At 73.0% G+C, this 54,083-nt stretch carries 54 protein-coding genes and 1 pseudogene (2 of these 55 only partly in view); 30 read left to right on the top strand and 25 right to left on the bottom strand.

Features of this window, described 5'->3' with window-relative positions:
* The 4 genes in view from opcA to tkt are tightly spaced (at most 36 nt apart) and all read right to left on the bottom strand, a layout consistent with a single transcriptional unit that may run on beyond the window.
* Positions 1–22, bottom strand: partial view of a glucose-6-phosphate dehydrogenase assembly protein OpcA gene (gene opcA, locus ACIGXE_RS05300; RefSeq protein ID WP_399743272.1) — the start only. 1,040 nt of this gene lie to the left of the window's left edge; 22 of the gene's 1,062 nt are visible here — the first part of the coding sequence; its start codon is at positions 20–22; the stop codon falls past the left edge of the window.
* Positions 19–1,551: a glucose-6-phosphate dehydrogenase gene (gene zwf / locus ACIGXE_RS05305; RefSeq protein ID WP_399743275.1), complete on the bottom strand. Its 1,533-nt coding sequence runs from the start codon at positions 1,549–1,551 to the stop codon at positions 19–21. The genes opcA and zwf overlap by 4 nt, the downstream gene beginning before the upstream one ends.
* A 5-nt stretch (positions 1,552–1,556) precedes the next feature.
* Positions 1,557–2,675 (bottom strand): transaldolase, encoded by a 1,119-nt coding sequence (gene tal, locus ACIGXE_RS05310; protein WP_399743279.1) that lies wholly within the window; start codon positions 2,673–2,675, stop codon positions 1,557–1,559.
* Positions 2,676–2,711: 36 nt separating this feature from the next.
* Positions 2,712–4,796: a transketolase gene (gene tkt / locus ACIGXE_RS05315; protein ID WP_399743282.1), complete on the bottom strand. Its 2,085-nt coding sequence runs from the start codon at positions 4,794–4,796 to the stop codon at positions 2,712–2,714.
* A gap of 332 nt (positions 4,797–5,128) precedes the next feature.
* Here tkt and ACIGXE_RS05320 point away from each other — a divergent pair, with 332 nt between their 5' ends.
* From ACIGXE_RS05320 to ACIGXE_RS05330, 3 genes are all read left to right on the top strand, one after another.
* Positions 5,129–6,082 (top strand): heme o synthase, encoded by a 954-nt coding sequence (locus ACIGXE_RS05320; RefSeq protein WP_399743284.1) that lies wholly within the window; start codon positions 5,129–5,131, stop codon positions 6,080–6,082.
* A gap of 93 nt (positions 6,083–6,175) precedes the next feature.
* On the top strand, positions 6,176–6,496 hold the full coding sequence (locus ACIGXE_RS05325; RefSeq protein ID WP_399743287.1) for a hypothetical protein: 321 nt from the start codon (positions 6,176–6,178) through the stop codon (positions 6,494–6,496).
* Between the two features lie 88 nt (positions 6,497–6,584).
* The gene (locus ACIGXE_RS05330) at positions 6,585–7,667 is read left to right on the top strand and encodes an amidohydrolase (RefSeq protein ID WP_399743290.1); all 1,083 of its coding nucleotides are present in this window, start codon (positions 6,585–6,587) and stop codon (positions 7,665–7,667) included.
* A 78-nt stretch (positions 7,668–7,745) separates the two neighbouring features.
* On the opposite strand, the gene ACIGXE_RS05335 is transcribed toward ACIGXE_RS05330, so the two are convergent.
* From ACIGXE_RS05335 to ACIGXE_RS05345, 3 genes are all read right to left on the bottom strand, one after another.
* On the bottom strand, positions 7,746–8,714 hold the full coding sequence (locus ACIGXE_RS05335; RefSeq protein WP_399743293.1) for a heme A synthase: 969 nt from the start codon (positions 8,712–8,714) through the stop codon (positions 7,746–7,748).
* Positions 8,715–8,802: 88 nt separating this feature from the next.
* Entirely contained in the window at positions 8,803–9,567 is a 765-nt protein-coding gene (locus tag ACIGXE_RS05340; RefSeq protein WP_399743296.1) for an ABC transporter permease, read from the bottom strand.
* Positions 9,564–10,499: an ABC transporter ATP-binding protein gene (locus ACIGXE_RS05345; protein WP_399743299.1), complete on the bottom strand. Its 936-nt coding sequence runs from the start codon at positions 10,497–10,499 to the stop codon at positions 9,564–9,566. The genes ACIGXE_RS05340 and ACIGXE_RS05345 overlap by 4 nt, the downstream gene beginning before the upstream one ends.
* Positions 10,500–10,586: 87 nt before the next feature.
* Between ACIGXE_RS05345 and ACIGXE_RS05350 the strand changes: the two genes are divergently transcribed.
* The 10 genes from ACIGXE_RS05350 to ACIGXE_RS05395 all read left to right on the top strand — a co-directional run bounded on the left by ACIGXE_RS05350 (position 10,587) and on the right by ACIGXE_RS05395 (position 18,530).
* On the top strand, positions 10,587–11,396 hold the full coding sequence (locus ACIGXE_RS05350) for a DUF72 domain-containing protein (RefSeq protein WP_399743302.1): 810 nt from the start codon (positions 10,587–10,589) through the stop codon (positions 11,394–11,396).
* Positions 11,397–11,499: 103 nt separating this feature from the next.
* Positions 11,500–12,228 (top strand): helix-turn-helix transcriptional regulator, encoded by a 729-nt coding sequence (locus tag ACIGXE_RS05355; RefSeq protein ID WP_399743305.1) that lies wholly within the window; start codon positions 11,500–11,502, stop codon positions 12,226–12,228.
* On the top strand, positions 12,225–13,640 hold the full coding sequence (gene sufB / locus ACIGXE_RS05360) for a Fe-S cluster assembly protein SufB (RefSeq protein ID WP_391105301.1): 1,416 nt from the start codon (positions 12,225–12,227) through the stop codon (positions 13,638–13,640). Before ACIGXE_RS05355 ends, sufB begins: the two co-directional genes overlap by 4 nt.
* Positions 13,641–13,719: 79 nt before the next feature.
* Positions 13,720–14,901, top strand: coding sequence for a Fe-S cluster assembly protein SufD (gene sufD, locus ACIGXE_RS05365; RefSeq protein WP_399743309.1), 1,182 nt, complete (start codon positions 13,720–13,722; stop codon positions 14,899–14,901).
* A complete protein-coding gene (locus ACIGXE_RS05370; protein ID WP_361164472.1) occupies positions 14,901–15,218 on the top strand; it encodes a bifunctional 3-phenylpropionate/cinnamic acid dioxygenase ferredoxin subunit in 318 nt (105 codons plus the stop codon). Before sufD ends, ACIGXE_RS05370 begins: the two co-directional genes overlap by 1 nt.
* A 7-nt stretch (positions 15,219–15,225) precedes the next feature.
* Positions 15,226–15,990 carry a Fe-S cluster assembly ATPase SufC gene (gene sufC, locus ACIGXE_RS05375; protein ID WP_391105307.1) on the top strand — a complete coding sequence of 255 codons (765 nt, stop codon included), beginning with the start codon at positions 15,226–15,228 and terminating at the stop codon, positions 15,988–15,990.
* Positions 15,987–17,255 (top strand): cysteine desulfurase, encoded by a 1,269-nt coding sequence (locus ACIGXE_RS05380; RefSeq protein WP_399743314.1) that lies wholly within the window; start codon positions 15,987–15,989, stop codon positions 17,253–17,255. The genes sufC and ACIGXE_RS05380 overlap by 4 nt, the downstream gene beginning before the upstream one ends.
* A gap of 7 nt (positions 17,256–17,262) precedes the next feature.
* On the top strand, positions 17,263–17,727 hold the full coding sequence (gene sufU, locus ACIGXE_RS05385) for a Fe-S cluster assembly sulfur transfer protein SufU (protein WP_399743317.1): 465 nt from the start codon (positions 17,263–17,265) through the stop codon (positions 17,725–17,727).
* Positions 17,724–18,062 carry a metal-sulfur cluster assembly factor gene (locus tag ACIGXE_RS05390; RefSeq protein WP_384413075.1) on the top strand — a complete coding sequence of 113 codons (339 nt, stop codon included), beginning with the start codon at positions 17,724–17,726 and terminating at the stop codon, positions 18,060–18,062. Before sufU ends, ACIGXE_RS05390 begins: the two co-directional genes overlap by 4 nt.
* Before the next feature lie 102 nt (positions 18,063–18,164).
* Entirely contained in the window at positions 18,165–18,530 is a 366-nt protein-coding gene (locus tag ACIGXE_RS05395; RefSeq protein WP_399743320.1) for a VOC family protein, read from the top strand.
* On the opposite strand, the gene ACIGXE_RS05400 is transcribed toward ACIGXE_RS05395, so the two are convergent.
* Positions 18,520–19,608 carry an oxidoreductase gene (locus tag ACIGXE_RS05400; protein WP_399743323.1) on the bottom strand — a complete coding sequence of 363 codons (1,089 nt, stop codon included), beginning with the start codon at positions 19,606–19,608 and terminating at the stop codon, positions 18,520–18,522. The genes ACIGXE_RS05395 and ACIGXE_RS05400 overlap by 11 nt on opposite strands.
* A 62-nt stretch (positions 19,609–19,670) precedes the next feature.
* Between ACIGXE_RS05400 and ACIGXE_RS05405 the strand changes: the two genes are divergently transcribed.
* The 4 genes from ACIGXE_RS05405 (at position 19,671) to ACIGXE_RS05420 (ending at position 22,469) form a co-directional block, all read left to right on the top strand.
* Entirely contained in the window at positions 19,671–19,991 is a 321-nt protein-coding gene (locus ACIGXE_RS05405) for a DMT family transporter (RefSeq protein ID WP_399743326.1), read from the top strand.
* Positions 19,991–20,593, top strand: coding sequence for a TetR/AcrR family transcriptional regulator (locus ACIGXE_RS05410; protein ID WP_399743329.1), 603 nt, complete (start codon positions 19,991–19,993; stop codon positions 20,591–20,593). The genes ACIGXE_RS05405 and ACIGXE_RS05410 overlap by 1 nt, the downstream gene beginning before the upstream one ends.
* Positions 20,594–20,637: 44 nt before the next feature.
* Entirely contained in the window at positions 20,638–21,621 is a 984-nt protein-coding gene (gene dapD, locus ACIGXE_RS05415; protein ID WP_399743332.1) for a 2,3,4,5-tetrahydropyridine-2,6-dicarboxylate N-succinyltransferase, read from the top strand.
* Positions 21,622–21,731: 110 nt separating this feature from the next.
* Positions 21,732–22,469 (top strand): SDR family NAD(P)-dependent oxidoreductase, encoded by a 738-nt coding sequence (locus ACIGXE_RS05420; RefSeq protein WP_399743335.1) that lies wholly within the window; start codon positions 21,732–21,734, stop codon positions 22,467–22,469.
* A gap of 4 nt (positions 22,470–22,473) precedes the next feature.
* On the opposite strand, the gene ACIGXE_RS05425 is transcribed toward ACIGXE_RS05420, so the two are convergent.
* Together ACIGXE_RS05425 and ACIGXE_RS05430 are read right to left on the bottom strand one after the other, a co-directional pair.
* The gene (locus ACIGXE_RS05425; protein WP_399743338.1) at positions 22,474–22,977 is read right to left on the bottom strand and encodes a GNAT family N-acetyltransferase; all 504 of its coding nucleotides are present in this window, start codon (positions 22,975–22,977) and stop codon (positions 22,474–22,476) included.
* Between the two features lie 34 nt (positions 22,978–23,011).
* The gene (locus tag ACIGXE_RS05430; protein ID WP_399743341.1) at positions 23,012–24,856 is read right to left on the bottom strand and encodes an endonuclease/exonuclease/phosphatase family protein; all 1,845 of its coding nucleotides are present in this window, start codon (positions 24,854–24,856) and stop codon (positions 23,012–23,014) included.
* A 202-nt stretch (positions 24,857–25,058) separates the two neighbouring features.
* Here ACIGXE_RS05430 and ACIGXE_RS05435 point away from each other — a divergent pair, with 202 nt between their 5' ends.
* The gene (locus tag ACIGXE_RS05435; RefSeq protein ID WP_399743344.1) at positions 25,059–26,501 is read left to right on the top strand and encodes a hypothetical protein; all 1,443 of its coding nucleotides are present in this window, start codon (positions 25,059–25,061) and stop codon (positions 26,499–26,501) included.
* Positions 26,502–26,909: 408 nt separating this feature from the next.
* Here ACIGXE_RS05435 and ACIGXE_RS05440 read toward each other — a convergent pair whose 3' ends face one another.
* Entirely contained in the window at positions 26,910–27,677 is a 768-nt protein-coding gene (locus ACIGXE_RS05440; protein WP_399743347.1) for an SDR family NAD(P)-dependent oxidoreductase, read from the bottom strand.
* An 87-nt stretch (positions 27,678–27,764) separates the two neighbouring features.
* Here ACIGXE_RS05440 and ACIGXE_RS05445 point away from each other — a divergent pair, with 87 nt between their 5' ends.
* From ACIGXE_RS05445 to ACIGXE_RS05455, 3 genes and pseudogenes are all read left to right on the top strand, one after another.
* On the top strand, positions 27,765–29,192 hold the full coding sequence (locus ACIGXE_RS05445; RefSeq protein WP_399743350.1) for an alkaline phosphatase PhoX: 1,428 nt from the start codon (positions 27,765–27,767) through the stop codon (positions 29,190–29,192).
* A 42-nt stretch (positions 29,193–29,234) separates the two neighbouring features.
* Positions 29,235–29,873 (top strand): annotated as a pseudogene (locus tag ACIGXE_RS05450) (GntR family transcriptional regulator); the annotation flags it as partial.
* A gap of 146 nt (positions 29,874–30,019) precedes the next feature.
* The gene (locus ACIGXE_RS05455) at positions 30,020–31,039 is read left to right on the top strand and encodes a 1-aminocyclopropane-1-carboxylate deaminase (protein ID WP_399743354.1); all 1,020 of its coding nucleotides are present in this window, start codon (positions 30,020–30,022) and stop codon (positions 31,037–31,039) included.
* 149 nt (positions 31,040–31,188) lie between these two features.
* Here the strand turns inward: ACIGXE_RS05455 and ACIGXE_RS05460 are convergent, their stop codons facing one another.
* Together ACIGXE_RS05460 and ACIGXE_RS05465 are read right to left on the bottom strand one after the other, a co-directional pair.
* Complete coding sequence (locus ACIGXE_RS05460) at positions 31,189–32,376, bottom strand: TerD family protein (RefSeq protein ID WP_399743357.1); 1,188 nt, start codon at positions 32,374–32,376, stop codon at positions 31,189–31,191.
* Positions 32,377–32,412: 36 nt separating this feature from the next.
* Positions 32,413–32,652, bottom strand: a complete 240-nt coding sequence (locus tag ACIGXE_RS05465) for a hypothetical protein (protein WP_399743793.1) — start codon at positions 32,650–32,652, stop codon at positions 32,413–32,415.
* A gap of 55 nt (positions 32,653–32,707) precedes the next feature.
* Between ACIGXE_RS05465 and ACIGXE_RS05470 the strand changes: the two genes are divergently transcribed.
* Positions 32,708–33,673 carry an AraC family transcriptional regulator gene (locus ACIGXE_RS05470; protein ID WP_399743360.1) on the top strand — a complete coding sequence of 322 codons (966 nt, stop codon included), beginning with the start codon at positions 32,708–32,710 and terminating at the stop codon, positions 33,671–33,673.
* A gap of 235 nt (positions 33,674–33,908) precedes the next feature.
* On the opposite strand, the gene ACIGXE_RS05475 is transcribed toward ACIGXE_RS05470, so the two are convergent.
* The gene (locus ACIGXE_RS05475; protein ID WP_399743363.1) at positions 33,909–34,721 is read right to left on the bottom strand and encodes an NAD-dependent epimerase/dehydratase family protein; all 813 of its coding nucleotides are present in this window, start codon (positions 34,719–34,721) and stop codon (positions 33,909–33,911) included.
* 193 nt (positions 34,722–34,914) lie between these two features.
* Between ACIGXE_RS05475 and ACIGXE_RS05480 the strand changes: the two genes are divergently transcribed.
* Together ACIGXE_RS05480 and ACIGXE_RS05485 are read left to right on the top strand one after the other, a co-directional pair.
* Positions 34,915–35,847 carry a 5-dehydro-4-deoxyglucarate dehydratase gene (locus ACIGXE_RS05480; RefSeq protein ID WP_399743366.1) on the top strand — a complete coding sequence of 311 codons (933 nt, stop codon included), beginning with the start codon at positions 34,915–34,917 and terminating at the stop codon, positions 35,845–35,847.
* Complete coding sequence (locus ACIGXE_RS05485; RefSeq protein WP_399743369.1) at positions 35,844–36,977, top strand: hypothetical protein; 1,134 nt, start codon at positions 35,844–35,846, stop codon at positions 36,975–36,977. The genes ACIGXE_RS05480 and ACIGXE_RS05485 overlap by 4 nt, the downstream gene beginning before the upstream one ends.
* Here ACIGXE_RS05485 and ACIGXE_RS05490 read toward each other — a convergent pair.
* Both ACIGXE_RS05490 and ACIGXE_RS05495 read right to left on the bottom strand, forming a co-directional pair.
* Positions 36,961–38,118 carry an MFS transporter gene (locus ACIGXE_RS05490; RefSeq protein ID WP_399743372.1) on the bottom strand — a complete coding sequence of 386 codons (1,158 nt, stop codon included), beginning with the start codon at positions 38,116–38,118 and terminating at the stop codon, positions 36,961–36,963. The genes ACIGXE_RS05485 and ACIGXE_RS05490 overlap by 17 nt on opposite strands.
* 48 nt (positions 38,119–38,166) lie before the next feature.
* A complete protein-coding gene (locus tag ACIGXE_RS05495) occupies positions 38,167–39,072 on the bottom strand; it encodes a DUF2867 domain-containing protein (protein WP_399743375.1) in 906 nt (301 codons plus the stop codon).
* A gap of 55 nt (positions 39,073–39,127) precedes the next feature.
* Between ACIGXE_RS05495 and ACIGXE_RS05500 the strand changes: the two genes are divergently transcribed.
* Entirely contained in the window at positions 39,128–39,712 is a 585-nt protein-coding gene (locus ACIGXE_RS05500; protein ID WP_399743378.1) for a TetR/AcrR family transcriptional regulator, read from the top strand.
* On the opposite strand, the gene ACIGXE_RS05505 is transcribed toward ACIGXE_RS05500, so the two are convergent.
* From ACIGXE_RS05505 to ACIGXE_RS05530, 6 genes are all read right to left on the bottom strand, one after another.
* Positions 39,702–40,136 carry a hypothetical protein gene (locus ACIGXE_RS05505; protein WP_399743381.1) on the bottom strand — a complete coding sequence of 145 codons (435 nt, stop codon included), beginning with the start codon at positions 40,134–40,136 and terminating at the stop codon, positions 39,702–39,704. The two genes, ACIGXE_RS05500 and ACIGXE_RS05505, sit on opposite strands and share 11 nt — an antisense overlap.
* A gap of 74 nt (positions 40,137–40,210) precedes the next feature.
* Positions 40,211–41,659: a peptidoglycan D,D-transpeptidase FtsI family protein gene (locus ACIGXE_RS05510; protein ID WP_399743384.1), complete on the bottom strand. Its 1,449-nt coding sequence runs from the start codon at positions 41,657–41,659 to the stop codon at positions 40,211–40,213.
* Positions 41,660–41,738: 79 nt separating this feature from the next.
* Positions 41,739–42,356 (bottom strand): response regulator, encoded by a 618-nt coding sequence (locus ACIGXE_RS05515; protein ID WP_399743796.1) that lies wholly within the window; start codon positions 42,354–42,356, stop codon positions 41,739–41,741.
* A gap of 29 nt (positions 42,357–42,385) precedes the next feature.
* A complete protein-coding gene (locus ACIGXE_RS05520) occupies positions 42,386–43,636 on the bottom strand; it encodes a sensor histidine kinase (protein ID WP_399743387.1) in 1,251 nt (416 codons plus the stop codon).
* Positions 43,633–44,628, bottom strand: a complete 996-nt coding sequence (locus ACIGXE_RS05525) for a hypothetical protein (protein WP_399743390.1) — start codon at positions 44,626–44,628, stop codon at positions 43,633–43,635. Before ACIGXE_RS05525 ends, ACIGXE_RS05520 begins: the two co-directional genes overlap by 4 nt.
* Positions 44,629–44,944: 316 nt before the next feature.
* Positions 44,945–45,715, bottom strand: a complete 771-nt coding sequence (locus ACIGXE_RS05530; protein ID WP_399743393.1) for an IclR family transcriptional regulator — start codon at positions 45,713–45,715, stop codon at positions 44,945–44,947.
* A 124-nt stretch (positions 45,716–45,839) separates the two neighbouring features.
* Between ACIGXE_RS05530 and ACIGXE_RS05535 the strand changes: the two genes are divergently transcribed.
* Positions 45,840–47,333: an aldehyde dehydrogenase (NADP(+)) gene (locus ACIGXE_RS05535; RefSeq protein WP_399743396.1), complete on the top strand. Its 1,494-nt coding sequence runs from the start codon at positions 45,840–45,842 to the stop codon at positions 47,331–47,333.
* A gap of 68 nt (positions 47,334–47,401) precedes the next feature.
* Here ACIGXE_RS05535 and ACIGXE_RS05540 read toward each other — a convergent pair whose 3' ends face one another.
* On the bottom strand, positions 47,402–48,406 hold the full coding sequence (locus tag ACIGXE_RS05540; RefSeq protein WP_399743399.1) for a zinc-dependent alcohol dehydrogenase family protein: 1,005 nt from the start codon (positions 48,404–48,406) through the stop codon (positions 47,402–47,404).
* Positions 48,407–48,520: 114 nt separating this feature from the next.
* Between ACIGXE_RS05540 and ACIGXE_RS05545 the strand changes: the two genes are divergently transcribed.
* The 3 genes from ACIGXE_RS05545 (at position 48,521) to ACIGXE_RS05555 (ending at position 51,585) form a co-directional block, all read left to right on the top strand.
* A complete protein-coding gene (locus ACIGXE_RS05545) occupies positions 48,521–49,435 on the top strand; it encodes an AraC family transcriptional regulator (protein WP_399743402.1) in 915 nt (304 codons plus the stop codon).
* Positions 49,436–49,739: 304 nt separating this feature from the next.
* Complete coding sequence (locus tag ACIGXE_RS05550; protein WP_399743405.1) at positions 49,740–50,435, top strand: DsbA family oxidoreductase; 696 nt, start codon at positions 49,740–49,742, stop codon at positions 50,433–50,435.
* A 94-nt stretch (positions 50,436–50,529) separates the two neighbouring features.
* Entirely contained in the window at positions 50,530–51,585 is a 1,056-nt protein-coding gene (locus ACIGXE_RS05555) for an aminotransferase class V-fold PLP-dependent enzyme (protein ID WP_399743408.1), read from the top strand.
* A gap of 63 nt (positions 51,586–51,648) precedes the next feature.
* Here ACIGXE_RS05555 and ACIGXE_RS05560 read toward each other — a convergent pair whose 3' ends face one another.
* A complete protein-coding gene (locus tag ACIGXE_RS05560; protein ID WP_399743411.1) occupies positions 51,649–52,179 on the bottom strand; it encodes a MarR family winged helix-turn-helix transcriptional regulator in 531 nt (176 codons plus the stop codon).
* A 137-nt stretch (positions 52,180–52,316) separates the two neighbouring features.
* On the opposite strand from ACIGXE_RS05560, the gene ACIGXE_RS05565 reads away from it, so the two are divergent.
* Positions 52,317–53,384 carry an alkene reductase gene (locus ACIGXE_RS05565; protein ID WP_399743414.1) on the top strand — a complete coding sequence of 356 codons (1,068 nt, stop codon included), beginning with the start codon at positions 52,317–52,319 and terminating at the stop codon, positions 53,382–53,384.
* Positions 53,385–53,441: 57 nt separating this feature from the next.
* On the opposite strand, the gene ACIGXE_RS05570 is transcribed toward ACIGXE_RS05565, so the two are convergent.
* Positions 53,442–54,083, bottom strand: the 3' portion of a protein-coding gene (locus ACIGXE_RS05570; protein ID WP_399743799.1) for a pyridoxal-phosphate-dependent aminotransferase family protein. 456 nt of this gene lie beyond the right edge of the window; 642 of the gene's 1,098 nt are visible here — the last part of the coding sequence; the start codon falls outside the window, past its right edge — the gene reads right to left on this strand; its stop codon occupies positions 53,442–53,444.

Here is a 54,083-nt window from a genome sequence, read left to right on the forward strand (position 1 = left end):
TGTCCGTCAGGTCGGTCTTCATGGCCGGCGCCAGCTCCTGCCGTCTCGTGCGAGCATCTCGTCCGCCTCGACCGGACCCCAGGTCCCGGACTCGTACTGCGCGGGCTTGCCGTGCGCGTCCCAGAACTGCTCGATCGGGTCGAGGATCTTCCAGGACAGCTCGACCTCCTCCACGCGCGGGAAGAGGTTGGAGTCGCCGAGCAGGACGTCGAGGATGAGCCGCTCGTACGCCTCGGGGCTGGACTCGGTGAAGGACTCGCCGTACGCGAAGTCCATCGAGACGTCCCGGATCTCCATCTGCGTACCCGGCACCTTCGAGCCGAACCGCACCGTGACGCCCTCGTCCGGCTGGACCCGGATGACGATGGCGTTGCGGCCGAGCTCCTCGGTCGCGGTGTGGTCGAACGGGGAGTGCGGGGCGCGCTGGAAGACCACCGCGATCTCGGTGACCCGGCGGCCGAGCCGCTTGCCGGTGCGCAGGTAGAAGGGGACGCCCGCCCAGCGGCGGTTGTCGATCTCCAGCTTGATCGCCGCGTAGGTGTCGGTCTTCGACTGCGGGTCGATGCCGTCTTCCTCCAGGTAGCCGACGGCCCTCTCGCCGCCCTGCCACCCGGCCGCGTACTGGCCGCGGACCGTGGACTTCGCCAGGTCCTTCGGCAGCTTCACCGCGCCGAGCACCTTGGTCTTCTCCGCGGCGAGCGCGTCGGCGCCGAAGGAGGCGGGCTCCTCCATCGCGGTCAGCGCGAGCAGCTGGAGCAGGTGGTTCTGGATGACGTCACGGGCGGCGCCGATGCCGTCGTAGTAGCCGGCGCGGCCGCCGATGCCGATGTCCTCGGCCATGGTGATCTGCACGTGGTCGACGTAGGACCGGTTCCAGATCGGCTCGAAGAGGGTGTTGGCGAAGCGGAGCGCCAGGATGTTCTGGACGGTCTCCTTGCCGAGGTAGTGGTCGATGCGGAAGACCGCCTCGGGCGGGAAGACCTCGTGGACGACCTCGTTGAGCTCCTTGGCCGAGGCCAGGTCGTGGCCGAAGGGCTTCTCGATGACCGCACGGCGCCAGGAGCCGTTCTTCTGGTCGGCCAGCCCGTGCTTCTTGAGCTGCTGGACGACGAGCGGGAAGAACTTCGGCGGCACCGAGAGGTAGAACGCGAAGTTGCCGCCGGTGCCCTGCGCCTTGTCGAGTTCCTCGATGGTGGATTTCAGCTGCTCGAAGGCGTTGTCGTCGTCGAAGTCGCCCTGGACGAAGCGCATCCCCTGGATCAGCTGCTGCCACACCTCCTCGCGGAACGGGGTGCGGGCGTGCTGCTTGACGGCGTCGTGGACCTCCTGCGCGAAGTCCTCGTCCTGCCACTCGCGACGGGCGAACCCGATGAGCGAGAAGCCCGGCGGCAACAGACCCCGGTTGGCGAGGTCGTAGACGGCAGGCATCAGCTTCTTACGGGACAAATCGCCCGTGACGCCGAAGATCACCAGACCCGACGGCCCCGCGATACGCGGGAGCCGTCGGTCTGCGGCGTCACGGAGCGGGTTGGCTCCGGTGACTGCGCTCAAGGTGCTTACGCCTCCGAGGGTGCGAGGCGGGCGAGCTCCGCCTCGGTCGACTTGAGAAGGTCGTTCCAGGACGCCTCGAACTTGTCGACGCCCTCGTCCTCCAGCAGCTGGACGACGTCGTCGTACGAGATGCCCAGCGCGGCCACGTCGTCGAGGAGCGAGCGCGCCTCGTCGTAGGTGCCGTGGATGGTGTCGCCGGTGACCTCGCCGTGGTCGGCGGTGGCCTCCATGGTCGCCTCCGGCATGGTGTTGACCGTGCCCGGGGCGACCAGGTCCACCACGTACAGGGTGTCCTTGTACGCCGGGTCCTTCACGCCGGTCGAGGCCCACAGCGGACGCTGCTTGTTGGCCTGCGCCTTGTCCAGGGCCGCCCAGCGCTCGGAGCCGAAGACCTCCTCGTACGCCTGGTAGGCCAGTCGCGCGTTGGCCAGCGCCGCCTTGCCCTTGAGGCCCCTGGCCTCGTCGGTGCCCACGGCCTCCAGGCGCTTGTCGATCTCGGTGTCCACGCGGGACACGAAGAAGGACGCCACGGAGTGGATCTTCGACAGGTCCAGGCCGCGCTCGCGGGCCTTCTCCAGACCGGCCAGGTAGGCGTCCATCACCGCGCGGTAGCGCTCGAGCGAGAAGATCAGCGTCACGTTGACGCTGATGCCGAGGCCGATGACCTCGGTGATCGCCGGCAGGCCCGCCTTGGTGGCCGGGATCTTGATCAGCGTGTTGGGGCGGTCCACCAGCCAGGCCAGCTGCTTGGCCTCGGCGATCGTGGCCGCGGTGTCGTGGGCGAGCCGGGGGTCGACCTCGATGGAGACCCGGCCGTCCTGGCCCTGGGTCGCGTCGAAGACGGGGCGCAGGATGTCGGCGGCGTCCCTCACGTCAGCCGTCGTGATCATGCGGATGGCCTCGTCCACGGTCACCTTGCGCGCCGCGAGATCGGCCAGCTGCTGGTCGTATCCGTGGCCCTCGGAGATGGCCTTCTGGAAGATGGACGGGTTGGTGGTCACACCCACCACGTGGCTCTGGTCGATGAGCTCGGCCAGGTTGCCGGAGGTGATCCGCTGGCGCGACAGGTCGTCGAGCCAGATCGCGACGCCTTCGTCGGAGAGGCGCTTGAGAGCGTCTGTCATGAGAGTTGCATCTCCATTAAGTCGTACGTATCTGCGTCAGCGCGCGGCGGCGTCGAGGGATTCCCGCGCGGCGGCGACGATCGCCTCCGGCGTGAACCCGAACTCACGGAACAGGACCTTCGCGTCCGCCGAAGCGCCGAAGTGCTCCAGGGAGACGATCCGGCCGGCGTCGCCGACGTACTTGTGCCAGGTCAGGCCGATACCGGCCTCGACCGCGACACGCGCCTTGACCGACGGCGGCAGCACGGAGTCCTTGTACTCCTGCCCCTGCTCCTCGAACCATTCCACCGACGGCATCGAGACCACCCGGGTCGGGACACCGGCGGCCTGCAGCTGCTCCCGGGCCTCGACGGCCAGGTGCACCTCGGAACCGGTCGCGATCAGCACCACCTGCGCGTCGCCGTCGGCGTCGAACAGCACGTAGCCGCCCTTGGCCGCGTCCTCGTTCGGCGCGTAGGTCGGCACGCCCTGGCGGGTGAGGGCGAGGCCGACCGGGGTGCCCTTGCCGAACACCTTGGTGTGGCGCTCGGTGATCTCCCGCCAGGCGATCGCCGTCTCGTTGGCGTCGGCCGGGCGGACGATCGTCAGGCCCGGGATCGCGCGCAGCGAGGCCAGGTGCTCCACCGGCTGGTGGGTCGGGCCGTCCTCGCCGAGACCGATCGAGTCGTGCGTCCACACGTACGTCACCGGCAGGTGCATCAGCGCGGACAGGCGCACGGCGTTGCGCATGTAGTCGGAGAACACCAGGAAGGTGCCGCCGTACACGCGGGTGTTGCCGTGCAGGGCGATGCCGTTCATCTCCGCGGCCATGGAGTGCTCGCGGATGCCGAAGTGGATCGTCCGGCCGTACCGGTCCGCCTCGGGCAGCGGGTTGCCCTCCGGCAGGAAGGAGGACGTCTTGTCGATCGTCGTGTTGTTCGAGCCGGCGAGGTCGGCCGAGCCGCCCCACAGCTCGGGGATCACCGCGCCGAGCGCCTGCAGGACCTTGCCGGAGGCGGCGCGGGTCGCGACGCTCTTGCCGGGCTCGAAGACCGGCAGCTTCTCGGCCCAGCCGGCCGGCAGCTCGTTGGCCTGGATACGGTCGAACTCGGCCGCCCGCTCCGGGTTGGCGGTCCGCCACTCGGCCAGCGACTTCTCCCACGCGGTGCGCGCCTCGCGGCCGCGGTCGCCGAGGCCGCGGGTGTGGGCGATGACCTCGGCGGAGACCTCGAAGCTCTGCTCCGGGTCGAAGCCGAGCACGCGCTTGGTGGCCGCGACCTCCTCGTCGCCGAGCGCCGAGCCGTGCGCGGCCTCGGTGTTCTGGGCGTTCGGGGCCGGCCAGGCGATGATCGAGCGCATCGCGATGAAGGAGGGACGCTCGGTCTCGGCCTCGGCGGCCTTGATCGCGGCGTACAGGGCGGCCGGGTCCAGGTCGCCGTTGGCCTGCGGCTCCACGCGCTGGACGTGCCAGCCGTAGGCCTCGTACCGCTTCATCGTGTCCTCGGACACGGCGGTCTCGGTGTCGCCCTCGATCGAGATGTGGTTGTCGTCCCACAGCATGATCAGGTTGCCGAGCTTCTGGTGTCCGGCCAGCGAGGAGGCCTCGGCGGAGATGCCCTCCTGGAGGCAGCCGTCACCGGCGATGACGTAGACGTGGTGGTCGAACGGAGAGGTGCCCTGAGCGGCCTCCGGGTCGAACAGACCGCGCTCGAAGCGGGCGGCCATCGCCATGCCCACCGCGTTGGCGACGCCCTGGCCCAGCGGGCCGGTCGTCGTCTCGACGCCCGCCGTGTGGCCGTACTCCGGGTGACCCGGGGTCTTCGAGCCCCAGGTGCGGAACGCCTTCAGGTCGTCGAGCTCGAGACCGAAGCCGCCCAGGTAGAGCTGGGTGTAGAGGGTCAGGGACGAGTGGCCGGCGGAGAGCACGAACCGGTCGCGGCCCACCCACTCCGGGTCGGCGGGGTCGTGCCGCATCACCTTCTGGAAGAGGGTGTAGGCGGCGGGCGCGAGGCTCATGGCCGTACCGGGATGGCCGTTTCCGACCTTCTGAACGGCGTCGGCGGCCAGGATGCGGGCGGTGTCCACGGCCCGCTGGTCCAGTTCGGTCCACTCGAGGTCTGTGGTCGTCGGCTTAGTGCTCACCCTGAGTCAGGGCTCCTCTCCGCATGTCTTGAGCCGGTGACTGAGGGTGTCCCGGCGATGTCGAGCCTACCCCCGGAATTCGCCCCTCTTTTCGTGTCCATGCCCCTCATATGAGCACTCTCCCTGCAAGACTGCCGCCGGGCGTGGGAGTTCGCCTCCCGAGGGCACCGCGCCCGGTGTCCGCCCTTCGGGACGCGCCTCGGGTGAGCCCCGCCAACACGACCCCACCCCCGCGAAGATCGGCGTATGGGCAACGTCTAGAGTGGCGTGGTACGCGCAAGTCTTCACCCCGTCTTCATCCGGGGAGCTTGCTGGGAAATTCTCTGTCAGGGGTGTGCGTGACGGCCGTCGAGTCCCGACCCGCAGGGGTCGTCTTGACTCCCAGCCCGGGGGGCCATCGGCCGTTCGGGGCCCGCGTCAAGGCATTCGTGGCGCTGACCAAGCCGCGGATCATCGAGCTGCTGCTCATCACGACCGTTCCGGTGATGTTCCTCGCCGAGCAGGGCGTGCCCGACCTGTGGCTGGTGCTCGCCACCTGCCTCGGCGGCTACCTGTCCGCGGGCGGTGCGAACGCGCTCAACATGTACATCGACCGCGACATCGACGCCCTGATGGACCGCACGTCCCAGCGTCCGCTGGTCACCGGCATGGTCTCGCCGCGCGAGGGCCTGGTCTTCGGCATCACCCTCGCGGTGGTCTCCACGCTCTGGTTCGGCCTGCTCGTCAACTGGCTCTCCGCCTGGCTGTCGCTCGGCGCGCTGCTCTTCTACGTCGTGGTCTACACGATGATCCTCAAGCGGCGCACCAGCCAGAACATCGTCTGGGGCGGCATCGCCGGCTGCATGCCGGTGCTCATCGGCTGGTCCGCGGTCACCGACTCGATGTCCTGGGCCGCCGTCATCCTCTTCCTCGTCATCTTCTTCTGGACGCCGCCGCACTACTGGCCGCTGTCGATGAAGGTGAAGGAGGACTACGCGCGCGTGGGCGTGCCCATGCTCCCGGTCCTCGCCTCCAACAAGGTCGTCGCCAAGCAGATCGTGCTCTACAGCTGGGTCATGGTGGCGGTCTCGCTGCTGCTCACCCCGCTGGGCTACACCGGCTGGTTCTACACCGCGGTGGCGCTGCTCACCGGCGGCTGGTGGCTCTGGGAGGCGCACGCGCTGCTGCACCGCGCCAAGGCGGAGGTGACGGGGGCGAAGCTCAAGGAGATGCGCCTCTTCCACTGGTCCATCACCTACGTCTCGCTGCTCTTCGTCGCGGTCGCGGTGGACCCCTTCCTCCGCTAGAGCGCAAAGACCCGGTCGACGGCCGGGGTGCGTGGCCCACGCCACGTGCCCCGGCCGTCGCCACGTGATCTACCCCCGAGTAGCATCCTTTCCATGGCAGACACGAAGCAGGCGGAGCGCAAGGCGGCCAAGCTGGCCAAGGAGATCAAGGCCTTCTCCGGGAAGCATGGCGGCGCCGAGGGCCAGCTCGCCCACATCGGTCAGGCGGGCACCCGCATCGTCCTCGTCGGCGAGGACGGCGGCTGGGGCGACCTGGTGGCCCCGACCTACGCGATCGCCCAGCAGGCCGCCGAGAAGGCCGGCCTCACGCTCCACGACGAGTTCGACGGCGAGTTCGCCGCCAAGGTCGTGACGGGCCCGTACGAGTGGACCCGGATGGCCGGTATCCAGCTCGGCGGCCCGGCGAACGCCTGACGCCACCGGGGCTCCGGAGGCAACAACCTCGCGCGGGGCTCACCCGTTAGGAGGGGTGGAAGCCCGTCCACACGTGGGAGCCCCCCGAATGATCGACACGCCGAGCCTGGTGGACCAGTACTGCCACGGGGTGCTCCGTACGGAGCTCGGCCTCGGCGGCTTCGAGACGCACCTCGCCCCGAGCGAGGCCCCGCCCGCCGCCGGCACCACCTTCTTCGACACCCAGACCGGCTTCGCCGTACGCCGCTGGTGTCCGCCGCTGCTCGGTCTCGAACCGCACTGCCCGCCCGCCCGCTACCTGGCGCGGCGCCGTGAACTCGGCGTCCTCGAAGCGGGCCGGCGCCTGCTGCGCGCCTCCGGCATCGCCACCTACCTCGTCGACACCGGGCCGCCCGGTGATCTGACCGGGCCCGCCGAGCTCGCCGCCACCGGCGGCGCCGCCGCGCACGAGATCGTCCGGCTCGAACCGCTCGCCCAGCGGGTCGCCGACACCACCTCCGGCACCGTCGCGGCCTTCCTCGCCCACCTCACCGAGGCCGTCCACGGGGCCGCCGCGGGCGCCGTGGCCTTCACCTCGGTGGCGGGGGCACGGGGCGGGCTCGCGGCCGTCCCCGAACCGCCGGGACCCGGCGAGGTGCGCGGCGCGGCGGGCCGCTGGCTGGCCCGGCGCGCGGCCGGCGGGGCGGTGGACGACCCGGTGCTCCTGCGCCATCTGCTGTGGGTCGCCGTCGGCACGGGCCGGCCGCTCCAGCTGCACGTGGGGGAGCGGGACCCGGGCACCCTGGCCGGCTTCGCCGCCGCCACCGGCGGCCTGGGCGCCGACCTGGTGCTGCTGCACGACCACCCGTACCACCGGCAGGCCGCCCGGCTCGCCGGGCACTTCCCGCACGTGTACGCGGACCTGGGCCCGGTCGTCGCCCGCACCGGGGCGAGGGCCGCGGCGGTGCTTGCGGAGTTCCTGGAGCTGGCCCCCTTCGGCAAGCTGCTCTTCTCCAGCGGCGCCCGCGGCCTGCCCGAGCTCCACGTGGTGGCCGCCAGCGTCTTCCGCGGGGCGCTCACCCGGGTCCTCGGCGAGTGGGTCGGCGACGGCTCCTGGTCCCGTACGGACGCGCAGCGGGTCGCCGACCTGATCGCGGCGGGAAACGCGCGGCGGGTCTACGGGCTCGGCTAGGCCCTTCCGCGGCCCTCGAACCACGGACCACGGACCACAGGCCCGCGGACTTCGGCCCGGGGCGCGCCGGGCCTCCGCTCACGCGGTCGCGAGCTCGGCGTCGGGCTGGGCCGGGATCTCCGCGGGGGTCACCGGGCGCTCGCGCAGGCTCAGCGCGAGGCGGAGCACCGCGATCCACAGCAGCGCGGAGCCGAGCATGTGCGCGGCGACCAGGAGCTCCGGCACACCGGTGAAGTACTGGATGTAGCCCAGTGCTCCTTGACAGAGCAGCACGAGCAGCAGGTCGCGGGCGCGGGCCCGGGTGTCGTCCGGGGCGTCCACCACGCGCAGGACCAGCCACATCGCGAGGGCCAGGGCGCAGACCACCCAGGCGCCGATCGCGTGGACGTGCGCGGCGTTCGTCCAGTCCCACGGCATGCGCGGCACGTCGCTGCTGTCGCCGGCGTGCTTGCCGGCGCCCGTCACCGTCGTGCCGAGCGCGATGAGCAGGGCCGAGACCCCGACGATCGCCCAGGACAGCTTGCGCACCGGACGCGGGACGCGCGGCTTGGGCGTGGTGTCGCCCTCGCCGGTGCGGTGCCAGGTGACGACGGCCACCGTGAGGAGCGCGTTCGCGGCGAGGAAGTGACCGGCCACGGTCCAGGGGTTGAGGCCCATCCAGACGGTGATGCCGCCGATGACGGCGTTGCTCATCACGATCCAGAACTGGGACCAGGCGAGCCGGGTCAGACCGCGGCGACGCGGCTTGACGGAGCGCGCGGCGATGATCGCCCAGCCCACGGCGGCCGACAGGACGTACGTCAGCATCCGGTTGCCGAACTCCACGAAGCCGTGGAAGCCCTGCTCGGCGGTGACGATGAGGCTGTCGTCCGTGCACTTGGGCCAGGTGTCGCAGCCGAGACCGGAGCCGGTCAGCCGGACCGCGCCACCGGTGACGATGATGACCACGCTCATCACGACGGCGGAGAGCGCGGCGCGCCGGAGCGTCCGAGGGGACGGGGTCCAGCGCCGGGCGAGGAAGGCGAGGGGGGTCTGCACGGTCGACATCGTAGGCGGGGCCCTTGTGCACGCTTTCACGAGGGGGTGCTTACGGGGCGAGTCACCCCGAAACGTCACCGGTCCGCTACTCCTCGCGTCACTCCCAGCGGAAGAACCTCGCTGCCGCGCCGAGGCCCAGCACGGCCCACACCGCGAGGATCAGCGCGTCGCCCCAGGGCAGCGCCGCGCCGTGCTGGAGCACGTCGCGCAGGCCGTCCGAGAGCGCCGAGATCGGCAGGAACGCGAGCACGTCACCCGCGGCGCCGAACTTCTCCAGCGGCACCATCACGCCGCCGCCCACCAGGAGCAGCAGGAAGACCAGGTTGGCCGCGGCCAGGGTCGCCTCCGCCTTCAGCGTGCCGGCCATCAGCAGGCCGAGCCCGGAGAAGGCGGCGGTGCCGAGCACCAGCAGCACGAACACCGAGAGCGGGTCGCCGTGCGGCGACCAGCCGAGCGCCAGGGCGATCACCGTGAGCAGCGCCACCTGGAGCACCTCGGTGACGAGCACCGCCAGCGTCTTGGCGGTCATCAGCGCCCAGCGCGGCAGCGGCGAGGCGGCGAGCCGCTTGAGCACCCCGTAGCGGCGCTCGAAGCCGGTGGCGATGGCCTGCCCGGTGAAGGCGGTGGACATCACGGCGAGCGCGAGGACGCCTGGCGTGAGGAAGTCGACGGCCTCGCCGGTGCCGGTGTCGACGATGTCGACCGTCGAGAACAGCACGAGCAGCAGGGAAGGAATGATCACCGTGAGGAGCAGCTGCTCGCCGTTGCGCAGCAGCATCCTGGTCTCCAGGGCGGCCTGCGCGGCGATCATCCGCCCGACCGGCGCGGCCCCCGGCTTCGGCGCGTACGTACCCGTGCTCATCCGCGCAGCTCCTTGCCGGTCAGTTCCAGGAAGACGTCTTCGAGGGTGTGGCGCTCGACGGAGATCCGGTCGGGCATCACGCCGTGCTGGGCGCACCAGCTGGTGACGGTGGCGAGCAGCTGGGGGCCGACCTGGCCGGTGATCCGGTACGTGCCGGGCAGCGGCTCGGCGGCGGAGCTGCCGTCGGGCAGGGCCTTGAGGAGCGAGCCGAGGTCGAGTCCGGGGCGCCCGGTGAAGCGCAGGGTGTTCTCGGCGCCGCCGCGGCACAGCTCCTCGGGGCTGCCCTGGGCGACGACCCGGCCGGCGTCGACGATGGCGACGTCGTCGGCGAGCTCCTCCGCCTCGTTCATGAAGTGGGTGGTCAGGACGACCGTGACCCCGTCGGCGCGCAGCTCGCGGACCAGGTCCCAGGTGGCGCGGCGGGCCTGCGGGTCGAGTCCGGCGGTGGGCTCGTCGAGGAACACCAGCTCGGGCCGGCCGACGACGGCCATGGCGAGTGAGAGGCGCTGCTGCTGGCCGCCGGAGAGGCGCCGGTAGGTGGTGCGGCCGCAGGAACCGAGGCCGAGGCGCTCGATCAGGGCGTCCACGTCCAGCGGGTGGGCGTGCAGCCTGGCCATGTGGCGGAGCATCTCGTCGGCGCGGGCGCCCGAGTAGACGCCGCCGGACTGCAGCATCACTCCGATCCGCGGGCGCAGGGCGGCGGCGTCGGCGACCGGGTCGAGGCCGAGGACGCGCACGGTGCCGGCGTCCGGCTTGCGGTAGCCCTCGCAGGTCTCGATCGTGGTCGTCTTGCCGGCCCCGTTGGGTCCGAGGACGGCGGTGACGGTGCCCTCGCGGACATCGAGGTCGAGGCCGTCGACGGCGGTCTTCGTTCCGTACCGCTTGACCAGGCCCCGGACCCGGACCACGGACTCGACGGACTCGTTTCGCATGCCGGGAAGTCTAAGGACCCGCCCGGGTCACCCGGTCGGCGGCCCCGGAGAGGGGCTGGATCCGGCCGGAGCGGGCATCCGTCCGATATGGCGGTGTTCGTCGGCACGTCCGGCTGGCAGTACCGGGACTGGCGGGGCGTGCTGTACCCGGACGGCGTACCCCAGCGCCGGTGGCTGGAGGAGTACGCGCGGAGCTTCGCCGTGGTCGAGAACAACAACGCCTTCTACCGCCTGCCGGAGCGGGCGACCTTCGCCGAGTGGCGGAGGCGCACGCCCGAGGGCTTCCTCATGGCGGTGAAGGCCAGCCGCTACCTCACCCACATCAAGCGCCTGAAGGACCCCGAGGAGCCGGTGCGGCGGCTGATGGGGCGTGCGGAGGGGCTGGGCGACCGGCTGGGTCCGGTGCTGCTGCAGCTGCCGCCGACGCTGCGGGCGGACGCCGGACTCCTGGACGCGGTGCTCGGCTGCTTCCCGGCGGGGGTGCGGGTGGCGGTCGAGCCGCGGCACGAGTCGTGGTGGACGGACGAGACCGAGGGGATCCTCTCCGGCCACGGCGCCGCGCTGTGCTGGGCGGACCGGGGCTCGCGTCCGGTGGCCCCGCTGTGGCGGACGGCGGACTGGGGCTATCTGCGGCTGCACGAGGGCCGGGCGCGGCCCTTCCCGGCGTACGGGCGGCAGGCGCTGCGGACCTGGGCGGACCGGCTCGCGGAGACCTGGCCGGCGCGCGCGGACGTCTTCGTGTTCTTCAACAACGATCCCGGCGGCGCCGCGGTCCGCAACGCGGAAACTTTTCTCCGTGCCGTGGAAGAGACGGGGCGGACCCCCAGGGTGCCGGCGGACCGCCCCGAGCGGCCGGAAAGCGCTGGTCAGGGCCGTTGGCATTCGTCCTACGAATGATCGTTTCCGCAGGTCAGGTAAGCCTTACCTGCGTGACGTACCGCACCGTCGTCCGCGGGGACCTCGCTTGTCAGTCCCTGATTAATTACGCAACAATGGCGTTGTGAAAAACGTCGGTGAGGCTCCCACGGAGGAACTCGCGACCGGTGAGCGATCCACGCGCAACCGGGTCGCGCGCTCCATCCTGGACCACGGGCCCTCGACCGTCGCCGACCTGGCCCAGCGGCTCGGCCTCACCCAGGCCGCCGTCCGCCGCCACCTCGACTCGCTGGTCACCGACAACGTGGTGGAAGCGCGCGAGAAGCGGGTCTACGGAGCCCGCACCCGGGGCCGCCCGGCGAAGGTCTTCGCGCTCACCGACTGCGGCAGGGACGCCTTCGACCAGTCGTACGACACGCTGGCGGTCGAGGCGCTGCGCTGGATCGAGCGGAACGCCGGCGGAGAGGCGGCCGTCGCCGCCTTCGCCCGCGACCGGATCGAGGCCCAGGCCGAGGCCTACCGCGCGGCCGTCGAGTCCGCCGACCCGGACCAGCGCACCGAGGCTCTGGCCAAGGCGCTGACCGCCGACGGGTACGCTGCCACTGCGCGCAACGCGCCGGTCGGCGAGCAGCTCTGCCAGCACCACTGCCCGGTCGCCCACGTCGCCGAGCAGTACCCGCAGCTGTGCGAGGCGGAGACGGAGATCTTCTCCCGCCTCCTCGGGACCCACGTCCAGCGCCTGGCCACCATCGCGCATGGTGACGGCGTCTGCACGACGTTCATCCCGCACGGCGCCCCACAGACCACTCCATCCACAGCATCTGCAAGCACGGCCGGGAGGAACCCCGCATGACCACCGAGATCAGCCACCCCGAGCTCGAGGGCCTGGGTCGGTACGAGTACGGCTGGGCCGACTCGGACGCGGCGGGTGCCACCGCCAAGCGAGGACTCTCCGAGGACGTCGTCCGCGACATCTCCTCGAAGAAGAACGAGCCCGAGTGGATGCTGAAGCTGCGGCTCAAGGGTCTGCGGCTCTTCGACAAGAAGCCCATGCCGACCTGGGGCTCCGACCTGTCGGGCATCGACTTCGACAACATCAAGTACTTCGTGCGGTCCACCGAGAAGCAGGCCGAGTCCTGGGAGGACCTGCCGGAGGACATCAAGAACACGTACGACAAGCTCGGCATCCCGGAGGCGGAGAAGCAGCGCCTCGTCGCCGGTGTCGCCGCCCAGTACGAGTCCGAGGTCGTCTACCACCAGATCCGCGAGGACCTGGAGGAGCAGGGCGTCATCTTCGTCGACACCGACACCGCGCTGAAGGAGCACGAGGAGCTCTTCAAGGAGTACTTCGGCACCGTCATCCCGGTCGGCGACAACAAGTTCGCCTCCCTGAACACGGCCGTGTGGTCCGGCGGATCGTTCATCTACGTGCCGAAGGGCGTGCACGTCGAGATCCCGCTGCAGGCCTACTTCCGTATCAACACGGAGAACATGGGCCAGTTCGAGCGGACGCTGATCATCGTCGACGAGGACGCCTACGTCCACTACGTCGAGGGCTGCACCGCCCCGATCTACTCGTCCGACTCCCTGCACTCCGCGGTCGTCGAGATCATCGTGAAGAAGGGCGGCCGCTGCCGCTACACGACGATCCAGAACTGGTCGAACAACGTCTACAACCTGGTGACCAAGCGCGCCGTCGCCTACGAGGGCGCCACCATGGAGTGGGTCGACGGCAACATCGGCTCCAAGGTCACCATGAAGTACCCGGCCGTCTACCTGATGGGCGAGCACGCCAAGGGTGAGACCCTCTCCATCGCCTTCGCGGGCGAGGGCCAGCACCAGGACGCCGGCGCCAAGATGGTCCACATGGCCCCGAACACCTCCTCCAACATCGTCTCCAAGTCGGTGGCGCGAGGCGGCGGCCGCACCTCCTACCGCGGTCTGATCGAGATCGGCGAGGGCGCCCCGGGCGCCAAGTCGAACGTGCTCTGCGACGCCCTGCTCGTCGACACGATCTCCCGCTCGGACACGTACCCCTACGTGGACGTCCGCGAGGACGACGTCTCCATGGGCCACGAGGCCACCGTCTCCAAGGTCTCCGAGGACCAGCTCTTCTACCTGATGAGCCGCGGCCTCACGGAGTTCGAGGCGATGGCCATGATCGTCCGCGGCTTCGTCGAGCCCATCGCGAAGGAGCTGCCGATGGAGTACGCGCTGGAGCTGAACCGGCTGATCGAGCTGCAGATGGAAGGCGCGGTCGGCTAAGGCCTCAGGCCTCGCCCCGCCCCACCCGTACCGCAGCACTGATTTCTTTTTGACGCAGGAAGAGAGCAACACGACAGCCATGGCTGAGGCTCAGAACATCCCGGCGGGCTCCACCACCGCCGGCTCGATCGCGGTGGCCGCCGAGTCCACCGTCGCCACGCGCATGAGTGCCCCGCCGTCCTTCGACGTCGCGGACTTCCCGGTCCCGCACGGCCGCGAGGAGGAGTGGCGCTTCACCCCGCTGGAGCGGCTCCGCGGCCTGCACGACGGCACCGCCGTCGCGACCGGCGAGGGCGTCCGCGTCGAGGTCGAGGCCCCCGAGGGCGTCACCGTGGAGACGGTGGGCCGTGACGACGCGCGACTCGGCAAGGCCGGCACGCCGGTCGACCGGGTCGCCGCCCAGGCGTACACCTCGTTCGAGAAGGCCTCGGTCGTCACCGTCGCCAAGGAGGCCGTGCTCACCGAGCCGATCCGCATCGCCGTGCACGGCGAGGGCGGCGTCGCCTTCGGCCACCAGGTCATCGAGCTCGGTGCCTTCGCCGAGGCCGTCGTCGTCATCGACCACACCGGTGACGCGGTGCTCGCCGCCAACGTCGACTACGTGCTCGGCGACGGCGCCAAGCTCACCGTCGTCTCCGTCCAGGACTGGGACGAGAAGGCCGTCCACGTCGCCCAGCACAACGCGCTGGTCGGCCGCGACGCCTCCTTCAAGTCGGTCGTCGTGACCTTCGGCGGCGACGTGGTCCGCATCCACCCGCGGGTCACCTACGCCGCCCCCGGCGGCGAGGCCGAGCTCTTCGGCCTGTACTTCACCGACGCCGGCCAGCACCAGGAGCACCGCCTCCTGGTCACCCACAACGTCCCGCACTGCAAGTCCAACGTGGCCTACAAGGGCGCGCTGCAGGGCCAGGACGCGCACGCCGTGTGGATCGGCGACGTCCTCATCGAGGCCAAGGCCGAGGGCACCGACACCTACGAGCTCAACCGGAACCTGGTCCTCACCGACGGCGCCCGGGTCGACTCCGTGCCGAACCTGGAGATCGAGACCGGCGAGATCGCCGGCGCCGGCCACGCCTCCGCCACCGGCCGCTTCGACGACGAGCAGCTCTTCTACCTGATGTCCCGCGGTATCCCGGAGACCGAGGCCCGCCGCCTCGTCGTCCGCGGCTTCTTCGCCGAGCTGGTCCAGCAGATCGGTCTGCCGGACGTCCAGGAGCGTCTCATCGCGAAGATCGAGGCGGAGCTGGAGGCGTCCGTCTGATGGCCTTCGTCCGCGCCTGTGCGCTGAGCGAGCTGGAGGAGGACACCCCGAAGCGGGTGGAACTCGACGGCACGCCGGTGTCCCTCGTCCACACCGAGGGCGAGGTGTACGCGATCCACGACATCTGCTCGCACGCGAACGTCTCCCTCTCGGAGGGCGAGGTGGAGGACTGCCAGATCGAGTGCTGGCTGCACGGCTCCGCGTTCGACCTCCGCACCGGCAAGCCGTCCGGCCTTCCCGCGACGCGCCCCGTCCCCGTATACCCCGTAAAGATCGAAGGGGACGATGTGCTCGTCTCCGTCACCCAGGAGTCCTGAGTCACCCATGGCAACGCTTGAAATCCACGACCTGCACGTCTCCGTCGAGGCCGAGAACGGTCCGCGTGAGATCCTCAAGGGTGTCGACCTGACCATCAAGCAGGGCGAGACCCACGCCGTCATGGGCCCGAACGGCTCCGGCAAGTCGACCCTGGCGTACTCGCTGGCCGGCCACCCGAAGTACACGGTCACCGGCGGCACCGTCACCCTCGACGGCGAGGACGTCCTGGAGATGTCGGTCGACGAGCGCGCCCGCGCCGGCGTCTTCCTGGCCATGCAGTACCCGGTCGAGGTCCCGGGCGTCTCGGTCTCCAACTTCCTGCGCACCTCCGCCACCGCCGTCCGCGGCGAGGCGCCCAAGCTGCGCACCTGGGTGAAGGAGGTCAAGGAGGCCATGGAGCAGCTCCAGATGGACCCCGCCTTCGCCGAGCGCAACGTCAACGAGGGCTTCTCCGGCGGTGAGAAGAAGCGCCACGAGATCCTCCAGCTCGAGCTGCTCAAGCCGAAGATCGCCATCCTCGACGAGACCGACTCCGGCCTCGACGTCGACGCGCTCCGCATCGTCTCCGAGGGCGTCAACCGCGTCCGCGAGACCGGCGAGGTCGGCACCCTGCTGATCACCCACTACACGCGGATCCTCCGCTACATCAAGCCCGACTTCGTGCACGTCTTCGCGAACGGCCGCATCGTCGAGTCCGGCGGCGCCGAGCTCGCCGACCAGCTGGAGAACGAGGGCTACGACAAGTACGTGAAGGGTGGCGCATCCGCGTGACTTCCGCCCATCAGGGGCTGACCGGCCTCCTCGACACCGAGGCGATCCGCAAGGACTTCCCGCTCCTGGATCGTCTGGTCCACGACGACAAGAAGATCGTCTACCTGGACTCCGCGGCCACCTCGCAGAAGCCGCGCCAGGTCCTCGACGCTCTCAACGCGTACTACGAGCGGCACAACGCCAACGTCCACCGCGGCGTGTACACGGTCGCCGAGGAGGCCACCGCGCTGTACGAGGGCGCCCGCGACAAGGTCGCCGCCTTCATCAACGCGCCGAGCCGCGACGAGGTGATCTTCACGAAGAACGCCTCCGAGTCGCTCAACCTCGTGGCCAACATGCTGGGCTGGGCCGACGAGCCCTACCGCGTGGACCACGAGACCGAGATCGTCATCACGGAGATGGAGCACCACTCCAACATCGTGCCGTGGCAGCTGCTCGCGCAGCGCACGGGCGCGAAGCTGAAGTGGTTCGGCCTCACCGACGACGGCCGCCTCGACCTGTCGAACATCGACGAGCTGATCACCGAGAAGACCAAGGTGGTGTCCTTCACCCTGGTCTCCAACCTGCTCGGCACGATCAACCCGGTCGAGACGATCGTCCGGCGTGCCCAGGAGGTCGGCGCCCTCGTCTGCATCGACGCCTCCCAGGCCGCGCCGCACATGGTGCTCGACGTGCAGGCGCTGCAGGCCGACTTCGTGGCCTTCACCGGCCACAAGATGTGCGCCCCGACCGGCATCGGCGTGCTGTGGGGACGGCAGGAGCTCCTGGAGGACCTGCCGCCGTTCCTCGGTGGCGGCGAGATGATCGAGACCGTCTCGATGCACTCCTCCACCTACGCGCCGGCCCCGCACAAGTTCGAGGCGGGTACGCCCCCGATCGCCCAGGCCGTCGGCCTCGGCGCGGCCGTGGACTACCTCTCGGCGATCGGCATGGAGAACATCGCGCGCCACGAGCACGCGATCACCGAGTACGCCGTCCAGCGCCTCCAGGAGGTGCCGGACCTGCGGATCATCGGCCCCACCACGGCCGAGGACCGCGGCGCGGCGATCTCCTTCACGCTCGGAGACATCCACCCGCACGATGTGGGGCAGGTGCTGGACGAGCAGGGCATCGCGGTCCGGGTCGGGCACCACTGCGCGCGCCCGGTCTGCCTGCGGTACGGAATTCCCGCGACGACGCGAGCGTCGTTCTATCTGTACTCCACTCCGGCCGAGGTGGACGCCCTGGTCGCGGGTCTGGAGCACGTCCGCAATTTCTTCGGTTAGGAGCGACGTGAAGCTGGATTCGATGTACCAGGACGTCATCCTGGACCACTACAAGCACCCGCACGGCCGGGGCTTGCGGGACGGCGACGCCGAGGTGCACCACGTCAACCCCACCTGCGGCGACGAGATCACCCTCCGGGTGAAGTACGAGGGCGATCGCATCGCGGACGTGTCGTACGAGGGCCAGGGCTGTTCCATCAGCCAGGCCTCGGCCTCCGTGCTCAACGAGCTGCTGGTCGGCAAGGAGCTGGCCGAGGCGCAGAAGATCCAGGGCACGTTCCTGGAGCTGATGCAGTCCAAGGGCCAGATCGAGCCGGACGACGCGATGGAGGAGATCCTGGAGGACGCGGTCGCGTTCGCCGGTGTCTCGAAGTACCCGGCCCGGGTGAAGTGCGCGCTGCTCAGCTGGATGGCGTGGAAGGACGCGACGGCCCAGGCGCTGGGCTCCGACGCGGAGAGGAAGTCGGCATGACCGAGAACGCCGAGGCCACGATGAAGCCGGCCTCCGAAGAAGAGATCCGCGAGGCGCTGTACGACGTCGTCGACCCCGAGCTGGGCATCGACGTCGTCAACCTCGGCCTGATCTACGGCATCCACATCGACGACTCCAATGTCGCGACGCTGGACATGACCCTGACGTCGGCGGCCTGTCCGCTGACCGACGTGATCGAGGACCAGGCGAAGGCCGCCACCGACGGCATCGTCAACGAGCTCAAGATCAACTGGGTCTGGATGCCGCCGTGGGGTCCGGACAAGATCACGGACGACGGCCGCGAGCAGCTGCGCGCGCTCGGCTTCAACGTCTGATTCCGCTCGTGCGGTACGAGGCCCCCGGTGCCCGCCGGGGGCCTCGTCGCGTTCGCGGGCGGTCGTGACGGTCGTGACGGTCGTGATGGCAGACTGGCCGCCATGGCCGTTCGCATGTACCACCTCGCCGTCGACTGTCATGACCTGCCCGCACAGGCCCGGTTCTGGGCTCAGGTGCTGGACTGGCGGATTCTCTTCGAGGCGGAGAACGAGATCGTCATCGGCGCCGACGAGCATGCGCTGCCGGGCATGTGCTTCCTTCCCGTGCCCGAGCGGAAGAGCGGCAAGAACCGCCTGCACATCGACCTGACGCCCGACGACCAGGACGCCGAGGTGGCGCGGATCGTCGGGCTCGGGGCGCGGCGGGTGGACGTCGGTCAGGACGAGGACGCGACCTGGGTGGTCCTCGCCGATCCGGAGGGCAACGAGTTCTGCGTGCTCCGGCCCAAGGCGACGCTCATCGACTGACGGGCGGTTCCGCCGCCGCCGTCCGGGCCAGGACCGGGGCCAGGTTCTCCTTGCGGATGCGCTGGTCGACGTAGAGCAGGGCGGAGACGAGCGGCGGGAACGGGGCCGCGACCGCCTGGACGAGGACCTGGGCGACCACCAGGGCCACGAACAGGCCGCCGAGGGCGCCGAAGACCGCGCCGGGGGTGGCGTCCGGGCCGAACTCGAGGCCGCCCATGGAGACCGACCCCACCTGGCCGACGACCTGCTGCATCACGCTGCCGGCGACGCCCACGATCAGGCCCGCGCCCAGCGTGCAGCCGAAGACCCGCCACCAGGAGCCCTTGACGAGGGCGGCGGAGCGGCGCAGGGAGGCCACCGCGCCCTGGCCCTCGATCACGGCCACGGCCGGGGCGAGGCTGAACCTGGTCCAGAGCCACAGCGCCAGCGGGATGAGCGCGAGGGCGCCGAGGAAGAGGAGGACGCCCACCATCGCGAAGCCGGCGCCGTCGTTCGAGCGGCCCCCCTCGGAGGCGGCGATGCCCGTGATGATGCCGACCATCATCAGGGTGAAGCCGACCAGGAAGAGCAGGACCGGCAGGAGCGTGGCCAGCGTCGCCAGGAACACCGAGCCGATGACCGCGCCGAGCCGGGACCAGGCACGGCTCCAGGCGGTGCCGAAGGAGATCGGGCGGCCGAGCACCGCCTCCTGGACCACGGCCGGGACGGCCGCGGAGACCAGTCCGCCGCAGACGACGTAGGCGGCCATGCCGAGCAGCCAGACGCCGACGAAGGCCCCGATCAGCGGCTGGATGTCGGCGAACTCCGGGTCCTGGCCGGCGGGCAGGTCGCTCAGCCGCCGGATGTCGTCGCCGACGGCGGACCAGGCGACCAGGAGCGCCGTTCCGACAAGCACGGCGACGGCGGTGTAGGCGGTCGCGGCGACGCCGAGCAGCGGCTTCCAGTAGCGCCGGTAGGTGGTGAAGGCGCCGGTGAGGATGTCACTGAAGTTCAGCGGCGCCAGCGGTATCACGCCCGGTCTCGGCGGCGGTGGCGGGGGAGCGTAGCCGTATCCGTACGGCCCCGGAGGGTATGTCATGCGCACACCGTATCCGGAGCGGTTGTGTACGGCCGTACACAGGCGTGCGTACACTCGTACACATGGGATACGGACTGCTCGCGGGGGCCATAGCGGCCGAGATCGTCGCCACCACCTCCATGAAGTACAGCGAGGGCTTCTCCCGCCTCGGACCCTCCCTGATCACCGGTGCCGGCTACCTCCTCGCCTTCGCCCTGCTCGCCCGGGCACTCAGGACCCTCCAGGTCGGCACCGCCTACGCGATCTGGTCCGGGGTCGGCACCGCCGCCGTCGCCGCCATCGGCGCCCTCTTCCTGGGCGAGTCCATGAACCCCGCCAAGATCGCCGGCATCGTCCTGATCATCGCCGGGGTCGCCGTCCTCAACCTCGGCGGCGCGCACTGATGGCCCGGCCCCGGCGCCACGACCCCGACCGGCGCGAGCGGATCGTCGACGCCGCCCTCCGGGTCGTCGGACGGGACGGGATCGCCGGGCTCAGCCACCGCACGGTGGCCGCCGAGGCCGACGTGCCGCTCGGCTCCACCACGTACCACTTCGCCTCCCTCGACGAACTCCTCGTCGCCGCCCTGCGCCGCGCCAACGCGACCTTCGGACGGACGCTGCGCGACAGCCCCGAGCTCGCCGACCCCGACACCGACCTCGCCACCGCCCTCGCCCGGATCATGGGCCGCTGGCTCGGCGGGGACCGCCGCGAGGCGGAGCTCGCGTACGAGCTGTATCTCGCCGCCCTGCGCCGTCCCGCCCTGCGCCCGGTCGCCGACGAGTGGGTCGACGAGGTCCGCACGGCCCTCGCCGGCCGCACCGACCCCGCCACCGCCCGCGGGCTCGTCGCGATGACGGACGGTCTCTCCCTCATGTACCTGCTCGGCGGACACGGCTACGAGGAGGAGTACGCGCGCTCCATGCTGGCGCGGGTGCTCGACGAAGGCTCCGAACCGCCGGCCGTCCCCTTGGCGGAACCGCCGACGGCGCCGACCGACACCTGAGACCGGTTGGCCCGCGCGGGGGCCCGACCGTTAGGTTTTCCGTCATGACCACTGCTCCTCGCACCACCGGCGCCGTCGCCGCCGGCCTCGCCACCATCGCCGGCGACGGCACCGTTCTCGACACCTGGTTCCCCGCCCCCGAGCTGACCGACGCCCCCGGCCCCGCCGGCACCGAGCGTCTCGGCGTCGACGAGGCCGTCAACGCCCTCGGCGAGGGCGCCGCCAAGGCCCTCGGCGTCGACGCCCGCCGCGGTGTCGAGGTGGTCGCCGTCCGTACCGTCATCGCCTCGCTCGACGACAAGCCGCTCGACGCCCACGACGCCTACCTGCGGCTGCACCTGCTCAGCCACCGCCTGGTCAAGCCGCACGGCCAGAGCCTCGACGGCGTCTTCGGCCTGCTGGCCAACGTGGCCTGGACCTCGCTCGGCCCGGTCGCCGTCGACGACATCGAGAAGGTGCGGCTCAACGCCCGCGCCGAGGGCCTGCACCTCCAGGTCACCTCGATCGACAAGTTCCCCCGCATGACCGACTACGTCGTGCCCGCCGGCGTCCGCATCGCCGACGCCGACCGGGTCCGCCTCGGCGCCCACCTCGCCGCCGGCACCACCGTCATGCACGAGGGCTTCGTCAACTTCAACGCGGGCACCCTCGGCACCTCGATGGTCGAGGGCCGCATCTCCGCCGGCGTCGTCGTCGGCGACGGCTCCGACATCGGCGGCGGCGCCTCCACCATGGGCACCCTCTCCGGCGGCGGCAACGTCATCATCTCCATCGGCGAGCGCTGCCTGATCGGCGCCGAGGCGGGCGTCGGCATCGCCCTCGGCGACGAGTGCGTCGTCGAGGCCGGCCTCTACGTCACCGCCGGCACCCGGGTCACCATGCCCGACGGCCAGGTCGTCAAGGCCCGCGAGCTCTCCGGCGCCTCGAACATCCTCTTCCGCCGCAACTCGGTCACCGGCGCCGTCGAGGCCCGCCCGAACAACGCGGTCTGGGGCGGTCTCAACGAGATCCTGCACAGCCACAACTGAGCCCGTGCGCCGCCGGACGGCCCGCCGCCCCGTAAAGGGACGGCGGGCCGTCCCGCGTCTCTGGCATGATCGCCCCTGCGCGACAGGAGGTCATCCAGAAGGAACAGCACATGAGTGAACAGCGTGTCGCCCTCGTCACCGGCTCCTCCTCCGGCATCGGGGCCGCCGTCGCGCGCCGCCTCACGGCCGCCGGCTTCCGGGTCGTCGTCAACTCCGCCCGCTCCGTCGCCGCCGGCGAGAAGCTCGCCGCGGAACTGCCCGGCGCCCACTACCTCCAGGCCGACGTCTCCGACGAGGCACAGGCCGCCCGCCTCGTCGAGCGGACGGTCGAGCACTTCGGCCGCCTCGACCTCCTCGTCAACAGCGCCGGCACCACCCGCTTCATCCCGCACGACGACTTCGCGGCCGCCTCGCCCGACGTGTGGCGGCTCCTCTACGACGTCAACGTCATCGGCGTCTGGCAGACGGTCACCGCCGCCGTCCCGCATCTGCGCGAGACCCGCGGCGCCGTCGTGAACATCTCCTCGCAGGCCGGCGTCCGGCCCGGCGGCAGCTCCATCCCGTACGCCGTGACCAAGGCGGCGGTCAACCACATGACCAAGCTGCTCGCCAAGACCCTCGGGCCCGACGTGCGGGTCAACGCCGTCGCGCCGGGACTCGTCGACACCCCGTGGTTCGACGGCGTCGAGGGCGCCGACGCCGCCAAGGAGCACGTGGCCTCGGTCGTGCCGCTGCGCCGGGTGGGCCGCCCGGAGGACATCGCCGAGGCAGTCCACGACCTGGCGAACGCCTCGTACATCACGGGCGAGGTGCTGCTCGTGGACGGCGGCGGGCACCTGCTGGGCTGACCCCCTAGAGGGCGTGTCCGGGACGTCCCGCCTGGCTCGCGACGCCCGGCACTCCCTGGAGGGCGAGCTTGAAGCCGTCGTGGCTGCGGGCGAAGCCCAGGGAGGCGTAGAAGCGGTGGGCGTCCGTCCGGGACTTGTCGCTGGTCAGCTGGACGAGCGCGCAGCCGCGGGCGCGGGCCCGGTCGATCGCCCGGGCCATCAGGGTGCGGCCGAGCCCGCCGCCGCGCCGGTCGGCCCTGATCCGGACCGCCTCGATCAGGGCCCGCTCGGCGCCGCCCTTGCCGAGGCCGGGGATGTACGTGGCCTGGAGGCAGCCGACGACCGGCTCCCCGGCCGTGTCGTCGACGAGGACCAGCACCTCGTTGCGCGCGTCGGCCTCGATGTCCGCGAAGGCCCGCTCGTAGGCGGGGGTCACGGTCACCGAGGCCGGGTCGACCACGCGCTCCTCGTCGGCGAGGAGCGCGAGGACGGCGGGCAGGTCGGCGCGGGTGGCGGGACGCAGGATCACGGCCGCAGTCTCGCACACCCGTGCGCGCCCGTGATCACGGACGGAAGCGCAGCACCTGCGGGTCGTGGTCGCTGTTCTGGTCCGCGAACTCCGCGTTGATGTGCACGCTGTCGTACTCGAAGTGGTGCACGCCGGGGCTGGTCAGGATCTGGTCGAGGACCTGGCTGTTGCCCTGGTACACGTACGAGTAGCGCTCGCTGAGCGGCAGCGACTTCACGGCCGGGAACAGCGCGCCGCCGTCGGTCAGCGCCTGTGTGGTGCCGGAGAACTCGAAGTCGTTGATGTCGCCGAGGACCAGGACGTCGGCCTGCTTGTCGAGGGCGATGACGTCCTTGACGAAGGCGTTCACGGCCTGCGCCTGGAGCAGGCGCTTGGTCTCGGAGGAGCGGGTCGGCGGCTGGTGGTGCGAGACGATCGACTCGTCGCCGCCCTTCGAGCCGAAGTGGTTGGCGACCACGAGGACCGTGCGGCCGCGGAAGACGAACTCGCCCGCGAGCGGCTTGCGGCTGTTCTCCCAGGCGGAGTTCGCCGGGTCGATGCGGCCGGGGGAGACGGTCAGGTGGGCGTCGCCCTTGGTACCGGTGACCGCGGTCGCGGTGGTCGCGTTGCCGCCCGGGCGGTCGACGAAGGAGACCCGCTGCGGGTTGAAGAGGAAGACCTGACGGATGTTGCCGCCGGGCTCGCCGCCGTCCTTGTTGTTCTCCGGGTCGATCGAGCGCCACTCGTACGCCGGGCCGCCGGCCGCGACGATCGCCGCCGTGAACTTCTTCAGCGTCTCGCCGGCCGTCACCGTGCCGTCGTTCTTGGCGCCGTTGTCGTCCTGGATCTCCTCCAGGGCGACGATGTCGGGCGAGGCCAGGTTCTCGACGACCGCCTTGGCGAGCGCGTCGAACTTCTCCTGCGGGTCGGACGGGTCGAGGTTCTCCACGTTGTACGTGGCGACCGCGAGCTCGTTCTTGTGCTGCCGGTCCGTCACCTCGCGCTCCAGGCCGAGGCCCACGTGCTCGCCCAGGGTGCGCGCGACCAGGGTGTAGCCGCCGAACTGGTTGAAGTCCAGCGGGCCCTCGGTGGTGCCGGCCAGGTAGTCGCCGACATCGGCCTTCGGGAAGGGCTGCTGGGCGATCGGGGCCAGCTGCTGGATCTGGAGGCGGCCGGTGTTCTGGGAGTCGTACGAGCCGTAGACCGTGCCGCCGCGCGTGTTGTCGTTCTCGAAGGGCTTCACCGTCACCCACAGCTCGGAGTACGGGTCGGTCGCGCCGACCACCCGCGAGGTGCCGATGCGGACGTTGGTGCCCTCCAGGGACTCGTAGTAGTCCAGGGCGTAGGCGTCCGGGTCCAGGGTGAGGCCGTTGATCGAGCCGCCGGCCGCCGGGTCGCCCGCGGGGGCGTACGCGTCCGGCACGGAGCCGGCCCAGACGGTGACAGGGGCCGGGACCGGGTTGCCCTTGGAGAGCACGGTGACGACCGGCTTGGAGAGCTGCGTCAGCGACTGGTTGCCCGAGTTGAGACCGCCCGGGACGTATTCGGTCACCGTGCCGTTGACGCTCAGCCTGTCGCCGACGGCGACGGTCGGGACGGAGCTGGTGAAGACGAAGATGCCCTCACTGGTCGCCGCGTCCGCGTCGGCCTCCGGGTCCTGCATCCAGAAGCCGCGCGAGCCGTAGGTGCGCACGCCGGTGACGATGCCCGTCACACCGGTGACCTGCTTGCCGACCAGCGGCGAGACGCGGGTGGTGCCCTGGATGTCGTGGATCCGGACGGGGGCCGCGGCGGCGGTCGCCTCGTCGGCGGAGGCGGCACCGCCGCCCAGCAGACCGGCGGCGAGAGCGGCGGAGACGACGGCGGCGACGGCGGCCGATCTCGGTATGGAGGAAGACATCAAGAAGCTCCGTGAGGGCTTGGACGAACGATCGAAAGATCTACGCGCGTCAATTTCGTTGCAGAGCGGGCCCCTTGTCAAGGGTCGACGGGTGTACGAAGGCTGACGCCTCCGTGAACCGCCGGACCGCCCCCCGAATGCGTCTACGCTGAAGGGCGCTCGAAGCACCCACCCCGCAGCCCCGCCGAGGAGAACACCCCAGATGGCCACGGACCGCCCGACCCTTCCCCCCGTTCGGCTGCGCGCGGACGCGGAACTCGCGCGGGACGCCCTGGCCGCACCCCTCCTCACCCGTGCCGTACGGCTCGCCCGCTGGGCCGGCCCGGAGACCCGGGTGGGCGCCGGCGGCGAACTCGTCGACGAGCAGCTGCCCGCCGCCGCCGAGGTCCTCGGCCTGACCGGCGACGAGGACGGCGAGGCGTACGCGAGCGAGGCCTGGCGGCTCGCCGTCGACACCGGCCTGGTCGAGGTCGAGGACGGCGCGAGCGAGGACGAGCCCGGCCGCGCCACCGCCGGGGCGAACCTCGCGCTGCTCACCGGCGGCTCGCCCCAGGACGTCCTCGGCATCTGGCTCGACGGCTTCGACGCGGTCTTCTCCGACGCCGCCGCCCCCTACTTCGACGACCTCGACGCGATCGTCGGCGCGGACGGCGAGATCGACTTCGAGGCGCTCGGCTGGGACCCGGAGGGCGAGGCCGAGTTCCTCGAGGGCGTCCTCGGCAACCTCTACCTGCTCACCGTCAGCGAGGGCGGGGCCGGCGAGGGACCCGTGCCGCTGCCCGCGCTCGCCGCGTCGATGGTCGTCCCGGACGACATGCACGAGCCCACCGACGACGTCCTGGAACAGGTCTCGGACGCGATGATGCGGCTCGACGAGCAGTTCCGGATCCTGGAGTCCATCGGTCTCGTCGCCTACAAGCCCGTCGACGAGGCCCTGATGGCCGAGGAGGGCGAGGAGCCCGCGCCGCCCGTCGACGACGAGGACGTCACCCGCTACGGCATGGTCCGGCTCACCCCGCTCGGTCTGTACGGCGTCCGCGCCCGGATGCTGGAGGCCGGTCTCGCCGTCCCCGCCGTCGGCGAACTCGCCGACAAGGGCGCCGACGTGCTCCTCGACGGCATCGCCCGCTACCCGCAGGACGCGGCCCGTGCCGAGACCACCGGCTGGCTCGCCGGACGCGACGCCGCCGGCGCCGCGCGCGAGCTGCTGGCCGCCGCGCGGGGCACCGACCCGGGCGCCCCGCTGCGCCGGCTGCACGCCCAGCAGGCCCTGTCCCTGGTCGGCGCCGAGGCCGAACCGGCCGTACGCGAGGTCCTGGACGACGCCGAGCTGGGCGGCCTCGCCCGGGTCTGGCTCGCCGAGCGCGGCGCGGCCGACGTGCCCGCCCCGCCGGAGTCGATGATCTTCTGGCTGGCCGTCGACACCATCGCCGCCCACCTCGACGCCGACGGGGACCTGGAGGAACTCCAGGACCTCATCGAGGGTCTGACGGGCGGCCACGGCGGTTTCTTCGAGGCGGCCTGGCGGGTCGACCACCCCGCGACGGCGGACGTCCTGGAGGCGATGGGCCGCCTCCACCGTGACAAGCCCTCGGCGAAGGAGGCCCGGAAGGCGGCCTTCAAGGCGAGGTCGCGCCGGGCGTGAACCCGGCCGCGCCGGGGGCACGGGCGCGCGGGGCACGGGCGACGCCCGTGGGGCGCCAGGGCCGCCGAGTGAGGCCCGTCGGGCGAGGCTGGTCGGGCGGGGCTGGTCGGGCGAGGTTGGTCGGGTGGGGCTCGTGGGGCGTCCTGCCCGCCGGGCGGGGGCTCGTGGGACGTCAGGTCTGTCGGGTGAGGCCCGTCGGGCGGGGCTCGTCGGGCGAGGTTGGTCGGGTGGGGCTGGTCGGGTGGGGCTCGTGGGGCGTCCTGCCCGCCGGGCGGGGGCTCGTGGGCGTCCTGCCTGCCGGGCGACGCCCGGCGCGCGCCAGGCCCGCCGGATGAGGTTCGTCGGGCCTCCTGCCCGCCCCCTGGCTCCGTCCGGGCCCCGGCCCCGTGGAACGACCGTCCGCGACGGTCAGGTCCGCAGGTACGACGCCCCGTTCATGTCCAGGACCGTGCCCGAGGCCCATTCGGCCGCGGGGGAGGCCAGCCACAGGACCGCCGCGGCGATCTCCTCGGGGCCGGCCACCCGGCCGAAGGGGCTCTGGGCGCGGATGGCCTCGCCCTCCGGGCCGGTCAGACGCGGCGCGACGCGTTCGGTGGCGAAGAAGCCGGGGGCGACCGAGGCCACCCCGATGCCGTGCGGGGCGAGGGCCACGGCCAGGGACTGGCCGAGCGCGTGCACGGCCGCCTTCGTGGCGCCGTAGGCCGGATGGTCCGGCTCGCCGCGGAAGGCGCCCCGGGAACCGACGTTGACGATCCGGCCGCCCCGGCCCGACTCGATCATCGCGTGGGCCGCCCGGTGGCTCAGGTACGCCGTGCCCAGCAGGTTCACGGAGACATGGCGCTGCCACAGCGCCACCCACTCCTCGTACGGGGTGGTCGCCGGCGGATGCGGCAGGTTGACGGCCGCGTTGTTGACCAGCACGTCGAGGCCGCCGAGCGCCTCGGCCGCCGCGTCCGCGACCCGCGCCGCGTCCGCGGGATCCGAGAGGTCCCCGGAGACCAGGGCGTGGCCGGTGCCGTCGAGGGAGTCCAGGGTCGCGCGGGCCTCCTCGGTTCGGGAGCCGTAATGGACGGCCACGCGGTCTCCGTTGGCCGCGAAGGCCCGGGCCACCGCGCGGCCCAGACCGCGTGACGCACCGCTGACGAGGACGCGCCGTCCGTGGGTCGGCAGGTTCATGGTGAGTCGCCTTTCTGTTTCATCGGCGTTTATACGGGGGCGCGACCGTGTGCCGCGACACCGGGTGACGACAGGAAGAAGACCGTCATGTCCCTCAACCGCAGAGAGTTCGCGAAGCAGTCCGCCGCCGCGGGCGCCGGCCTCGCCCTGACCGGCGCCGTCGGCGCGCTCGCCACCGCGCCGCAGGCACTGGCCGCCGAGGACCACGAGGACGGCCACGACCACGGCCACGGGCACGGCCACCGCCTCGGCTACGGGGACCTGGTCGCCGACCCCGACGGCGTCCTCGCGCTGCCCGAGGGCTTCTCCTACCGCGTCATCACCCACAGCGGCGTCACCCGCCTGGAGACGGGCGAGTTCACGCCCTCGAACCACGACGGCACCGCCACCTTCGCCGGCCCGCGCGGCACCACGTACCTGGTGAACAACCACGAGCTCAAGGGCCCCCGCAAGAACTGGCCCCACCCGGTCCCGCTGACCGAGGGCCTGGTCTACGACCCGGCGGCCTCCGGCGGCTGCACGGTCGTCGAGGTGCACCGTGACGGCACGGTGGCCGAGTGGGTGGGCATCGCGGGCACCTCCACCAACTGCGCGGGCGGCCGAACCCCGTGGGGCACCTGGCTCACCTGCGAGGAGACCGAGGACCTGGCCGGCAAGAACGGCATGACCAAGGACCACGGCTACGTCTTCGAGGTCGACCCGCACGACCGGCGCGCCAACCGGGACCCGAAGCCGGTCAAGGCCTTCGGCCGCTACGCCCACGAGGCCGTCGTCATCGACCCCAGGCGCGGCCACGCCTACCTCACCGAGGACGCCTCCGGCCCCAACGGCCTCTTCTTCCGCTGGGTCCCGCCGACGGGCTTCGAGCACGGCCGCGGGCGGCTGGCCACGCTGGCGGACGACGCCGGTGTGCTCCAGGCCCCCAAGTGCTTCGACTCGGCGGGCCGGTTCGTCGACGACCTCTCCCGCGCGACGAGGATCGGCACCGTCTACGGCGTGGACTGGGTCGACGTGCCCGACCGCGACGCCCGCACCCTCCCGGTCCGCAAGCAGTTCGGCGCGGGCGAGGTCACCCGGGCCCGCAAGCTGGAGGGCATGTGGTGGGCCGACGGCGGCACCTACATCGTCTCCTCGTACGCCCGTGCGGAGAGCCCCGGCACCCCGCACGACGGCCAGGTCTGGTTCTACGACCCGCGCCGCCGGACCCTCACCCTCCAGGTCCTGCTCGGGGTCAACGCCACGCCGGACCGGGACGGCGCCTTCGACGGCCCGGACAACATCACCGTCTCCCCGTACGGCGGGCTGGTCATCGCCGAGGACGGCGAGGGCGTCCAGCACCTCTTCGGCGCGACCGAGAGCGGCCGCACCTACCCGATCGCCCGCAACGACCTGAACGACAGCGAGTTCACCGGCGTGGTCTTCTCGCCCGACGGCGACACGCTGTTCGCCAACATCCAGGACCCGGGCATCATGCTCGCGATCACCGGCCCCTGGCGCCGCCAGCCCCGCCGCTGAAGCCTGGTGCCGTCTACGAGCTGACATCTAACATGTCAGTTCATGGACGCCTTGCGGCCCGTGGGCCGGACCCTGCTCCGTGACCGGGCGTACGAGACGCTGCGCGACGCCATCGTGCGCGGCGACCTCGCGCCCGGTTCCGTGCTCAGGGACACCGAACTGGCCGAACGGCTCGGGCTCTCCCGCGCACCCGTGCGCGAGGCCCTGGCCCGGCTCGGCGACGAAGGCCTCGTCGAGACCAAACCGCAGAGCTACACCCGGGTCACCCGGCTGGTCAGCCGGGTCGTCCGGGACGCCGCATCGGTGGTGCGCGTGATGCACGAACTCGCCGCGCGCACCGCCGTACCGCTGCTCGGCCCCGAGGGGATCCGGGCCATGCGCGAGGCCAACGAGCGCTTCGCCGCGGCCGTGCGCGCGGCGGACGTCGACGCCGCCCTGCGCGCCGACGACGAGCTCCACGACGTCCTCGTCGGAGCGAGCGGCAACCACGCCCTCGCCGCCACCGTCGAGCGGTACACCCCGCTGATCCGCCGCGTCGAGCGCCATCTCTTCGGCGACGCGGGCACCTGTGTCTCCGCCGTGCTGCACACCCGCCTCATCGACGCGTGCGAGGCGGGCGACACGGAGGAGGCAGTGCGGGTGACGACGGAGATATGGCGGGCGCTCGAGGAGCTCGCGGACGAGGCGACGGAGCCCCGGGACCGGGTGACGGAGCTCAGGAACCGGGCGGCCGGGTCCGGGGACCGGGCCATCGAGTCCAGGGACCTGCCGTCCGAGCTCAGGGCCCAGGCGTCCGCGAACTGACCCCACCCACCCCGGGAGCCCGCATGCCGACGATCGCCGACTTCGACCGCTATCCGCTGCTCTTCGGACCCTCGCCCGTCCACCCGCTCCAGCGGCTCACCGCGCACCTCGGCGGCGCCGCCCTGTGGGCCAAGCGCGAGGACTGCAACTCCGGCATCGCGTACGGCGGGAACAAGACCCGCAAGCTGGAGTACCTCGTCGCCGACGCCCTCGCGCGGGGCTGCGACACCCTCGTGTCGATCGGCGGTGTGCAGTCCAACCACACCCGCCAGGTCGCGGCCGTCGCCGCGCACGCCGGCCTCGGCTGCGTGCTGGTGCAGGAGAGCTGGGTCGACTGGCCCGACCCCGGCTACGACAAGGTCGGCAACATCCAGATCAGCCGGCTCGCCGGCGCCGACGTGCGCCTGGTGGAGGCCGGCTTCGGGATCGGCTTCAAGGAGAGCTGGGAGGCGGCGCTGCGGGAGGTCGAGGAGGCCGGAGGGAAGCCGTACGCGATCCCGGCGGGCGCCTCGGACCACCGGCTCGGCGGACTCGGCTTCGCCCGCTGGGCCTACGAGGTGGCCGAGCAGGAGCGGGAGCTCGGGGTCTTCTTCGACACGGTGGTGGTCTGCTCGGTGACCGGCTCCACCCAGGCCGGCATGGTCGCGGGCTTCGCCGCGCTCGCCGAGGCGGGCGACCGGCCCCGGCGGATCATCGGCGTGGACGCCTCGGCGAAGCCCGTACCGACCCATGAGCAGATCACCCGGATCGCCCGGGACACCGCCGCCCTCATCGGTGTGGAGCGTCCGCTGACCGCCGCCGACGTCGAGCTGGACGAGCGCTACCACGCGGGCGTCTACGGCGTCCCGGACGAGGCCACGCTGGACGCGATGCGGCTCGCCGCCCGCACCGAGGGCATGGTCACCGACCCCGTCTACGAGGGGAAGTCGATGGCCGGACTGGTCGACCTGGTGGACCGGGGCGAGATCGGCCGGGACTCGACCGTGCTCTACGCCCACCTCGGCGGCCAGCCGGCCCTCAACGCGTACAGCGGCCTGTTCTAGGCCCTGTCGTCGCACTCCCGTCGTTGCCCGGCGGGGCAGGCCGGCGTTCGACGACAGGGCCTGGCACCCCACCCGGGGCCCGGAGCGGCACCTCGGGCCGGAGCGGGACCTCGGAGCCGCCCGTTCCGGGCCCGGCGGGGGAGGGGAGCTCAGAGGGCCTGGGCCGCGGGCTTCACCATGCCGCGGACGGTCCGTGACTTCACGAACTCGCCCATCGCCGTCATCTCCCACTCGCCGGAGAACTGCTTGATGAGCTTGGCCATCATCACGCCCGTCTGCGGCTCGGCCGTGGTCAGGTCGAAGCGGACCAGCTCCTCGCCGGTGGCGGCGTCGATGAGCCGGCAGTACGCCTTGGCGACCTCGGTGAACTTCTGGCCGGAGAAGGAGTTGACGGTGAAGACCAGGCCGGTGGTGTCGGCGGGCAGCCGGCCCAGGTCGACCACGATGACCTCGTCGTCGCCCGCGCCCTCGCCGGTCAGGTTGTCACCGGAGTGCTTGATGGCGCCGTTGAGGATGGCCAGCTTGCCGAAGTAGCAGCTGTCGATGTGGTTGCGCTGGGGGCCGTAGGCGATGACGGAGGCGTCGAGGTCGATGTCCTTGCCCCGGTAGGCGGGCTCCCAGCCGAGGCCCATCTTGACCTGGGAGAGCAGCGGGCGGCCGCCCTTGACGAGGGAGACGGTCTGGTTCTTCTGGAGGCTCACCCGGCCCTTGTCCAGGTTGATCTTCCCGGTGCCGGCGGGCGGCGCGGGGGGAGCGGCCGGGGCGGCGGGGGCGGCCGGGGCCGCCACCGGGGCGGGCGCGGCCGCGGGGGCGGGCGCCGCGGCCGGCGTCGGCTCCTCGTCCACGCTCACGCCGAAGTCGGTCGCGATCCCGGCGAGCCCGTTCGCGTACCCCTGGCCGACCGCGCGGGCCTTCCACGCGCCGTTGCGGAGGTAGATCTCCATGACCACGAGCGCCGTCTCGGTGCCGAGCCGCGGTGGGGTGAAGGTGGCGAGCACGCCGCCGCTGTCGGCGTCGCGCAGGGTCGCGGTGGGCTCGATGCCCTGGAAGGTCTGTCCCGCGGCGTCGGGGCTCGCGGTCACCACGATCTTCTCGACGCCGGCCGGCACGGCGGTGGTGTCCACCAGGATGGCGTCGGGCGCGGCGCCGCCGCCGGACCGGTAGGTGACACCGGGGCCGGCGGGCTGGTTGTAGAAGATGAAGTCGTCGTCGGAGCGCACCTTGCCGTTGGCGCCGAGCAGCAGGCCCGAGACGTCGAGCCGCACCGGGGCGGCGACGTCCACCGCCACGCGCGCGGCGGTGAGAGGGATGTTCGAGCCGGGGGTCATAGCGGTCATGCCCGGGGTAACGAACAGGGCACCTTTGCCGTTCCCTTACCTTCGCCCGGTTCGGCCACTCCGGTTACGCGGGTGGTCGCGGGCGGTCCGCTCGTTGCCGAACCGGTACGAGCCCGTCCAGCGGGCCATGACCAGCTGCGGGTCCCCGGCGGCGACCTCCGCGAGGAACTTCTCCGCGCGGCCGCCGCGCAAGGTGGCGGCGACGCGGCCGTGGTGGGTGACGACGACCGTTCCGTCGGTGCGCCGGGCCCAGACGAATCCCCGAGGTGGTGGCATGACGGGCATCCTGCCGTTCCCGGTCAGGTCCGTCATATGAATATTCTTTCGGATCGTGGGTGGGAGCTCTTTCCGGACGCGGGACGTGGACGAGGCGCGCGAGGAGATCGACGCGCGCTATTACGCCAACTTCATGGATGTGATCGAGAGGGGGGACCGCCCCTTCGCGGCGCGCTTCGACACCGTCGGTCTCGGGCCGCTGATGATCGGCGACCTGAGCTGCGGCGCGGACGTGCGGATGCGCTTCGGCGAGCTGGGCGCGTTCCACATCAACGCGCCGCTGAGCGGGACCATGGAGCTGCGCCAGGGCGGCGGCGGGGGCCGGCTGCTCGCGACCTCGCGGGAGGCGGTGCTGCTCGACCCCGCCGGGGACACCTTCCTCGACCGCTGGAGCGGGGACTGCCGCACGCTCTCGGTCAAGATCGACGCGGCGGCGCTCCGGGACCGTCTGGAGCAGCTGCTCGGGCGCCCGCCGGGGCGCGGGCTCGCCCTCGGCTCCCGTCTGGACATCACCCGCGGGCCGGGGCTGGGCTGGGTGGGCTTCGCCCGGCAGGTGGCGGCCGGGGCGCTCGCGGGGGACGGCTTCGCCACCCACGAGCTGGTGGCGCGCCCGCTCCAGGAGGCGCTGCTCAACGGGCTGCTCCTGGCGGCCGAGCACCCCTGGCGGGACGAGCTGGCGCACCCGCACGGGCCGGTCAGACCGGCACCGGTCAAGCGGGCGATGGACGCGGTGCGGGCCCGCCCCGAGCACCCGTTCACGAGCACGGAGCTCGCCGGGCTCGCCCGCGTGAGCGTGCGCCGGCTCCAGGAGTCGTTCCGCGAGTACGTGGGCATGTCCCCGATGGCGTACGTGCGCGAGGTGCGTCTGGAGCGGGTCCACGAGGAGCTGCGGGCGGGCGACCCGGACGGGCTGAGCGTGGGGGACGTGGCCTGGCGCTGGGGGTTCACCCACCCGGGCCGGTTCGCGGCGCGGTACCGGGCCCGCTTCGGCGAGTCGCCGTCGCGCACCCTGCGGGGGTGACCCGCGCGGGCCGGGAGTGCGAACTCCCGCTCCGGGCCGGTGGTGTGGACCCGTCGCGTTTTGTGGACAGGCGTCGCGTTCAGCGGCTCGCGGTGATCTTGGCCGAAACGTATCGTCGGGCTTGTCCGCGTGCGTCGTACGTCGCACACGTCGACCCGGGCCCCGGCCGGCACCCCCGCATCGTCCGGCCGGGCCTGTGCTCTTCCCGCGGCTCCGCCCGCGTCCCGGACGGTGGTCAGTGCGGCCAGCGCGGCGGGTCCACGCAGAAGTGCCCGCCCAGGTAGACGTCGTCGGCGCTTCCCGGGGCCGGCAGGCCCTGCTCCGCGATGATCTTCTCGGCGTACACCTCGGAGTCGTCCCTGGGTTCGTAGCCGAGCGCCCGCGCCGTCGTCAGGTCCCACCACTCACGGGTGTTGGCGGAGGAGCCGTGGACGACGGTGTGGCCGACCTCGGGCGCGGTGAGCGCCGCGTGCAGCAGCCGCGCGCAGTCGGCCGGGCTCAGCCACATGGAGAGCATCCGGACCGAGGTGGGCTCGGGGAAGCAGGAGCCGATCCGCACGGAGACCGTCTCGACGCCGTGCCTGTCCCAGTAGAACTGCGCCAGGTCCTCACCGAAGGCCTTGGAGAGTCCGTAGAAGGTGTCGGGGCGGTGCGGTGTGTCGACGGGGACCGGGGGTTCGCCGGGGCGGGGCCGGGTGGTGAAGCCGACGGCGTGGTTGCTGGAGGCGAAGACCACCCGGGGCACGCCCTCCTCGCGCACGGCCTCGTAGAGGTGGTGCAGGCCGGTGATGTTGGCGGCCACGATCCGGTCGAACCCGGCCTCCAGGGAGATCCCGGCGAGGTGGATCACGGCGTCGACGCCCCGCACGGCCTCCCGCAGCGCGTCGCGGTCGGCGAGGTCCGCCAGGATCGCGTCCGGCGCGCCGGGGACGGGGACCACGTCGAGCGGGCGGAGCGCGTAACCGTACGGGGGCAGCAGCTCCCGCATCAGGGTGCCGACGCCGCCGGCGGCGCCGGTGAGCAGGACGGTTCGGGGTGCGGCGTTCAAGGAGGGCATCTCCGTCCGTAGACCGTATTCACACACATGGATGGGGCGTCACGCTAGGTACTGCTCCTGACGGCGTCAAGGACGCGCGCTCCAAAGGGACTTCGCTTCTTGACCGCCCCTTCCGCCCTGCCTTAGCGTGAGGTCGTTCAAGAATATGGACAGCAGTCAGAATCTTGTACGACAGGGAGTGCCCGTGACCACACCCCCGCTCGCCGACCGGCTCGACGGCCTGCTCTTCTTCCCCGTCACCGCCTTCGGCCCGGACGGCGGCCTCGACCTCGACGTCTTCCGCGCCCATGTCCGCGCCGGGATCGACGCCGGCGCGGGCGCCGTCTTCGCCTGCTGCGGCACCGGCGAGTTCCACGCGCTCACCCCCGAGGAGTTCCGCGACTGCGTGGCCGCCGCCGTCGCCGAGTCCGCCGGCCGCGTCCCCGTCCTGGCCGGCGCCGGATACGGCACCGCCCTCGCCGTCCGGTACGCCGGGCTCGCCGAGGAGGCGGGCGCCGACGGGCTGCTCGCCATGCCCCCCTACCTCGTCGTCGCCGACCAGGCCGGCCTGCTGCGCCACTACACCGAACTCGCCGCCGCCACCTCGCTCGACGTCATCGTCTACCAGCGGGACAACGCCGTCCTCACCCCCGAGACCGCCGTCGCCCTCGCCCGCACCCCCGGCGTCATCGGCCTCAAGGACGGCCTCGGGGACCTCGACCTCATGCAGCGGATCGTCAGCGCCGTCCGCTCCGCCGGCCTCGACCTGCTCTACTTCAACGGGCTGCCCACCGCCGAGCTCACCGGACTCGCCTACCGGGGCATCGGCGTCACCCTCTACTCCTCCGCCGTCTTCTGCTTCGCCCCCGACCTCGCCCTCGCCTTCCACCGCGCCCTCACCACCGGCGACGACGCCACCGCGCACCGCCTCATCGACGCGTTCTACCGGCCCCTGGTCGAACTCCGCTCCCGCGGACGGGGATACGCCGTCTCCCTCGTCAAGGCCGCGGTCCGGATGAACGGCCTGGACGTCGGGGAGGTCCGCCCGCCGCTCAGCGAACCGCGCCCCGAGCACCTGAAGGAACTCGCGGCGATCGTCGAACGCGGCCGGGCGGCGCTCGGCGGGGAGACCCGATGAGAGCCGGCGCCTTCCTCTACCCCTGGGACGTCAACGGCGACCCGGCGGCCCCCGACCGGCTCGCCGACCTCGGCCTCGCCCAGGTCACCCTGGCCGCCGCCTATCACTCGACCCGTGCCCTGACGCCCCGGCACCCCCGGCACCGGATCGTCACCGCCGCCCACGCGGCCACCCTCTACCCGCCGGACCCGGCCCGCTGGCGAGGCCGCGCCCTCGCCCCCCGCCCGGCGGGCGACTGGGCGCCCGGCGACGCCCACGCCGAGGCGGCCAAGGCCCTCGCGGACAGCGGCCTCGCCGTGCACAGCTGGGTCGTCCTGGCCCACAACTCCCGGCTCGGCGCGGACCATCCGGAGACCTCCGTGGTCAACGCGTACGGCGACCGCTACCCCTGGGCGCCCTGCGTCGGCCAGGACGCCGTCCGCGCCCTGCTGGTGGACCTCGCCGCCGAGGCGGCGGTCCGGCCGGGGGCGGCCGGCACCGAGCTGGAGTCCTGCGGCTGGTACGGGCTGGCGCATCTGCACGCCCACGACAAGACGGCCGGGGTCCCGCTCGACGACGCGGCCCAGTACCTGATGTCCCTGTGCTTCTGCCCCTCCTGCCGGGAGGGCTACGCCGCGCACGGCGCCGAACCCGGCGCGCTCGCGGCCGCCGTCCGGGCCGCCCTGGAACCGGTCTGGCGGGGCGCGCCGGCCGGCGCCCTGGAGCCCGGACTCGCGGCCGCCGCCCTCACCCGGCGCCTGGCGGCCGCCCGTGCCCTCCAGGAGCAGGCCGTGGCGGCCGTCCGGGCCGCCGCGCCGCCCGGCTTCCGCGTGCTGCTGCACGCCGACCCGGTCCCGTACCGCTGCGGTGCCAACGCCGGCACCGACCCCGCGCACATCCTGTCCGTCGCCGACGGCGTGGTGACCCCGGCCGCCACGGTGGCCCCCTTCGCCGCCCACGCGCACGCCCGGACGGTGCTCGCCGCCAACCTCCCCGTGGTCACCGGCATGGGCGGTTCCCCGCACACCCTGACCGAGGACGCGAAGCGGGCCGCCGCCGAGGGCGCCACGGAACTCCGGCTCTACCACGCGGGTCTGGCCTCGGACGCCGATCTGGCCGCCGTACGGGAGGGCCTCAGGTCGCTTCGCTGAGCCGGGGACGCGCGGCGGCGAGGGCGGCCGCGCCGGCCGCCCCCGCGACGCCGAGCACCGGCAGCAGCACCCGGACGTCCACCACGGCCATCAGACCCGCGCCCAGCGCGAGCGCCACCGCGTTCGGCACGAAGACCAGCGTGTGGGCGGTGCCGGCCGCCCGCCCCACCGCCGTCGCGGGCACCTGCCGCTGCACGGCCGTCATCGTGGCGATCAGCACCCACGGCAGGCCCGCCCCGACGAGCGCGCTCGCCCCCAGGGCCACCGTGTCGTACGGCAGCGCCCTGGCCGCGGCCCCGAGGGCGAACAGGCCGAGCCCGGCCGCCGCGAGCCCCCGCTCCGGCACCCGGCGCAGCAGAGGGCCCGCCGACAGTCCGGCCACCACGGACCCCGCGCCCTGCACCGCGTACAGCACACCGGCGTAGGCGGGGGAGTGCCCGAGGCCCCGGTCCACCACCGCGTAGATCGCGGCCCCGTTGAGCCCCGCGAGGAGCATCGTGAAGCCGCCCGCCAGGACCAGCGGCCGCAGCACCGGCGACTCCCACAGCAGCCGGGCGCCGTCGGCGACCCGGGGGCGCGTACCCGGTACAGGCCGTTCCTCCCGCACCCGGAGCAGCGCGAACACCCCCGCCGCCGCCACGAAGGTGGCCGCGTCGAGCAGCGCGACCGGGCCGCCGCCGTACCGGGCGAAGAGCCCCGCCGCCACGAGCGGGGCGACCAGCTTCACGGCCTCGCCGACGGTCATCCGCAGTCCGTTGAGGTCGCCCAGCCGCTCCTGGTCGAGCGAGCCGGCCGCGAGCGCCGACTCCGCGGCGTCGTGCACCGCGCCCTGCGCCCCGTAGACGACGAGGACGGCGAACAGCAGCCACACCCGGTCCGGCCGGTCCACCAGGAGCAGCAGCGGCAGCAGCGCCGCGAGCGCCAGGTTCGCCGCCACGAGCAGCGGGCGCCGGCGCACCCGGTCGACGAGGGCGCCGAGCACCGGCCCGAGCAGGGCGGGCGCCCACAGGGCGAAGGCGGTGAGGGCGGCCAGACTGTCGGAGCCGGTGAGGGACTTGACCCAGATCCCGGAGACGAGCCACATCGCCGTCGTGCCGAAGCCGGACACGAGCACGGCGGTCAGATAGAGAGATACGCGCATGACCGCAGGCTGGCGTCTGAGGTGGCCCGTCCGGATCGGGTGGATGCCCTAGATCGTGGCCGTGGCGTTCCGTTCGCCGGCGGGCCGGGTCGCGTACGCCACCCGCCGGTGCGCCCGCCACAGCATCAGCCGGGCCGCGAACGGGTGGAAGGGGCGCACCAGCGCGAAGTAGAGCCGTCCGCGCGCGTTGTGGAGTCGTACGGCGCTGGCCAGGGTGACCCCGTCCGCGTCGATCAGGAGGGAGGCGCGGTAGTCCAGGTGGGAGGCGTCCTCGCCGAGCATCAGCTCGCGCTCGGCGGTGCCCTGGACGGCGGCGGGCAGCACGTGCCGCCAGGCCGCCGGGTCGCGGTCCATGCCGGGCTTCAGCGGCATGCGCCAGGCGTCGGTGAAGTCGGGCCGCTCGACGGCGTCGTGCAGCAGGCGGGCGTCGTCGGGGACGGGGACGGCGGTCGGCCGCGCCCAGAAGAGGCGGTTGAGCAGGCGAGCGCGCGGCGTCCGGCGGGTCGGCGGGTGGGGCAGGCGGCCGAGGGCGGCGCGCTCCACGTTGTCGAGGATCTCCTCGACCATCGTGTCGTGGACGACCTGGATCGCCAGCTTCCACACCGCGAACGCCCGTCCGCCCATGTCCAGTTCGAGGACGTGGGACACCTGGCAGCGGTCCGGGCCGAGGGGCTCGACGTCGAAGCGGTGGTAGCCCTCGCCGATGCCGGGGTCGGTGGTGTCGAACCGCACGGACCGGCCCGGCTCGTAGGCGGTGACCCGGTAGCGGACCCGGCCGTGACCGCCGGCGGCGCCGACGGCGAGCGGACGGTCGAGGACCATCTCGGGCCAGACCGGGGTGGGGAAGAGGGGGTCGTCCGGCCCGGCGAGCCGGTCGACGAGGGCGCCGACGGTCTCGGCCGGAGCCTCGACGACTCTCCGGTGGACGTTGCGAACCGTGCGCGTGCGAGCCATGACCGCACCTCCATACGGGAGCGTATGTTCCGACCGTACGGTACCGTACGGAAACATGCGCGAGACCCCGGCCCCCAAGGAACGGCGCACCCGCAAGCGCCTCACCGCCGACGACTGGGCGGACGCGGCCCTCGCCGCGTTCGCCGAACGCGGCCTCGCCGCGGTCGCGGTGGAACCCCTCGCGGCCCGCCTGGGCACCACCAAGGGCAGCTTCTACTGGCACTTCGCCAACCGGGACGCGCTCGTCGCGGCCGCCCTCGCCCGCTGGGAGGAGCTCTCCACCGAGCGGGTCATCACCGCCATGGAGGCCGCCGAACCCGAGCCCGAGGCCCGCCTCGGCACGCTCCTGCGCGCCGCGACCGCCTCCGCCGCCGAGGACCCCCTGGAGGTACGGCTGCTCGCCGCGAGCGACCACCCCGAGGTCGCGGCGGCGCTCGCCCGCGTCACCGAGCGCCGGGTCGGCTATCTCGCCCACCTCTTCGAACGGCTCGGCTTCCCGCCGCCCGAGGCCCGCCGCCGCGGCGCCCTGGCCTACACCAGCTACGTGGGCCACGCCCAGCTCGCGCACGCCGTCCCGGGCTTCCTGCCGACCGACCCCGCCTACCTGGACACGGTGACGGCCGCGCTGCTCACGCGCTGACCCGGGCCGCCCGCCGGGACTCGTACCGCAGCGCCGCGCCCGTCACCAGGGCGCCGGCGCCCTCCCACAGCCCCACGCCGAGGAAGCCCGCCGGGGCCCGGCCGGTGACGACGGCGAGGGTGAACACGGTGCAGGTGAGCAGGCGGAAGGGGACCGTCCAGCGGAAGAAGGCCCGCCAGTCGGCGAGAGCGGCCAGGACGTAGTAGACGTCCATGTTGAGGGCCGCCATCGAGGAGGCGGTCAGGAAGAGCAGGGTGTGGTCGTCGTCCGCGCGGCTCGCCTCGGACAGGGGTGTCAGCCCCATGAGACGGATCGTCGTGTCGGGGGAGACGAGGCCCACCAGGCCCAGGCCGGCGGCGAGGACGCCGAAGACGGCCATGGTCCAGCCGGACGGGGAGCGGGGCAGGCGTGCGGTCGTGAACATGCCCCCTGCATATCGTGAGGCGGGGGCCGCGAACCAACCGGCCCCCGCTTCACGTCACTTCGGCCCGCCCGGGCTCACTTCAGGGCGGCCTTCATCATCTTCTGCGCCACCGGCGCCGCCAGCCCGTTGCCGCTGACCTCCGAACGTGCCGCGCCCGAGTCCTCGATCATCACCGCGACCGCGACCTCCTTGCCGGTGTCCGGGTCCTTCGCGTACGAGGTGAACCAGGCGTACGGCGTCTTGCTGTTGTTCTCGCCGTGCTGGGCGGTGCCGGTCTTGCCGCCGACCTCCACCCCGCTGATCGCCGCGTTGGTGCCGGTGCCCTCGTCGACCACGGTCCTCATCGCGCTGCGCAGCTGCTCCGCCGTCGCGGAGGAGACGATCCGCCGGGTCCGGCCGTCCTCGTAGGTCCGCAGGGCGTCGCCGTCGGAGTCGACGACCCGGGAGACCATGTGCGGGCTCGCCAGCAGACCGTCGTTGGCGATGGCCGCCGACACCATGGCCATCTGCAGCGGGGTGGCCGTCACGTCGAACTGGCCGATGCCCGTGAGGGCCGTCTGCGCCTTGTCCATGTCGGACGGGTACACACTCGGATAGGCGCGGACGGGGACGTCCAGCTCCTTGTCGTCGAAGCCGAACCTCTCGGCCATCGCCTTCACCTTGTCCTGGCCGAGGTCCACGGCCATCTTCGCGAAGACGTTGTTGCAGGAGTAGCGCAGCGCGGTGCGGATGGTCGCGTTCTCGCACGGCGCCGAGGAGTTCTCGTTCCTCAGCACGGTCCGGGTGCCCGGCAGCGTGTACGGGTTCGGGCTGCGCGTCGCCGTGTCCACCGAGCCGTAGAGCCCGTCCTCCAGCGCCGCCGCCGCGACCACCAGCTTGAACGTCGAACCCGGCGGCAGCGGCTGCCGCAGCGCGCGGTTGACCAGCGGCTTGTCCTCGTCCTCGGTGAGCCGCTGCCACTCCTTCCCGTCCGTCAGGCCGGCGATCTTCGACGGGTCGTACGAGGGCGTCGACACCATCCCGAGGATCCGGCCGGTCTTCGGGTCGATGGCGACGGCCGCGCCCTTCTTGTTCCCGAGCGCCCGGTAGCCGGCCTTCTGCACGGCCGGGTCGACGGTCGTCAGCACCGTGCCGGGCTCCGTCCGCTTGCCGGTCAGCGCGTCCAGCGGGTTCTTCAGCCGGCTGTCGGTGCCGTCGAGGACGTCGGCGTAGATGCCCTCCAGCTGCGTCGCCCCGTAGGCCTGCGAGCTGTAGCCGGTGACGGCCGCGTACAGCGCGCCGTCCGTGTAGACCCGCTTGTACGCGAGGTCGCCGCCCTTCGTCTCCTTCGATCCGGTGACCGGCGAACCGGCCACGACGATGTTCCCGAGCGGCTGCGCGTACTGCGCGATGACCTTCCGCCGGTTGTTCTTCTCGTTCGCGAGGGCCTTGCCTTCGTACGCCTGCACCCAGGTGGCCCGGCCGAGCAGGGCGAGCACCAGGAGAAGCGTGAAGACCGAGGCACGCCTGATCGTCTTGTTCATCCCGTATGCGGGACGAACGGGCCGACGGGCGGCGTTCCGGATGTGTCCGGTTTTCAGGGAACCTTCATGTGGGGCCCCGTCAGGCGTTCGGCCGGATGAAGCCCGACTCGTAGGCCGCGATCACCGCCTGCGTACGGTCCCGGGTGCCCGTCTTCGCCAGGACCGAGGCCACATGGGTCTTCACCGTCGCAGGGCCCACGCCCATGCCCTCGGCGATCTCCGCGTTGGTCAGGCCCTTCGCCATCCGCCGCAGTACCTCCGCCTCCCGGTCGGTGAGCCGGGCCGCCCACGCGGGGGCGGACGGCGGATGACGCCGGGCGTGCTCGGCGGCCAGACCGCGGACCGCCGCCGGGTAGAGCAGCGAGTCGCTGGAGGCGACCAGCCGGACCGCGCTCACCAGCTCCTCAGGGGCGGCCCGCTTGAGCAGGAAGCCGGCCGCGCCCACCCGCAGCGCGTCGTACACGTACGCGTCGTTCTCGAAGGTGGTCACGACCACGATCCGGGGCCCCTCGGGGGCGGACAGGATCCGCCGGGTCGCCTGGATGCCGTCGATCTCCGGCATCCGCACGTCCATCAGGACCACGTCCGGCCGCAGCTCGCGCACCACCGACACGGCCTCGGCGCCGGTGGCCGCCTCCCCGACGACCTCCAGGTCCGGCTCCGCGTCCAGGATCACCCGCAGCGCCGTCCGCACCATCCGCTCGTCGTCCGCGAGCACGATCCGGATCACCGCGCGCTCCCCACCGGCAGTCGCGCGGCGAGCCGCCACACACCGTCCACCGGCCCCGCCTGGGCGGTGCCGCCGAGCAGCCGGGCCCGCTCGGCGACACCGCGCAGACCGCGCCCGCCGTCCGGGCGGGCCACCGGCGCCGTGCCGGGCATCGGATTCTCCATCGTGATCTCCAGTTCGTCCCCCGACAGCGCGATCCGCGCCGTCACCGTCTCCTCCCGCGCGTACCGCACGGCGTTGGTCAGCCCCTCCTGCACGATCCGGTAGGCCTCGCGCGACACCGGTCCCGGCAGCCCCGCCAGGTCCCCGCGCACGGTGAGCGCCACCCGCGGCCCGGCTCCCTGCACCAGCGCGTCGAGCGCGTCCAGGCCCGGAGCCCCGAGCTCGCCGTCGTCCTCGCCGCTGCGCAACAGGCCGAGCACCGCGTCCAGTTCACCGACCGTGCGGCGGGTGGTCCGCTCGATGGCGGTCAGCGCCTCCCGTACGAAGTCGAGGTCGGCGGCGCCCGTGTCGAGGACCCGGCGGGCCGCGCCCGCCTGCAGGGTGACGGCGCTCAGCGCGTGCCCGACCGAGTCGTGCAGTTCGCGGGCGAGCCGGTTGCGCACGGCCAGTTCGGCGGCGCGCCGCTCGGCCGCGGCGAGCCGGTCGGCCGGACTCGGCCCGAGCAGCCGGGGCGCCGCCCCGGCGAGCAGCGCGCCGGCCGCCGCCGCGGTCGCGGCGAGCCCGAGGAGCATGAGGATCCCCAGCGGCAGCCCGGCCCAGGCGAGCCACGGCCGGTCCAGGCCCCAGAAGGCGCCGAGCTCGGAGGCGCGCAGCCCCGCCGAGAACGGCAGCGCCGCCACGGCGAGCGCGAACGGCGGCAGGGCCAGCGACGCCCCGCTGACCAGGGCCCCGACGCCGAGGTGCAGCGTGAACCAGCCGGCCGTACGGGCCTGCGCCGCGCGCCCGCGGGCCGGCCCGTCCGCGAAGCGCTCGCCCGGCACCGCGCACAGCGCCCGGGCCGCCGCCACCGACATCGGCCGGGTCAGTGGGAAGAGCGCCGTGACCGCGGCGAGCGGCAACCCCACGGCGTAGGCGCCGAACTGCACGACCAGGCTGTTGGAGAACATCGACCGCCCGTCCGCGAACGGGGCCACGACCAGGGTGCCCACCAGCCAGTACGGCATGAACAGGGCGCCGCCGACAATGAGATGGAGCCAGCGCCGTCTGGCCCGTTGCCCGAACAGGGCGTCGCCGACCCGTCTCATGCGGTCCGGCTCCGCCGGCTCAGGACCACGGCCAGGCAGCCGGCCAGCAGGAATCCGATGATCATTTCGCCAGCGTAGGCGGTGACCATGACGGCCGTCGGCTCCTTTCCGCCATCGGTCTGCGGCATCGACGCGACCAGGGTCATGTACGCGCCCCAGCACCCGGCCGCGCCCGAGGCCACCCATGCCACGGCCATCGCGCCGCGCACCCGCAGACCCGCGGGGCGACGCAGGGCGAGGGCGAGGCCGGCGAGGCCGGCGACGATCAGGAAGAAGGCGCGCATGACGTCGACGACCGCCTGGTCGGCGTCGTAACCGGAGGCGTAGTCAGGGGCGAGACCCCAGGTCGTCCCGCCCGCCCACAGCAGGTGCAGGGTGGCCGGGGCGAGGCCGAGCACCGCGGCGGCGAGCGCGCAGGCACGGACGACGGGGCCGCTCACGCCGGCCGGCAGGTCGCCGAGGCGCCCCGCCCAGACGTGACCCCAGCGGTCCCGGGCGTAGAGGACGAAGAGGATGCCCAGGTTCAGGCCCTGGACGATGAAGCCGCCGTAGACGACCGGGAAGACCCAGGGGTCGAGGAAGTCCGCCACGGGAGCGGCGGCGGGGCCGGCGTCGGACGCGGCGAAGGGGGCCACGAGGAGCTGCGCCGGGTAGCCCAGCATGATCGGTGCGATCAGCCCGATGGCGGCCCACACCGGCAGCAGCAGCAACCAGGCGCGCACCCGTAGGCCCCACGGCCGGGTGAGGAGCGTCGCGAGGAGCACGACGATCGCGTCGGCGAGCACGGAGGTCGCGTTGGCGACCGCCATCAGCGTCGGGTGGTCGAGCAGCACGCTGCCCTCGGGGATGCCGACCGTGCTGCCGGCCACCCAGGCGACCTTGAGGACGATGTAGGGCAGGCAGCCGAGGGCGGCCAGGGCCCGCAGCGTCCGGCGGAGTCCGCTCGCGCGGGCGGGGGCGGCGGTGGTGGCGGGGAGGGTCGGTGTCGTCATGTCCCCACCCTCGCGTCGGGGACCGGTCCGGCACCTCGTGCGCGATGACGAACCGCCTCCGCCGCGCGGGGGAGGGCGGCTCCGACCGAGAGGGCGGCTCTCCGGGGCGCCCCCGAGGGGTGGGGGGCGCCCCCGTGGGGTGTGGCGGAGGGCGGCTCCGGCCGGACAGGTCTCCGGGGCGCCCCCGGGGGAGGGGGCGGCTCCGACGGACGGGCTCTCCGGGGCGCCCCCGAGGGGCGGCGGAGGGCGGCTCCGGCCGGACCGGCTCTCCGAGGCGCCCCTAGGGGCCGGGGAGAAGGGAGTCCGACGCCAGGGCCTAGAGCCGGCGGGTCGCCAGGGCGAGCCGGTCGCGGGCGTCGAACAGGGCGTCCTTGATGAGCTGTTCGTGCCCCGGGGTCAGCCGGGCCACCGGCACCGAGCAGCTGATGGCGTCGCGCGCCGGGGTCCGGTACGGGATCGCGATGCCGAAGCAGCGCAGGCCCAGGGTGTTCTCCTCGCGGTCCACCGCGTAGCCCTGCTCCCGGATGACGTGCAGCTCCTCGATCAGCCGCTCGCGGTCGGTGATCGTGTGCTCGGTGAGCGCGGGCAGCGTCTCCGGGAGCAGCTTGCGGACCTGCTCGTCGCTGTGGGTGGCGAGCAGCGCCTTGCCGAGGGAGGTGGAGTGGGCGGGCAGCCGGCGCCCCACCCGGGTGAAGGGGCGCAGGTAGTGCTGGGACTGGCGGGTCGCCAGGTAGACCACGTTGGTGCCGTCGAGCCGGGCCAGATGGATGGTCTCGGTGGTGTCGTCGGAGAGCCGGTCGAGCGTGGGCCGGGCGGCGGCCACCACCTCGTCGCCGTCGATGTACGAGGTGCCGACGAGCAGCGCGCGCACCCCGATGCCGTACCGGGTGCCGGTCGCGTCCGTCTCCACCCAGCCGAGTTCGACGAGGGTGCGCAGCAGCATGTAGAGGCTGGACTTGGGGTAGCCGACGGCCTCCTGGACGGCGGCGAGCGAGTGCATGCCGGGCCGGCCGGCGAAGTACTCCAGCAACTCCACTGTCCGCACGGCGGACTTGACCTGGGCCCCACCCGCGTCGTTGGTCGACATCGCCCTCGCCCCTCTTCCGGAAGCCTCTTGTGGAGACGGCTCGGCCGTCCATAGAGTCCCCGTGTCGGATTCACCTACAGGGACCGCGTTCAGAATACCGAACGACGTGGGCGAGGGGCGTGCCGTGGCGGCAGAACCAGTGTGGAGTGTGGACCCCCGGACGGGGAAGGAGCGGGAGCAGGTCGCGGAGGAGGCCTCCGCGGAGGAGGTCGACCGGGCCGTACGCGCCGCGCACGCGACCCGCGGCGCGCTCGCCGACCGCAAGGCCCGCGCGGCCCTGCTGCGCGGCGCGGCCGACCGGCTCGACGCGGCCCGCGACAAGGTCGTCGAGGCCGCCGACGCCGAGACCGCGCTCGGTCCGGCCCGGCTCGTGGGCGAACTCGCCCGCACCACGGCCCAGTTGCGCTACTTCGCCGACATCGTCGACGAGGCCGCCTTTCTGGACGTACGGATCTCCCGGCCCGACCCCACGACCACACCGCCCACGCCCGACCTGCGGCGCATGAAGATCCCGCTCGGCGTCGTCGCCGTCTACGCCGCCAGCAACTTCCCGCTCGCCTTCTCCGTGCCCGGCGGCGACACCGCGAGCGCGCTGGCCGCCGGCTGCCCCGTCGTCGTCAAGGCGCACCCGTACCACCCGGCGACCTCCGAACTCTGCGCCGCGCTGCTGCGCCGGGCCGCCGTCGAGGCCGGGCTGCCGGAGGACGCCGTCGTCCTCGTGCACGGCTTCGACGCGGGCGTGGAGCTGGTCCGTCACCCGCTGGTCGCCGCCGCGGGCTTCACCGGCTCGGTGGGGGGCGGCCGGGCGCTGTTCGACGCCGCCGCCGCGCGCCCCGTCCCCATCCCCTTCCACGGCGAACTCGGCTCGCTCAACCCGGTGGTGATCACCGAGGCCGCCGCCGAGGAGCGAGCCGAGGAGATCGGCGCCGGGCTCGCCGCCTCCATGACGCAGGGCATGGGCCAGTTCTGCACCAAGCCCGGCTTCGTCCTGGCCCCGGCGGGCGAGGCGGGCGACCGTGTCACGACCGCCCTGACCGAGGCCCTCGGCGACGTCGAACCGGGCGTGATGCTGTCGCGCCGGATGCGCGGTCACTTCCTCACCGCGACCTACGAGGACGCGCAGGTGGCAGGGGTCACCGCCCCCGTCCACCCCGGGCCCGCGAGCCCGGAGGCCGTCGCGCCGGGCTTCCTGCTCACCGACGCCGCCGTCCTGCTCGACGGCGACCGGCACACGCTCCTCCAGGAGACCTTCGGCCCGGTCACGCTGGTCGCCCGCTACTCCTCGCGCGAGGAGATCAGCGCCGTCCTCGCCCTGGTCCCCGGCAACCTCACCGCGACGCTCCAGACGGCCGACGAGGACCCCGAGGCCGCGTCCCTCCTGGCCGAACTCACCCCGCTGGCCGGGCGGATCCTCGTCAACGGCTGGCCCACCGGCGTCGCGGTGGCCGACGCCCAGCACCACGGCGGGCCCTACCCGGCCACCACCTCGCCCTTCACCTCCGTCGGCGGCACCGCGATCGAGCGCTGGCTGCGCCCGGTCACCTACCAGTCGACCCCGGACCACCTGCTGCCACCCGAACTGCGGGACGACAACCCGCTGGGGGTGCCCCGGCACTGACCGTGCGGCCGGACGGCCTGACGGCCCTTGGCCGCACGGCCCCACGATCGTCAGAGCCGTCAGAGCCGTCAGTGCGGCACCCGCACCACGATCTTCCCGGTGTGGGTGCCGGACTCCATCAGCCGGTGGGCGTCGGGCAGCGCGTCCAGACCCTCGAAGGTCTCGGCGACGACCGGTGCCAGCGAACCGTCGCGCAGCCCGGAGCCGATGAACCCGGCCATCCGGGCGCGCCCCTCGGCCGTCCGCACCACCGCGCCGTTGGCGTAGCCGCGCACGGTCAGCGGCCACTGCATCGGCACCTCGGCCGGCCGGTGGTCCAGCCAGCCGTAGAGCACCGCCGTGCCCTCCGGGCGCAGCGCCCCGCCCAGCCGGGCGAAACCGGGGCCGCCGACCGCGTCGAAGACGAGGTCCGCGCCCCGGCCCCCGGTGATCCCGCCCACCGCGTCGACCAGGTCCTCCTCATCGGTGACGACCACGTGCGGAGCGCCCAGGCCGAGCAGCCGCCCGCGCTTCGACGCCCCGCGGGTGGCGGCGATCGGCACGGCGCCGATCCGCAGCGCCGTCTGGATCGCCGCCGTGCCGACCCCGCTGGACGCGCCGGTGATCACCACGTGGTCGCCGGGCCGCAGTCCGCCCGCCTCCACCATGCCGCCGTACGCCGTCGAGTACGTGAGCCAGGCCGCCGCCCCCGCCACCGCGTCCACCCCCGCGGGGCGCGGCACCAGGTACTCCTGCGGCAGGACCACCCGCTCCGCGTAGACCCCGTGCACGCCGAAGTCGAAGTTGGCCGCGGCCAGCACCAGGTCGCCCGGGGCGAACCCCGTCACGCCCTCGCCGACCTCCTCCACGAGGCCCGCCGCCTCGTAGCCGAGCCGCGAGCCGGGAAGCGTGGCCCGGTAGTAGTACGTGCCCGCGCGGAACAGCGCCTCGGCCCGGTTGAGGCCGAGCGCCTCGACCCGCACCCGCACCTCGCCCGGGCCGGGCTCCGGGAGCGCGATCTCCTCGACGGTCAGCACCTCCGGACCGCCGAGCTCGTGGAACAGAACCGCCCTCGTCTGCATGTCAGTTGCCATGCCCGAGACGCTAGGCGGGGCAGACGGAGACGTTCCATGTCTCCTCGGCTCGCCCCCATGTCCGATCGTCTCGCCCACCGGATGACGGCTCCGGGCGCGGAGTAGCGTGCGGGCATGGACGTACTGAGCGATGCCATCACCGCCATGCGCGCCGGGCGCCCCCACTCCTCCCGTACGGTCAGGTTCGCGCCCTGGGGCCTTCGCTTCCCGCCCAGCAAGGGCGCCGGATTCCACGTCGTCCTCCAGGGCGCCGCCTGGCTGCTGTCCCCGGACGACACGGCGCCGGTCCGGCTCGGCCCCGGCGACGTCGTGCTGCTCGCCCACGGCACCGGCCACGGCCTCGCCGACCACCCCGGCACCCCGCTGGTCGACGCCGTCCCCGCCCCCGACGGCTCCTGGCCCACCTCGTCCGACCGCGGGCCCGTCGGCGCCGACGAGACCCTGCTGCTGTGCGGCGCGTACCAGCTGAGCCGGTCCCGCGCCCATCCGCTGCTCACCGAGCTGCCGCCGTACGTCCACATCCCCGCCAGGGTCGGCGCCCACCCCCGGCTGCGCGCCGCCGTCGACCTGCTCGGCGCCGAACTCGCCGAACCCCGGCCCGGCTCCGACGCGATCGTCCCCGCCCTCCTCGACACCCTGCTGCTCTACCTGCTGCGCACCTGGTGGCTGACCGAGTGCGCCGACCGGTCCACCGGCTGGTCCGCCGCGCTCGGCGACCCCGCCGTCGCCGGCGCCCTGCGCGCCCTCCACGACGACCCCGCCCGCCCCTGGACGGTCGAGGAGCTCGGCGCCCTCGGCGGACTCTCCCGCGCCGCCTTCGCCCGCCGCTTCACCGCCCTGGTGGGCCGGCCCCCGCTCGCGTACCTCACCTGGTGGCGGATGACCACGGCCGGCCGGCTGCTCCGCACCGACGACCTGCCGCTGCGGACCGTGGCCCAGCGCTCCGGCTACTCCTCGGAGTTCGCCTTCGCCAAGGCCTTCAAGCGGGAGTACGGCGTGGCCCCGGGGCAGTACCGCAGGGCGGGCTGAGCGCTTCGGCCGGTCCGGCGGGCGGGTACGGCCGTGCCGCACGGCGGGCCCGTCCGGCGGGGGCGCGTCCCGCGGGGGCGCGTCCCGCGGGTCACGGCCGTACGGGCTCCGGGCGGACCGGCCCTACGGGGGAGGCCTTCTCCGCGGCCGCGGTCGGGACCCCCGACCCCGACACCCCGCGCTACGGGACCCACCCCGTGCTCCGCCTCACACCGGCCGCCGCGGCGGAATGATTCCGGCGGGTGGGGGCGTTCCCGCCACGGAACACCCCGCCCACCACCCCGTCCAGGAGAGAAGCCACACCATGCGCGTCGAGATCTGGAGCGACATCGCCTGCCCCTGGTGCTACATCGGCAAGGCCCGCTTCGAGAAGGGGCTCGCGGCCTTCGCCCACCGCGACGAGATCGAGGTCGTGCACCGCTCCTTCGAGCTCGACCCGAACCGCCCGAAGGGCGACACCGGCCCCGTCCTGCAGATGCTCGCCCAGAAGTACGGGCGCACCCTCGACGAGGCCCGCGCCATGGAGGCCCACGTCGCCTCCAACGCCCACTCCGAGGGCCTGGACTACCGCACGGAGGGCCGTGACCACGGCAACACCTTCGACATCCACCGCCTGCTGCACCTGGCGAAGGACCGCGGCCGGCAGAACGAGCTCCTGGACCTCGCCTACCGGGCGAACTTCGCCGAGGAGCGCTCCGTCTTCGACGCCGAGACCCTGGTGACCCTCGCCGTCGAGGCGGGTCTCGACGAGGCCGAGGTCCGTGCGGTGCTCGCCGACGAGAGCGCGTACGCCGACGCCGTGCGGGCCGACGAGCGCGAGGCGGCCGAACTGGGCGCCAACGGCGTGCCGTTCTTCGTCCTGGACCGCACGTACGGCGTCTCCGGAGGCCAGCCCGCCGAGGTCTTCACCCAGGCCCTGGAGCAGGCCTGGGCCGGCCGTGCCCTGCAGCCGGTCGGCGGCGACGCGGCCGCCTGCGACATCGACGGCGCCAACTGCTGAGCCGCCCCGCCCGGCCGGACGCGAGAAGGTCCCGGGGATTCCCCATGATCGATACCGATTGACGGAAGGTCGTGGGGAATCCAGGCTGGAAGGCATGGATTCCCTGGACCCGTTGGGCGGAGCCGAGTTCGCCCCGACGTCGACGTACCTCAACACCTCCGCCTGCGCGCTGCTGCCCCGCCGCACGATCGAGGCGGTCGTCCTCCTCGCCGAGGAGACCGCGGCCGGCCGCCCCGACGGCGCCGGCAGCTTCGACGTCGTCGACGAGGCCCGGGCCGCCTTCGCCCGCCTCGCCCACGTCACCCCCGACCGGGTCGCGGTCGGCAGCTCGGTCTCCGTCCACGTCGGCATGGTGGCGCAGTCCATGCCGGCCGGCGCCGAGATCCTCTTCCCGGAGGGCGACTTCTCCTCCGTCATCACGCCGTTCACCGTCCGCGGCGACCTGAAGATCCGCTTCGTGCCGCTGGAGCGGCTCGCCGAGTCCGTGCGCCCGGAGACCGCGCTCGTCGCCTTCTCCGCCGTGCAGTCCTCCGACGGCCGGACGGCCGACTTCGCCGCGATCCGCGCCGCCGCGGCGGCGCACGGGGCCCGCACCCTGCTCGACGCCACCCAGTCGGCGGGCTGGCTCCCGCTGTACGCGGGGGAGTGGGACTTCACCGTCTCCGGCGGCTACAAGTACCTGCTCTGCCCGCGCGGGGCATCCTTCCTGACCGTCACGGAGGAGGCGCAGGACGCGCTGCTGCCCGTCCACGCCGGGTGGGTCACCGGCGAGGAGCTGTGGGTCAACAGCTACGGCCCGGTGCGCGAACTGGCCCGCTCGGCGCGGCGCTTCGACGAGCCCCCGGCCTTCCTGTCGTACCACGGCGCCGCCCGCTCGCTCGCGCTCCTGGAGGAGATCGGCATCGAGCGCGTCGAGGCCCACAACAAGGCGCTCGCCGCCCGCTTCCGGTCCGGTCTCACCGCGCTCGGTCACGCCCCGGTGGCCGACGACTCGACGGTCGTCGGCGTTCCCGGTCTCGGCGACCGCCGTGACGCGCTCCGCGAGGCGGGCGTCCTGCTCTCGGTCCGCGACGGCAACCTGCGGGCCTCGTTCCACCTCTACAACTCCTCGGCGGACGTGGACCGGGCCCTGGAGGTCCTGGCCGGCTGAGACCCCGCGCGGCCCCGCCCGCCCACGGCTTCCCGGGGCCGCCGCTCACGGAGCCTCCGCCGCTCACGGCGCCTTCGCCGACTTCACCGCCTCCGCCGCCCGCGGTGCGCACTCGCCCGTCTCGTGGCACAGGTTCTCCTCCAGGCGGGCGAGGAGCTGGGCGAGGTCCGCGCGTTCGGCGGGCGTGAGGCCGGTCAGGGAGTACTCCTCCAGGTCGCGCCAGACGTCCTCGACCCGGGCCCGCAGCGCCTCGCCCTCCTCCGTCGCCTCGACGAGCACGGCCCGCCGGTCGGCCGGGTCGGGGCGACGGAGCACGTGCCCGCACTGCTCCAGCCGCTGGAGCATCTTCGTCACGGTCGACGGGTCGAGTCCGAGCGACTGGATGAGCACGGACTGCCGCACCGGGCCGCAGTCCCAGAGCGCCATCATCAGGAACTCCTGGCCCGGATAGAGGCCCAGCTCCTTCAGCCGCCGCCCCGCCGCGATCCGGTGCGCCCGGGCCACCCGCGACAGGGCGTGGCTCACCGGCCCGCCGCGCGCCGCGGACGGGAGGTGCTCCACCGGGGTGGTACAGAAGGGGTCGTTTCCAGACATCGCGGCTCACTCCTCGGGCGTGGTCTCGTCGTGCGAGCTCTTTTGCCCAAGATTACCTTGGCTGGCCAAGTAAATGGGTTACAGTGGCGTCGCGACCACATACTTGGCCGACCACATAATTTCCCCGAGGGGACACCGTGACCACTGCCTTCGACCCCGTCGACCTCGCCGGCACCCGCCTCGTCAACCGCATCGCCATGGCCCCCATGACCCGGAGCCGGGCCGAGGCCACCCGCCGCATCCCCACCCAGCTGACCGCCGAGTACTACGCGCAGCGCGCCTCCGCCGGCCTGATCATCACCGAGGGCGTCCAGCCCACGGCCGTGGGCCAGGGCTACCCCGCCACTCCCGGACTGCACAGCGCCGACCAGGTCGCGGCCTGGCGCGAGGTCACCGACGCCGTCCACGAGCGCGGCGGGCGGATCTTCGCCCAGCTGATGCACGCCGGCCGGATCAGCCACCCCGACGTCCTCGGCGACGGCCTCCACCCGGTCGGCCCCTCCGCCGTCACCCCGGCCGGACAGCTCTTCACGGGCGCCGGGCTCACCGACTTCGTAGCCCCGCGCGAGCTCACCGCCGACGAGGTGCGCGAGACGATCGAGGGCTTCGCCGCCGCCGCGCGCAACGCCGTCGAGGCCGGCTTCGACGGCGTCGAGATCCACGGTGCCAACGGCTACCTCGTCCACCAGTTCCTGGCCACCGGCTCCAACCACCGCACCGACGAGTGGGGCGGCCCGGTCGAGAACCGCATCCGCTTCGCCGTCGAGGTCGTCAGGGCAGTCGCCGACGCCATCGGTCCGGAGCGCACCGGACTGCGGATCTCCCCGGCCAACCCGTACAACGACATCGCCGAGAGCGACACCGAGGAGCTCTACACCGCCCTCGTCGACGCGATCGACCCGCTCGGCATCGCCTACCTGCACCTCACCGAGGCCGTGCCCGGCACCCGCGAGCTGACCCTCGACCTGCGCAAGCGGTTCTCCGGCACCTTCGTCCTCAACCCGCACACCGAAGGCCCCACCGGCCCCGAGTCCCTCGCCCTGATCGAGGACGGCACCGCCGACATCGTCGCCTACGGCGCCCTCTTCCTCGCCAACCCGGACCTGCCCGCCCGGCTCCGGGCCGGCGGCCCGTACAACACCCCCGACCGGGCCGGCTTCTTCGGAGGCGACCACCGCGGCTACACCGACTACCCGTCGCTGTAGCCGCCGGGGCGGTCACCCGGTCCGGCGGCCGTCCGGCGGATCAGGTCCGGACAGGCCTCACCACGCCGCGGTGACCGCCCGGCTCGCGCCCTCCAGGTCCACCGCGCGCCCCGTCTCCGCGAGCGCCGCGCCCAGCGCCGCGAGCGAGGACCGCACCGCGCCCGGGGCCGCGTCCACGCCGTAGTGGTTCACCCGGATCATCTCCTTGGCCAGCGCCCCGCCGCCCGCGATCAGCGGCAGCGACGGGTCCGCCGCCAGCGCCTTCGCCACCAGCTCCGAGGCGTCCACCCCGGCCGGCGTCCGCAGCGTCGTCGCCACCGGGGCCGCGTCCTTCGCCTCGTACACGTACGGCTCCAGACCCCCGCCCAGCGCCAGCGCGCCCGCCCGGGTCGCCGCGGCGGCCGAGGCGTGCCGGGCCATCAGCGCGTCCCGGCCCTCCGCCTCGATCCGCTCCAGGCAGGCCTCCAGGGCCAGCATCTCCAGCTGCGCCGGGGCGTGCAGCAGCGCCTTGCGGCCGCCGTCGATCCAGCGCTCCTTCCAGTCCAGGAGGGAGAGGTACGAGCGGCGCGGCGCGGCCGGGTTGGCGGCGAAGCGCGCCCAGGCCCGCTCGCTCACCGACACCGCCGAGACGCCCGCCGGGCCGCCCATCGCCTTCTGGGCGCCGATGATGCACATGTCGACGCCCCAGGCGTCCGGCAG

Source organism: Streptomyces sp. NPDC053431, assembly GCF_044544925.1.
In the GTDB taxonomy this organism is placed as follows: domain Bacteria; phylum Actinomycetota; class Actinomycetes; order Streptomycetales; family Streptomycetaceae; genus Streptomyces.

What these genes read in the sequence shown, in the direction of transcription:
- ACIGXE_RS05455 (WP_399743354.1), top strand. Translation starts at nt 30,020, where the DNA reads ATGCCGACGATCGCCGACTTCGACCGCTATCCGCTGCTCTTCGGACCC.
- sufC (WP_391105307.1), top strand. Translation starts at nt 15,226, where the DNA reads ATGGCAACGCTTGAAATCCACGACCTGCACGTCTCCGTCGAGGCCGAG.
- dapD (WP_399743332.1), top strand. Translation starts at nt 20,638, where the DNA reads ATGACCACTGCTCCTCGCACCACCGGCGCCGTCGCCGCCGGCCTCGCC.
- sufD (WP_399743309.1), top strand. Translation starts at nt 13,720, where the DNA reads ATGGCTGAGGCTCAGAACATCCCGGCGGGCTCCACCACCGCCGGCTCG.
- ACIGXE_RS05390 (WP_384413075.1), top strand. Translation starts at nt 17,724, where the DNA reads ATGACCGAGAACGCCGAGGCCACGATGAAGCCGGCCTCCGAAGAAGAG.
- ACIGXE_RS05370 (WP_361164472.1), top strand. Translation starts at nt 14,901, where the DNA reads ATGGCCTTCGTCCGCGCCTGTGCGCTGAGCGAGCTGGAGGAGGACACC.
- ACIGXE_RS05500 (WP_399743378.1), top strand. Translation starts at nt 39,128, where the DNA reads ATGCGCGAGACCCCGGCCCCCAAGGAACGGCGCACCCGCAAGCGCCTC.
- ACIGXE_RS05435 (WP_399743344.1), top strand. Translation starts at nt 25,059, where the DNA reads ATGGCCACGGACCGCCCGACCCTTCCCCCCGTTCGGCTGCGCGCGGAC.
- ACIGXE_RS05495 (WP_399743375.1), bottom strand. Translation starts at nt 39,072, where the DNA reads ATGGCTCGCACGCGCACGGTTCGCAACGTCCACCGGAGAGTCGTCGAG.
- ACIGXE_RS05520 (WP_399743387.1), bottom strand. Translation starts at nt 43,636, where the DNA reads ATGAGACGGGTCGGCGACGCCCTGTTCGGGCAACGGGCCAGACGGCGC.
- ACIGXE_RS05540 (WP_399743399.1), bottom strand. Translation starts at nt 48,406, where the DNA reads ATGGCAACTGACATGCAGACGAGGGCGGTTCTGTTCCACGAGCTCGGC.
- ACIGXE_RS05330 (WP_399743290.1), top strand. Translation starts at nt 6,585, where the DNA reads ATGATCGACACGCCGAGCCTGGTGGACCAGTACTGCCACGGGGTGCTC.
- tal (WP_399743279.1), bottom strand. Translation starts at nt 2,675, where the DNA reads ATGACAGACGCTCTCAAGCGCCTCTCCGACGAAGGCGTCGCGATCTGG.
- ACIGXE_RS05460 (WP_399743357.1), bottom strand. Translation starts at nt 32,376, where the DNA reads ATGACCGCTATGACCCCCGGCTCGAACATCCCTCTCACCGCCGCGCGC.
- ACIGXE_RS05445 (WP_399743350.1), top strand. Translation starts at nt 27,765, where the DNA reads ATGTCCCTCAACCGCAGAGAGTTCGCGAAGCAGTCCGCCGCCGCGGGC.
- ACIGXE_RS05525 (WP_399743390.1), bottom strand. Translation starts at nt 44,628, where the DNA reads ATGACGACACCGACCCTCCCCGCCACCACCGCCGCCCCCGCCCGCGCG.
- ACIGXE_RS05560 (WP_399743411.1), bottom strand. Translation starts at nt 52,179, where the DNA reads ATGTCTGGAAACGACCCCTTCTGTACCACCCCGGTGGAGCACCTCCCG.
- ACIGXE_RS05490 (WP_399743372.1), bottom strand. Translation starts at nt 38,118, where the DNA reads ATGCGCGTATCTCTCTATCTGACCGCCGTGCTCGTGTCCGGCTTCGGC.
- ACIGXE_RS05400 (WP_399743323.1), bottom strand. Translation starts at nt 19,608, where the DNA reads ATGACATACCCTCCGGGGCCGTACGGATACGGCTACGCTCCCCCGCCA.
- ACIGXE_RS05440 (WP_399743347.1), bottom strand. Translation starts at nt 27,677, where the DNA reads ATGAACCTGCCGACCCACGGACGGCGCGTCCTCGTCAGCGGTGCGTCA.
- ACIGXE_RS05430 (WP_399743341.1), bottom strand. Translation starts at nt 24,856, where the DNA reads ATGTCTTCCTCCATACCGAGATCGGCCGCCGTCGCCGCCGTCGTCTCC.
- ACIGXE_RS05515 (WP_399743796.1), bottom strand. Translation starts at nt 42,356, where the DNA reads ATGGTGCGGACGGCGCTGCGGGTGATCCTGGACGCGGAGCCGGACCTG.
- ACIGXE_RS05325 (WP_399743287.1), top strand. Translation starts at nt 6,176, where the DNA reads ATGGCAGACACGAAGCAGGCGGAGCGCAAGGCGGCCAAGCTGGCCAAG.
- ACIGXE_RS05420 (WP_399743335.1), top strand. Translation starts at nt 21,732, where the DNA reads ATGAGTGAACAGCGTGTCGCCCTCGTCACCGGCTCCTCCTCCGGCATC.
- ACIGXE_RS05505 (WP_399743381.1), bottom strand. Translation starts at nt 40,136, where the DNA reads ATGTTCACGACCGCACGCCTGCCCCGCTCCCCGTCCGGCTGGACCATG.
- ACIGXE_RS05530 (WP_399743393.1), bottom strand. Translation starts at nt 45,715, where the DNA reads ATGTCGACCAACGACGCGGGTGGGGCCCAGGTCAAGTCCGCCGTGCGG.
- ACIGXE_RS05465 (WP_399743793.1), bottom strand. Translation starts at nt 32,652, where the DNA reads ATGCCACCACCTCGGGGATTCGTCTGGGCCCGGCGCACCGACGGAACG.
- ACIGXE_RS05550 (WP_399743405.1), top strand. Translation starts at nt 49,740, where the DNA reads ATGCGCGTCGAGATCTGGAGCGACATCGCCTGCCCCTGGTGCTACATC.
- ACIGXE_RS05410 (WP_399743329.1), top strand. Translation starts at nt 19,991, where the DNA reads ATGGCCCGGCCCCGGCGCCACGACCCCGACCGGCGCGAGCGGATCGTC.
- ACIGXE_RS05350 (WP_399743302.1), top strand. Translation starts at nt 10,587, where the DNA reads ATGGCGGTGTTCGTCGGCACGTCCGGCTGGCAGTACCGGGACTGGCGG.
- ACIGXE_RS05340 (WP_399743296.1), bottom strand. Translation starts at nt 9,567, where the DNA reads ATGAGCACGGGTACGTACGCGCCGAAGCCGGGGGCCGCGCCGGTCGGG.
- ACIGXE_RS05510 (WP_399743384.1), bottom strand. Translation starts at nt 41,659, where the DNA reads ATGAACAAGACGATCAGGCGTGCCTCGGTCTTCACGCTTCTCCTGGTG.
- ACIGXE_RS05405 (WP_399743326.1), top strand. Translation starts at nt 19,671, where the DNA reads ATGGGATACGGACTGCTCGCGGGGGCCATAGCGGCCGAGATCGTCGCC.
- ACIGXE_RS05545 (WP_399743402.1), top strand. Translation starts at nt 48,521, where the DNA reads ATGGACGTACTGAGCGATGCCATCACCGCCATGCGCGCCGGGCGCCCC.
- ACIGXE_RS05345 (WP_399743299.1), bottom strand. Translation starts at nt 10,499, where the DNA reads ATGCGAAACGAGTCCGTCGAGTCCGTGGTCCGGGTCCGGGGCCTGGTC.
- ACIGXE_RS05555 (WP_399743408.1), top strand. Translation starts at nt 50,530, where the DNA reads ATGGATTCCCTGGACCCGTTGGGCGGAGCCGAGTTCGCCCCGACGTCG.
- sufB (WP_391105301.1), top strand. Translation starts at nt 12,225, where the DNA reads ATGACCACCGAGATCAGCCACCCCGAGCTCGAGGGCCTGGGTCGGTAC.
- ACIGXE_RS05485 (WP_399743369.1), top strand. Translation starts at nt 35,844, where the DNA reads ATGAGAGCCGGCGCCTTCCTCTACCCCTGGGACGTCAACGGCGACCCG.
- ACIGXE_RS05335 (WP_399743293.1), bottom strand. Translation starts at nt 8,714, where the DNA reads ATGTCGACCGTGCAGACCCCCCTCGCCTTCCTCGCCCGGCGCTGGACC.
- ACIGXE_RS05395 (WP_399743320.1), top strand. Translation starts at nt 18,165, where the DNA reads ATGGCCGTTCGCATGTACCACCTCGCCGTCGACTGTCATGACCTGCCC.